Here is a 56,058-nt window from a genome sequence, read left to right as displayed (position 1 = left end):
CAGAATGACGCCTGGTTCTCCCGGATGATTGTGCGTCGTCGTGCGTATCTTCACAACGTAACCCTCCTGTTAGGCCCGACCAAAATAGAAGCCGTCCCCTCGAAACGCGAGGAACAAATGGATGGTATCGGCGCGGCCACGAATCTGTGTTATGCGCCGCCCGATCAACCAAAGGACTACACCCGTGAGCGAACTGACCTTGGCCGAGGCGACCGAAAACATCTATGCCTCACTCCGAGCGGACAATGCCGACATCGATGCGCATATCGCGGCGCTCAAGGCAGCGTTGGCGCGAGAGGGAAAAAAGCAAGCTGTCTTCGATCCGACCAAGCTGGTGCAGAACAACCGCGCCGGCCGCAAGCTGATGCAGGCCTATTTCCGTCAGCGCGGCGTCAGCGTGAGCTTTTCCGAGTAGGAGACCGCAGGCAGAGCCGATCTCCACCACCGGCACCGGAAAGGACCGGATCAACCGGATCACGGCGCTGCCGCCGCTGGTTCGTTCCTTCTCATCGTCAGCTCGTAGTTCAGCCGGTATCGGCCGCCCTCGAAATTCCAGATCAGCGGGTTGCGCACGCCATCTATCGAGCTGGCACCGGCCGGCAGGCTGGGGAACTCCTTGGCATGGCTGGGATCGTTGGGGCTGGTGTCGTCCTGCTCGAACACCTTCATCCCGGCATGGTCGACAAAGGTAAGGTCCGTGCTGCCGAAGCGTGTCGCCCAGTCCTTCTGGTCGGCGGAGTCGTCGCAGTCGAACTCGACCTCGCCCCCAGCCGGGAAGCGGATAGTGCGGCTGTCGATCGACAATTGCGTGAAGATGTCGTCGGAGCCGAATTCGGGATTGGTCTCGTCCTCGCAAATCAGCGCCTTGAGCTCGAGATTGCGCACCGTGGTCTGCATGGAGGCGCGCACCCGCACCGGCTGGCTTCCGGCAGCGGCCTGGTGAATGACGAGATAACCATGCGTTCCGTCGCCCATGGCGTCGGTTACGATGCGGCTGGTGCCTGAGATCGCGACCGGCGGCTCGCCGCCATGCGGGTTGTCGAATTCCTCCAGCGTCGCCTTGTAGCGGCTCGGATCGGGTAGGCCATCAGCGGTCAGCGTCACGGTCTGGTCGGCGCCGCTGTCGGCCTGGCCGACGACGTCGAAGCGGAACCAGGCTTCGTCCTGATTGCCGAGCAGGCTGCCGGCTTCGGTCAGCGAGGCGAATTGCGGCGGCTCGCCCGGCTGCAGCGGGCAGGCCTCTTCCCTGGTCGCGCAGGTGTGGCGGCGCACCAGGAGCGCGTAGTTGCCCTGCCATTTGCGGTCCTTGCCGGTGACGCGGATGAAGAATTCCTTGGGCAGCGAATAGGTGTGCACGGTGAAGATGTGTTCGCCGTCCTGCACGGTCCTCGTGCTGCCATAGTAGCTGGAGATCGGCGTCGTCATGTTGGACGGCTGGTAGATGTCGATGTCGACGTCCGGATTGTCGGGGCCGATCGAATAGCTGCCCGCGTCCTGACGCACGACATGGAACCATTGCATGGAACCCGGATAGCGAATCTGGGTGACGTCCTGGCCGTTCCTGAAATCGATCAGCTCTTCGGCCTGCGGCTTGCCGTCGGGCCCCTTTTTCGCCGCCAGATTGACGGGATAGGCGATCGACGGGCTGCAGAAATTATTGCCCAGGTTGAGGTCGGCCGTCAGAAGATTGTGGTCGCTTTCGAGGTCGACGAAATCGGTCGGGATGGTCACGTGCTGAACGCAGATCGGTCCCTCGATGCCGCCGCTCAGATAGGGCTTCGGTGCGGCGAGGATATAATCGTAGCGCTCGCCATCGATGTAGTTGGAGATTCCGGGATCGGCACGGTTGGTCACCGCCCAGCTGTCATAGTGCTGGGATGTCCAGTATGTGCCGGGGGTGGCGAAGCGGCGCGCCCACTCGCCCGTCGGCTGGTGGAACAGCGGCACGTTCAGGTCGCCCATCACCAGCACGCGCTCGCGCTTGCGTTGCGCTGCCGTCAGAGGCGACAGCGTCGTCTCGATCAGCTTCTCGATCTGATCGAACTGCGCATCGCGCGCGTCGGCATGCAGCTCGGCCGGGTTTTTGTCGAAATAGTCAGCCTGCATATGGGTGAAAACCACCGTGTAGTTGCTTTGCGAGGGCAAATGCAGCAGCCGCACGATCGCCGCGCCCTTCCCCGACAGGCAGTCGACACCGCCGCAATGGTCGTAGAGGGTGAAGCCGACCTCGTCAGTCACCGCATCCAGTGTCTCGCCGTCGTTCCTGCCCCATTTGAAGCTGTCGTCGGGCAGCGGCATGAACTTGAAATCGTTCTTGGCAAACAACATCAGGCCGCTGTCCTCGCCGTCGATCTTCTCGACCGGCTCGCCATAGATCGCCACCGCAGCCGCCGGATCGAGACTGGTGATGGCGTCGACAAGAGCCTGCGGTCGAATCTTCAAAAGCGCGGCGTCGATTTTCCGGACATAGTTCGGATAGACTGGTGAAAGCTTGTCGATGAGGATCTGCTTGGCATCCTCATCCCATGCCTCGTTGATGGCAATGATATCGAAGCGGTCAGTATCCTTCAGGATCGTGTCGGCCAGATGCCTGGCCTGCTTTTCGGTCTGGCCCCGGATCTGCACCAGACAGTCAGCAAAGTTCGGATTGGCGCATTTGAAGATCGGCGAGAGCAGATAGGCATTGAAAGTCGCGACGCGAACCGTCTCGACTTCCTGCGCCCTGGCGCCGCCGATCGGCGAGGCAATCAGCGTGACAAGCAGGATGATCAACCTGGCCAAACCCTGATCTGACCAGAACGAGCGTCCGGAATGAACCATGGCAATTGCCCCCATCGTCGCCTCATCGTCAGGCTGGCGAATAGTAGCAAACGGGAGCGCCCGAACCGTGAAGCCATTCACGCTTCCCAAGGTTAAAGCTTCGGCAGGCGGGCGATCTGGATTGGGCTGAAGCTCCCTGGACCGACCGAGTCGGATCCAGCGGCTCGGATCCGGGACTCTGTCAATTGCGGCTGTTGAGATGCCGCACCTGCCGCAGCGCCGGGAACAGGTAGGCCCACAACCCTGCAACCGCAATCGCGCCGATGCCGCCGATCACCACGGCGGGAACGGTGCCGATCAGCGCCGCCATGGTGCCGGCGCGGAATTCGCCGACCTCGTTGGAGGCGCCGACGAAGACCTGGTTGACGGCGTTGACGCGGCCACGCACATCGTCCGGCGTCCAGAGCTGGATCAGCGTCTCGCGGATATAGACGCTGAACATGTCGGTGGCGCCGAGCAGGGCAAGCGCCACGATCGACAACCAGGTGATGGTTGACAGGCCGAACAGCACTATCGAGGCGCCGTACAGGGCGACGAAGCCCAGCATGATCTTGCCGGCATGATCGCGGATCGGATGGCCTGCGAGCCAGACGGCAACGCAGATGGCGCCGATGCCGGGCGCCGAACGCAGCAGGCCGAGGCCCCAGGGGCCGAGCTCGAGGATGTCGCGCGCATAAACCGGCAGCAGCGCCGAGGCGCCCGACAGCAAAACGGCGAAGAGATCGAGCGAGATCGCGCCGAGCACGATCTTCTCGCCCCAGATATAGCCGAAGCCGGCAAACAGCGTCTGCATCGTCGGCTTGTCGGTGGCCGTCTGCTGGGCAGGCTTCGGGATGGTGAAGACGAGCAGCGCGGCGGCGAGCATCAATATGGCTGCGGTGGCGTAGGCGACTTCCGCCGAGACGCCGTAGAGCAGGCCGCCGGCGACCGGGCCGACGATGGTCGCCGTCTGCCAGGCGGAAGAGTTCCAGGCGATCGCGTTGGCGAAGTCCTCCTGCGGCACGAGATTGGCGAAGAGCGACGACGAAGCCGGGCCGTAGAAGGCGCGCGCAATGCCGAACATCACCAGCACGATGAAGATCGGCAGCGGGGTGGTCAGGCCGCGCAGCGTCAGAAGCAGCAGCGCCAGCGCGCAGCCGGCCTCGATCAGCGTGGCCAGTGTCATGATCAGCCGACGGCCGAAGCGGTCGGCGACGACGCCGGTGACCAGGACCAGGAGCAGCGAGGGCAGGAACTGGACGATGCCGACAATGCCGAGGTCGAACGGATCGCGGGTCAGGTCATAGACCTGCCAGCCGACGGCGACCGACACGATCATGGTGGCGAAAGTCGTGAGGAAACGCGCCGTCCAGTAGCTGAGGAACGGGCGGTGCCGGAACGCGGCGTAGCGCTGGTCGGGTGAGGTTGCTTCGGCTGTCATGATTCGAGGGCCCCGTTGCGACAATGGCCGGCGGGGCACTTCCACGGTGGGCGCTGGTCCGGCCGCAACCCTTTAGCCCAGTTCGTCTTGCCATGCGCGCAAAAAATCCGCGCCGGATCAAAGAAAATCGAATTTTTGCCCGGGATGGCGGCTCAGCTCCGCAGCGCGGCCGAGACGGCCGCCAGCCCGCCGCGCAGTTCCGCTTCCGTCGGCCAGCCGAAGCCGAGGCGGAAGAAGCGCTTCGGCATCTCGAACCAGTGGCCGGGGCCGACATAGGTGCCGTGCTCCTCGAGCAGCCTGCTGTAGAACTTGTCGAGATCGAAGCCGGCATCGACGTTCAGCCGCGGAAAGCCGACGACGCCACCTTGCGGCCGCACCCAGTCGACCAGCGGCTCGCCGTCGATCCAGGCCTGGACGGTGTCGCGGCGCCTGGCCATCTCGGGCAGCAGCGAGGCCAGGAAGCCGTCACGGCGTTCGAGCGTGGCGCGGGCGATCGCCTCGTCGATCACGCTGCCGCAGATGCCGATCTGTTCCTTGGCGGCGAGGAAGGTTTCCTGCAGTTGCGGATCGCGGGTGGCCAGCCAGCCGATGCGGATGCCTGGAATGCCGAAGGCCTTGGACAGCGAGCAGACGCTGATCGCGTTTGGACTGAGCGAAGCCGCCGCCGGCAGGCGCTCGCCGTAGGAGAGGTCGCGATAGGTCTCGTCGACCAGCAGGCGGCATTTGCGGCTCTCTGCAAGCGCGACCAGCGCGTCGAGTTCGGCGCGTGTCATCATCGTGCCGGTCGGGTTGTGCGGGCAGGTGACGCTGATCAGTCTGGTGTTTGGCCGGATCTCTGCCTTCACGCGTTCGATGTCGACGGCAAAGCCCTGGTCGAAATCGAGATCGGCATACGAGATGGCGCAGCCGATCGCTTTCGGGGTCTCGATGTTGGTGGCGTAGTTCGGCCGTACGACCACGAGGTGGTCACTGGCCGACAAAAGCGCGGTGGCGATGATGAACAACGCGCCTGCCGCGCCAGCGGTCACCAGGACATCGTCGGGGGAAAGGCCCTTGTCCTGCGCGGCGATCAGCGCGCGCAACTCCTTGTCGCCGCGATGCTCGCCATAGAACAGGGTGAGGTCAGGCAGCGCGAGACCGATGTCGGAAAGTTTCTGGTCGGCGATCGAGCTTTCGGAGAGGTTGTAGCGGATGCGGTCGTAGCCGTATTCCTCCGGCGCTTCCTTCTCGATCACCATCCTGGCGTAGTTCATGGCCGTCTCCCCCAGCGGTCTCTGGCCCTATCCAAGCCATAAAAGCAGGAAGCCTGCCAAGGTCGATTCCTCGGCAGGCTTCCTCAAATCATTGGTGCAGGCGCGCTATTTCAAGCGGGCGCCTTGGCCTTCCTGCCCTTGGCTGGCTTCGCCGGCTCCGGTTCCGCCTTGCGGCCAAGGCCGATCGACTTGGCGAGCTGCGAGCGCGAGGCCGCATAGTTGGGAGCGACCATCGGGTAGTCGACCGGCAAGCCCCATTTGGTGCGATAGGCTTCCGGCGTCAGGCCGAAATGCACGCCGATATGGCGCTTCAACGATTTGAACTTCTTCCCGTCCTCGAGGCAGATGATGTAATCCGGCGTCACCGAGCGCCGCGGGTTGACCGCGGGGACCGGCGGGGGCGCCGCGGGTTCCGCCGGCTGGCTGATCCCGCCGATCGATGAGGCGACACTGGCGATCAGTCCGCCCAGCTCCGAAGCGGGCAGGCGGTTTTTCGCGACATATGCCGATACGATATGAGCGGTGAGCTCGAGCAGGTCGACTTCCTTGGCTGTGCTGGTGTCCTCGTCCACGTAGTCCCTCCATTTCTGCCGCAAGGCCGCGAAACCGATCCGGCTTTCGCGGTGTGTAAAAATCAAAGCGCTGCGAGCGTTGGCGAATTCTGAAAAGCCGCGGGGGCCGCAGGCCGGCGAATTCCTAGTCGGCAAATCTGCGCGACGCAACGTTTTGTCGCGTCAATACACGCTGTTTTGAACAATTATACTGAAATGTAACAATATCAGATGATCAGAGCCCTGTCGCGCCATAGACGAAATCCACCCTCGAAAGCGCGAGTGTTGTCGCCGCGCCGGGATTTTTCAGGCAATTCATCGAGCTTGTCGACATTGCCGCCGCCGATCACGACATAGTCCGGCTGCAAGGCGGCGCGAAGCCTGCCGACGACGTCGAAAACGTATTTGCGCCATTTCTTCTTCCCGTGCTTCACCAGGCCGCGCTCGCCGACATAATCTTCGAAAGTCGCCCCCTTTTTGTAGGGCAGATGGGCAAGCTCCATGGGCTGTCCGACATTCTTGATGATCATGGCAGCGCCCAGGCCCGTGCCGAGGCCGAGGAACAGCATGCGCTCGCCGTCATAGCTGCCGATCGCCTGCATCAGCGCGTCGTTGACGAGCTTGACCGGCTTGCCGAAGGCGGCGGTGAAATCATAGCCGTTCCAGCCCTTGCCAAGATTGAAGGGATCGAGCGAGGGCTTGTTGTCGCGTACGGGGCCGGGATAGCCCATCGAGATGACGTCGTAGTCGAGGCCCTCGGCCAGTTTCTTGACCGAAGCGACGACCTGATCCGGCGTCAGGCTCGGTCCGGACGCGACGCGGCGCATCTCGCCGCCCGCGCTGGTGAGGATCTTCACATGCGAGCCGCCGACATCGATGGTGAGCACGATCGGATCGCTGCTTGCCGAGGCCTTCTTTGCTGCCTTCGCCATTTTGTCCTCCCGGAAGTCACTTGGTCGGATTGATCCAGCCGTCGGGTGGGCCGAAGCCGTGCATGGCGTCGGCCGGTCCCCAGGTCTTGGGCGCATAGATCGCCGGCGCCGTGGTGTCTCCGAGCACCGGCCCGACGATGCGCCAGGCAAGCTCGGCCGCGTCCTGACGCGTGAAGAGCTGGCTGTTGCCGTTCATGGCGTCGCCGATCAGCCTTTCATAAGGCGGCATGTCGCCCTTGGTGTCGTCCAGCGCGGTCAGCTCCACCTGCTCGCCGATCATGTCGTCGCCAGGCACCTTGCGCTGCGCGCCGATCGAGATCGCCACCTGCGGGTCGATACGGAAACGCACATAATTGGCGTCGCCCGGTTTGATCGGATCGAAGACGTCGAGCGGTGGCCGCTTCAGCCGCACGATCACTTCGGTGGCGTGCACCGGCATGTTCTTGCCGGCGCGGATGAAGAAGGGCACGTCCTGCCAGCGCCAGGTGTCGACGAAGAAGCGCACCGCGGCGAAGGTTTCGACCGGCGAGTTCGGCCGCACTCCCGGCTCGGCCAGATAGCCGTCGAATTGGCCGCGCACGACATCGTCCTTGGTCAGCGTGCGGATCGCGCGCAGCACCTGCACCTTCTCGTCGATCAGGTCGTCGGCCGAGCGGCCGACCGGCGGTTCCATGGCCAGCAGCAAAAGGATGTTGAGCAGGTGGTTTTCGATGACGTCGCGGATGCAGCCGACGTCGTCATAGAATTTGCCGCGCCCTTCGACGCCGAAATCTTCGGCCATGGTGATCTGCACGCTCTCGACGAAGTTGCGGTTCCAGATCGGCTCGAGGAAGGAGTTGGCGAAGCGGAAATAGAGCAGGTTTTGGATCGCTTCCTTGCCGAGATAGTGGTCGATGCGGAAGATCGACTGCTCGTCGAACACCAGATGCAGCACCCGGTTCAGCCAGCGCGCCGACTGCAGGTCGTGGCCGAAAGGCTTTTCCACCATCAGCCGCGCGCCGCGCGCGGTGCCGGACTGCTCCAGGCCTTGCACGACCGTCTCGAACATGGTCGGGGGAACGGCCATGTAGTGCAGCGGTCGCTGGGCGGAACCCAGCGCCGTCTTCAACTTCTCGAAGGTCGCCGAGTCACGGTAATCGCCGCTGACATAGCGCAGCAGCGAGGCGAGCTTGGAAAAGACCTTGTCGTCGACAGCGCCCAGCGCATTGACGATGCCGTCGCGCGCACGGTCCACCAGCTTGGGGAGCTCCCAGGGCTCGAAGGCGACGCCGATCACCGGCTCGGTCAGCGTGCCCTTGGCGACCATCTGGTAGAGCGCCGGGAAAATTTTCTTGTGCGCAAGGTCGCCGGTGGCTCCGAAAAGCACCAGCGTGTCGGACCTCTCCTGGCTCATGGCTGGCTCTCCCCTCACGCGCCGGTCTTCTTCTCGACATGGCCGCCGAAGGCATAGCGCATGGCGGACAGGAGCTTGTCGGCGAATTGCGATTCGCCCTGCGAGGAGAAGCGGTCGAACAGCGCCGAAGACAGCACCGGAGCAGGGACGCCGGTGTCGATAGCCGCCTTCAACGTCCAGCGGCCCTCGCCGGAATCGGAGACGCGGCCGCCGAACTGGGCGAGCGTCGGGTCGTTCTTCAGCGCGCCGGCGGTGAGATCGAGCAACCAGGAGCCGATGACGCTGCCATGCCGCCAGACCTCGGCGACCTGGGGCAGGTCGATGTCGAACTGGTAGTATTGCGGGTTTTCGAGCGGACTGGTCTCGGCATCGGCAGTGCGCTGCCTTTTGCCGGCATTGGCCGATTTCAGGATGTTCATGCCTTCGGCATAGGCGGCCATGACGCCGTATTCGATGCCGTTATGCACCATCTTGACGAAATGACCGGCGCCGCTCGGGCCGCAATGGAGGTAACCGAAGGGCGCCGTACCGGCATCCTTGGGCGGATTGGCCCCCGCATCGGCGCCCGGCGCCAGCGTGGCGAAGACCGAATCGAGATGCTTCACCGCCTCGTCGGGGCCGCCGATCATCAGGCAATAGCCGCGCTCGAGGCCCCAGACGCCGCCGCTGGTGCCGACATCGACGAAGTTGATGCCCTTGACCGCAAGCTTCGCCGCCTGGTCGACGGCGTCGTGGTAATAGGAATTGCCGCCGTCGATGATGATGTCGCCCGGCTCCATCAGCGCCGCGACCTGATCGACGATCCTGCCGGTGATCGCGGCCGGCAGCATCAGCCAGGCGCAGCGCGGCTTGGCGAGCTTGCCGACGAATTCCTCCAGCGAGGCCGCGCCGATGGCGCCGTCCTTGACCATGCCGGCGACGCTTGCCGAATTGATGTCGTAGACGACGCATTCATGGCCGTCGCGCATCAGGCGCCGCACCATGTTGGCGCCCATCCTGCCCAGTCCCATCATTCCGATCTGCATGGTTTCATCCCGATTGCTTGAGGAAAGAAGAAATCTAATGGCCCTGTTGCGTCGATTTATGACGCGTCGATGCCGACGCTGAAGTCGACATTCTCCCAACGCATCGCCTCGGGCCAGAAAAAAGTGAAGACGATGGTGGTTCCCGGCTGCAGGCGGTTAACGGGCAAATCCACCAGATGGATGCCGAACGCATTCTCGACCGTCCTGCTGTCCTGCACGGTCAGCCACTTGTCGCTGCTCCAATGGACGACGCCGGGCGCCGACAATTCGACGCGCAGCAGCTTGCCCGCGGGAATGGAGCGGATCTTGTTGTTGAAGCGCCAGATCCGCAGCGGCGAGACCGTCTTGCCCTTGATGTAGCGTTCGACGCCCTGCGGCGGCAGGTCGAAGACGACCCCGTCGCGCAGCGAGCGCAGCAGCTTGATGTGCTCGGCATGCGCCCAGACCAGCGGCATGGCGCTGCCCGAAGGGGCGCCCAATCGCAATTCGCGGCCCGGCATGTCGGGGCGATCCCAGACCTGCTCCGGCAGAAGGCCGCCCGCGCCGGCCGAGCGTTCGAACGTCTCCAGCAGCTGCGCCGCCTTGTCCCTGCGGCCGGCGGCCAGCTCGTAATGGGCGCGCTCGCCGGCAAGCAGCGGCCACGGCCGCCCTTGGCCGGTGCCGTCGAAAGGCGCGCCGTCCTCGTGCTCGCCATAGCCGTCGCCGGTGTAGCGATACCAGAGCGGCCCCTGCGGCAGGTCGCAGCGCAACTCGGCGTCGATCGCCTTGACCGTGTTCAGGATGCGCGGGTCGTCCGCGGCTCTGAGGCCGAAGCGGACCAGCGCCAGGGCGTCCGGGCTGATGATCGCTTCCGCCGGCCTGTCGGTGTCGCCCGGCGGCCGGTTCTTGATCGGCACGAAGCCGTCCTTCGGCGAGGCCGCGCCGCCGTCGTCGGGCGGGGCGATGCGGACATAGTAGCCCTCGATCCCCGCCTTGGCGCTTGCCTCCGTGCCGGTGACATAGGTCCAGCGCTCGATCTGGTCGTTCCAGCAGTCGGCGGTTTCGCGCAGATAGTTTGCCGGCTCATTCTTGCCGCAGGCGTCGAGCATGTCGGCCGCGGCAAGCAGGCCCGCGATCTGCACGGCGAGCGTGAACGGGCTATAGCCGGCATCTTCTTCCCAGCGGTCCTCGCCGGTCACGGGGCCGTTGCGCACGACATAGGCGGCCGCGTTCTCGATCATGGCCAGGAAGTCGGCGAGCTTCGGCTTCGGCAGATGGCCGGCACGGCGCAGGGCATCGGCGAGCAGCAGCGGAAAGGCGCATTCGTCCATCTGGATGCCGGGCCAGTAAGCGGTTCCGTCGGACCAGCAATTTTGCGGCCAGTGGCCGTCCGGCTGCTGGATCGAGCGCAGATAGGTGAGGATCTGCAGCGCCTGCCTGCCGTCGCCGGCGGCGAGAAAGCCGCCCGCCGTCTCGACGAGGTCGCGCGGCCAGACGAGGTGATAGCCGCCGAGGTCGTCGTCGCCCTTGTTGAAGCCCCACGGGATCGACAGGCTGGCGACTGCCGCGCCCGGCCTCGCGATCGACAGATGCGTCGCCAGCACCGCCGCGCTGGCGCGATAAGAGTTCAGACCGGAGGCGGTGCGGCGGTCGAGCTTTTCCAGCCTTGCCTGGGATGTCCGCCAGTTGTCGACATAGGTCTTCGCGGCCGGCTCGAAACCCTGTTTCAGGCTTGCAAGGGCGAGATCGGCGGCTTCCTCCGGCGAAGCGCCGAAGCCGAGCGCCAGCAGGGCAACAGTCCTGCCGGCCGAAAAGCCGATCTCGCCCGTGAGCGCGACATTGCCGTTTTCGGCCGTGTAACAGGAAGGATCGAGCGCCCCGCTGTCGTGCAGTTGCTGCCAGCCGTCGGAAAAGCCGACATAGCCGGCCGAACAGGCGCCCCAAGACAAGGACGAAGCGAGCGCCAGCGAAACGCCACGCCCGGTGGCAAAGAGAAGGCGCTGCCCCTTATGCTCGCCGATCCAGGCCGTGTTGCCCATGCCGGCGTTGACGAGATGCGGCGCCAGCAGCGCGTAGACGCGATAGTCGGTGGCGTTGCCTTTCAGTGCGGTGAAACTGGTCTCCTGCAGCAGGACAGGTCGTTTCGAATCCGTAACGATACGCTTTTCGATGAGGTAGGCGCCATCGGAAGCGGTGTTGCTGAACCGGTAGCCGGGCACTCCGTCCTCGAAAGGTTCGACGGTGTGGGCCGCGTCTCGCTTCTCTTCTGAAAAATAACCGCCGGGACCGGTGACGATCAGCCCCAGGTCGCGCGTGCAGGCGCTGTCGAGGCGCGGATAATAGATCTCGTTCAGGATGCCGTGGCTGGTGGTGAACCAGAGCGGGCTTTTTGCCGAAAGGGCGGTTCCGACGCCGCTCTTGGCGCTCGACGTCCAGCGCGCGGGGATTCCGGGCGCGCCTTTAGCAACGGTCGGCGTCACTGCCATGCATTGGCCTCCTGCCGCGTTCCTAGACCAGGAGTCGCCGTCTTTTCAATCGCCTAACCGCAAGTTGATCGGGCAGTGCCAATGCTTTGCAGTTGACACCTTGCGGTTCCTCTGAATTTGTCTGACAATAGATAAAAAACAGGTAATTCGCGTTACGACCATCCGTTTAAGACCAGCAACCCCGGGAGGAAACCTATGAAGAAACTGCTCGTTTTAAGTGCGTTCGCGGCGATGCTCGCCTCGGGCACCGCGCTTGCCGATACCAGCGGCAAGAAGATCGCCTTCTCCAACAACTATGCCGGCAATTCGTGGCGCCAGGCGATGCTCGACAGCTACGGCATCGTCACCAAGAAGGCGGTCGACGACAAGATCGTCGCCGCGGCGGACGTCTTCACCACCGCCGACAAGGAAGTGCCGACGCAGGCGGCGCAGGTGCAGAACCTGATCCTGCAGGGCTACGACGCCATCGTCATCAACGCCGCTTCGCCGGATGCGCTCAACGGCGCCATCAAGCAGGCCTGCGATGCCGGTATCGTCGTCGTCTCCTTCGACGGCATCGTCACCGAGCCCTGCGCCTACCGTGTCGTCGTCGACTTCAAGGATATGGGCAAGCAGGAAGTAGAGCAGATGGCGAAATTCCAGCCGAAGGGCGGCAATCTGCTGGAAATCCGCGGCCTCGCCGGCACCTCGATCGACGATGCCATCCATGCCGGCATCCTCGAAGGCGTCGCCGCGCATCCCGAGTTCAAGATCGTCGGCTCGGTGACCGGCGACTGGGACCAGACGACGGCGCAGAAGGCGGTGGCGACCATCCTGCCGTCGCTGCCGGACATCGTCGGCATCGTCGACCAGGGCGGCGACGGATATGGGGCCGCGCAAGCCTTCGCCGCCGCCGGCAAGCCGCGGCCGACCATCATCATGGGCAACCGCCAGGACGAGCTGAAATGGTGGAAGGAGCAGAAAGAGAAGGACGGCTACAAGACCTGGTCGGCCTCGATCGCCCCTGGCGTCTCGACGCTCGCCTTCTGGGTGGCGCAGCAGGTGCTCGACGGACGCAAGGACATTCCGCACGACCTCCTGGTGCCCTATCTCGCCTTCACCCAGGACGATTTCGAGGCCGCGCTGCCGAAGATCAAGGAAGGCGGCGTCGCCACGCACGAATACACGCAGGAAGAGGCTCTCGCGGCCATCAAGGCCAACATCAAGCAATAGCGGCGCGACATTGCGGGCCGCATCGCCAACCGGATAAGTTGAGGATGCTTCAGGCTGTTGCGGATATCGTCAGACTGAACGGCGCCGAAAAGCATTTCGGCGCCGTTCGGGCGCTTAACGGCGTCGACTTCCATGTCGGCGCCGGCGAATGCGTCGGGCTCGTCGGTCATAACGGCGCCGGCAAGTCGACGCTCATGCATATGGTGGCCGGCACGCTGCGGCCGGATGGCGGGCAGATCGCCGTGCGCGGCAATCAGGAGGCGAGCTATTCCGTGGCCCGTGCGCTGGAACTCGGCATACGCTGCGTCTTCCAGGAGCTGTCGCTCTGCCCCAATCTCAGCGTCGCCGAGAACACCCGCATCAACCATCCCTCGCTTGCCGGCTTCGGCTGGCGGCGCAGAGCCGCCGATCTCATCCGCGCCAAGCTCGACGAGATCTTTCCGGACCACGGCATTTCGGCGGACGACATCGCCGGCGACCTTTCGATCGGGCGGCGGCAGATGGTCGAGGTGGCGCGCGCCTTCACGCTCACCCGCGAGCCGCTGCATCTCGTCATCCTCGACGAGCCGACCTCCTCGTTGGATGCGCATACGGCGGGACAGTTGCTTTCCTTCGTCCGTCGTTTCGTCGAGCAGGGCGGAAGCTGCATCCTGATCTCGCATGTGCTGGGGGAGGTGTTGCAGAATGCCGACCGCATCGTGGTGATGCGCGACGGCAAGGTGGTTGCGGCCGATGCCGCTGCTGTTTTCGACCGCGACAAGCTCGTCGCCGCCATGGGCGGCGCCGAAGGACATCAGAAGGCCGCCGCCGAAGCCCGGAAAATCGAGGCCGGCGCGCTCAGGGTTCGCGCGCGTCCGGCCAGACAGCAGGACGACAAGGAGCTTGTCGCCCGCGCCGGCGAGATCATCGGCCTTGCCGGGCTTGCCGGGCATGGCCAGACTGACCTTTTGCTGGCGATTTTCTCGGCGGCCGCCCGCGCCAAGGCCGGCATCGAGGTCACCGCGCCCGTGGCGCTGGTCGCCGGCGACCGCCAGTCGGACGGCATCTTTTCACAATGGTCGATCGCCCAGAACATCGGCATCCGCTCGCTGGCCCGGCTGCGCAACGGCCTTTTGATCTCGCCGCAGCGCGAGGCGGAGCTCGCCGAATTCTGGAAGAAGAAGATCGGCATCCGCACGCCGGATATGAACAACAACATCTATTCGCTGTCGGGCGGCAACCAGCAGAAGGCGCTGTTTGCGCGCGCGCTCGGCTCCGACGCCGAGATCGTGCTGATGGATGACCCGATGCGCGGCGTCGATATCGGCACCAAGCTCGAAGTCTATGACCTGGTGCGCGAGGAGGCCGCCAAGGGCCGGACCTTCCTCTGGTACACCACCGAGACCGAAGAGCTCGACAATTGCGACCATGTCTATGTCTTCAAGAACGGCCGCATCGTCGCCAATCTCGGCCGCGACGAGTTGACGGAGGAAAAGATCATCCAGTCCTCGTTCGGCGATGCGGCCTGAGATGACCGCGATCGCTCCCGGCACGCTCCCGAAATCGTCACCGCGCGGCAGCGCCGCCCGGGCGCGCCTGCTGCGCGGCCTTCTGCCGGCCTTGTCGCTGGCGCTGGTGCTCATCGCCATCGCCTGGCTCAACCCGCGCGCCATCAGCTATTTCGGCTTCAACCTGATGCTCAACCTGGCGATCCCGATCGCGCTGGCGACGATCGCGCAGATGTTCGTCATCGCCGGCAACGAGCTGGATCTCTCGATCGGCACCTTCGTCGGTTTCGTCGGCTGCGTCACCGCGACCTGGCTGAGGGAGGCGCCGCTGCTGGGCATTGTCGTGCTGCTCGGCTCGATCGGCGCCTATGCGCTGCTCGGCGCGCTGATCCATCTGCGCAATTTGCCGTCCATCGTGGTGACGCTCGGCATGAGCTTCGTCTGGCAAGGGCTTGCCATCCTCATCCTGCCCAAGCCCGGCGGCAAGGCGCCAGACTGGCTGCTTGCGATCATGTCCTTCAAGCCGCCTTACATCCCATTCCCGATCCTTGCCGCACTGATCATCGCCGCGGTCGTGCATTTCGGCCTGATGCGCACGTCCTATGGCGTCATCCTGCGCGGCTCCGGCGGCAATGCCGCGGCGCTCAGGCGCGCCGGCTGGTCGCTGCTTCGCACCAAGATCGTGCTGTTCGCGCTGACCGGGCTGTTCGGCGTTCTGTCCGGCATGGCGCTGATCGGCATCACCACCTCGGCCGACGCCAATATCGGCAACGGCTACACGCTGCTTTCGATCGCCGGCGTCATCCTCGGCGGCGGCGAGTTCGTCGGCGGCCGCGTGTCGCCGATCGGCGCGGTCATCGGTGCGCTGACGCTGGCGCTCGCAGCCTCGCCTCTTCTGACCTTCATGCACATCCCGCCCGACTGGCAGGTCGCCGCCAATGGCGCGATCCTGATCATCGTGCTGGCGGCTCGGGTGCTGATCAGCCGCAGGGAGCGGTGAGCGATGACCTCAATGCGCACCCTGCTTGAAAAACCCTGGCTCTGGTCTTTCGCCGGCGCGCTCGTCGTGTGGGTGGTGACGGTCATCTTCACCGGCGGCTACGGCGCCGGCGGCATGGTCACGGCGGCGCTTTCGCTCGCCGTCTTCACGGTCATCGTCGGCGTCGGCCAGATGTTCGTCATCACGCTGGGGCCGGGCAATGTCGACCTGTCGCTGCCGGCCAATATCGGGCTCGCAAGCGCGGTCGCCATGAAGGTGATGGGCGGCAGCGATTCGATGATCGTCGTCGGGCTGCTTGCCGCGCTCGCCTGCGGGGCGGCCATCGGCGCCATCAACTATCTCTTGATCTGGGCGCTGCGCATCCCGCCGATCATCGCGACGCTGTCGGCGAGCTTCATCATCCAGTCGGTCGACATCAGCTACGGCCGGGGCCTACAGATCAAGCCGCCGCCGGGCTTCGCCGACTTCACCAACCGACAGGTGCTGGGCGTTCCGCTACTGGCGCTGCTGACGGTGGTCTTCACCGTCGGCGCCGCACTTGCGCTGCAGCGCATGATCTATGGCCGCTCGGTGCTGGCGATCGGCCAGAATATCCGCGCCGCCTGGCTCGCCGGCGTCCCTATAGGCCGCATCCGCTTCCTCACCTACACGTTGTGCGGGGCGCTGGGCGGCATCGACGGGGCGCTGCTCGCCGGCTATTTCCGCGGCGCCAATGTCGATATCGGCAACGAATATCTGCTTGCCTCGATCGCGGTCGTGGTCATCGGCGGCACCTCGGTGGCCGGCGGCAAGGCGAACGTACCCGGCGTCTGGGGCGCCGGGCTGTTCCTGGTGCTGCTGCTCACCATGCTCAACACCTTCGGCGTCAGCGCCGGCGTGCGGCTGGTGCTGACCGGGCTGATCATCGTCGGGGTGATCACGGCGGCCGGCGGCGAGAAGGCGGTGCGGTGAGGATTCCGCCCACCGTCTCGCGATAAGGCGAGAGCCCCGCCTTATTTGGCGGCCTTGGCCCGCGCGATCGCGTCGACGATCATCTTCTTGGCGTATTTGGAATCATGCCAGCCCTCGATCTTGACCCATTTGCCGGGCTCGAGGTCCTTATAGTGCTCGAAGAAGTGCTGCACCTGCTGGCGGGTAATCTCCGGCAGATGCGTGTATTCGGTGACGTTCTCGTAGCGCAGCGTCAGCTTGGGCGAAGGGACGGCGATCACCTTCTCGTCCTGGCCGGCATTGTCTTCCATGATCAGGACGCCGATCGGCCGCACATTGATGACGCAACCCGGCACGAGCGCGCGGGTGTTGCAGACCAGGACGTCGATAGGGTCGCCGTCGCCCGACAGCGTGTGCGGCACGAAGCCGTAATTGCCTGGATAGCGCATAGAGGTGTGCAGGAAACGGTCGACGAACAAAGTGCCGGCCTCCTTGTCCATCTCGTATTTGATCGGCTCGCCGCCGATCGGCACCTCGATGATGACGTTGACGTCGTCAGGCGGGTTCTTCCCGGTGGGCACGGCTTCGATACGCATGGCTAAATCCCTCTCTCGATTGAAAAGACCGATAGCGGGCGAAGCGTCATGGTGCAATGCGGCGAATAGCACTGAACGCTAATGAAAGCGCACAGTTTGTGATGAATTGTAACCTAGGCGAGGTTAGTCATTCCAGACGAAAGCCACTTTCTTAAGCGCCTTCTGCTCGAAGACTTCGACGCCTTCGGCGATATCGCGGCCGCCATTGCCGGCATAGAAGGCCAAGGCGTTGTGGTTGTCTTCCAGCGCCCACACCACGAGGCCGCGCAGGCCATGGTCGGCAAGGCGCGCCTTGGCCGCCTTGAACAGCCGGCTGCCGAGCCCGATGCCCTGATATTCCGGCCGCAGATAGAGCTCGTAGATCTCGCCCTGCTGGCGGAGCTCGCGGGCGCGGTTCTTGCCGATCGTGGCATAGCCGGCAACCGTCCCGCCGATCTCGACCACCAGCACCGTGGCGGCGCGGCGAATCGCGTTGGCCCACCAGTCGACGCCGCGACGGTTGATCATCGAGGTCAGCGTGCGGTGCGGGATGATGCCCGAATAGGCGCCGCGCCAAGCCTGCTGGTGCACCTCGGCGATGGCGCTCGCGTCGCGCGGTTCTGCCTTCCGTATGTCGATGGTCAGCGTGTTCATGATTGGTTAACCATAAACCCGCCTCGTCCGATTGCAAAGAGTCCCCAACACGTCCCGACGCTTTCGCACAGGCGAAAGACATGTCGCCGGCCGAAGCTATTGTCAGATTTCGACGAGATGATCGTCGAGTTCGTTGGTGTCGCCCTCGGTGACCGGGAAATATTCGGCGAGCACCGCGCCGACCGATTCGACGGCTTTTACGAAGCCATCGGCCAGCCGGTCGTCGCCGGCGTGCTTCGTGAGGTCGCGCACCACGCCGTCCCAGACATGCTGGCCGACCTTGGCGTCGATGCCGGAGTCGGCGACGACCTCGGCATAGCGCTCGGCGATGGAGACGAAGATGAGCACGCCGGTGCGCGCCTGCGTGCGGTGGACGTTGCGGGCCAGGAACTGCTTCATCGCATTGGCGTGCGCGGCCTGATAGCGCAGCCTTCGCGGCACGAAATGAATGCGCAAGACGGGCAGGAACCAGAGCAGGGCGAACACCGAGGCCAGCGCCAGCAGCTGCGCCAGCACGAAATGCGGCAGCCGGATGGTGAGCCACAGGCCCTCCAGCCCGTAGGCGACGGCGAGGCTCGCGATGAAAAGGCCGATCGTGGCGGTGAATGCGGCCGGAAAGAAATAGCCGTCGCTGGCTCTCGCGACGACGCAATAGATCTCGCCGTCGGTCTTCAGCTCGGCCGTCCGGATCGCCTCGGCGATGCGGTCATGATCCTCGGCGCTGATCGGTCGTGTTGCCATGGTGCGTCACCAGCTTCCCGAAGAGCCGCCGCCGCCGGACGAGCCGCCGCCGCCGGAAAATCCGCCGCCACCCGAGGACCAGCCACCACCGCCCGACGACCAGCCTCCGCCGCCGGACGACCAGCCGCCCGAGGAAGAGCGTCGGTTCTGATCGAAGGTCATGCCCAGCCAGCGGTAGCGGCCCGGTCCGATCTTCTGGCCGAAGATCGGCGGCAGGATCGTCATGGCGATGCCGCCGAAGAAGATGAGCGCCCAGATGGTGATGAAGATGGCGAAGAACAGGTCGTCGGAATTGAACGGCGCCTGCTCGTTGCGCTTGCCGCGCGCCTCGAGCTCCTCCGGATTGCCCTCAAGCACCATGATCATGTCGTCGACGGCCTTGGTGATGCCGCCGGAGAAGTCACCGGCGCGGAAGGCCGGCACCATGTCGTTCTCGATGATCAGCTTGGTGTGAAGGTCCGTCAGCGTGCCCTCAAGCCCGTAGCCGACCTCGATGCGCATCTTGCGGTCGTTGGGGGCGACGAGCAGCAGCACGCCGTTGTTTTCCTTGGCCTGGCCGAGCTTCCAGAAGCGGAACAGCCGGTTTGCGTAGGGCTCGATCTCCTCGCCGCCGAGGCTGGGTATGGTGGCGACGACGATCTGGTCGGAGCCTTTTGTCTCGAAGTCGGCGAGCTTCTGCGTCAGCGCCGCCCGGGTGCCGGCATCGATGATGCCGGCATTGTCGACGACGCGGCCGGTGAGGGCGGGAAGGTCGGCGGCGAAGGCGGCGACGGGGAGGAGGAAAAAGGCAAGAAGGCCAAGAAAAGCGAGGTAGGCGCGAGGCACCCCCCTCTGGCCTGCCGGACATCTCCCCCGCAAGGGGGGAGATTGGATGTCACGCCCACCTTCGCAAATCTCCAACGTTGGAAGGGGAGATCCGGCGGTCAAGCTGCCGATCTCCCCCCTTGCGGGGGAGATGTCCGGCAGGACAGAGGGGGGTGTGAAGGAACTCAAGGCCTGCAAGCTCGATCAGATTCAGCCGGAGCCTTTAGCCGCCCTGTTTGGTGGTGCTCGTGCCGAAATCGACCTTCGGCACCTGCATCTTGTCCTCCTCGACGGTGAAGTTGGCAAAGGGCTGATTGCCGCGGAACCAGAAGGTCGCCCACAGCACGGACGGGAAGGTCTTCAGCGTCAGATTGTAATCCCTGACCGCCTGGATGTAGTCGCGCCGCGCGACTGCGATGCGGTTCTCGGTGCCTTCGAGCTGCGCCTGCAGGGCGAGGAAATTCTGGTTGGCCTTGAGATCGGGATAGGCTTCCGACACGGCGATCAGCCGCGACAGCGCGCTGGTCAGCCCAGCCTGGGCATCCTGGAACTTCTTCAGCGCTTCGGGGTCCTTCAGCGTGTCCGGCGTCACCGTGATCTGCGTCGCCTTGGCGCGCGCCTCGACCACCGCGTCGAGCGTGTCCTTCTCATGCGAGGCGTAGCCCTTCACCGTCTCGACCAGGTTCGGGATCAGGTCGGAGCGGCGCTGATACTGGTTGAGCACCTCGCTCCAGGCCGCATGGGCGTTCTCTTCCGCGGTCGGAATGGTGTTGTAGCCGCAGCCGGCAAGCAGCGGCAGCACGAAAGCCATCACCAGGAAGGCGGGCAGGCTGCGGAAGCGGGAGGGTAGTGAGAGGCGCTCGGTGATCATGATTGGTCCCTCGACAGAAGTTGCATGCGAAGCATTACCACAATCCACGCGCAAGAAAATGCCCGGCTGATGACGCCTGCCCCGGCTCGACCGCACGCCACTGTAAATGTCAGCGCGGACAGGCTAAGCTGCGGACGAGAAAGGACATTTGCCATGGCAGAGCGCCGGGACGACGAAGCCGAATCGCGCCGCATCCTCGAACGCGTGGCGCGCGAGACGGCGCCGGGCGGCGCGTCGTTCATCACACGCGCGGCGAAGGATGCGCGTGACCATGTAACCGCCGCCGACGCCGACCGCGCCGATCCCATCGAATATTGGGGAACCCGCATTGGCCGAACGCTCGGCCTCGTCATTGCCATTGGGCTATTGGTCTGGCTGGTGTATGCCGCCACGCGTGGCACTTTGTTTTGACGCAATTCCGGACGGAAAACCGCTACACACTTTCCCTGGACTTGCTCTTAGGAATCAACCCGCATGAGTGCAGAAAAAACCGACGCGCCGCGCGCGGTCATCGTCATCTCCAGCCATGTCGCCCGCGGATCGGTCGGCAACCGCGCGGCGGTGTTCGCGCTGGAGACGCTGGGCTTCCCGGTCTGGGCGGTGCCCACCGTCGTCCTGCCCTGGCATCCGGGGCACAGCCGCGCAACCCGCATCGTGCCGCCGCTCGACCAGTTCAAGGCGCTGATGGCCGATCTCGAGCGGGCGCCCTGGCTGGGCGAGGTGCGGGCCGTGCTGTCGGGCTATCTCGGCGAGGCGGGCCAGGCCGATGCGGTCGCCTCGCTGGTCGCCGCCGTCAAGAAAAGGACGCCGAACGCGCTTTACGTCTGCGACCCGGTGATGGGCGATTCTGGCGGGCTCTATGTGCCGGAGCCGACGGCCGCCGCCATGCGCGACAAATTGATGCCGATCGCGGATATCGCCACGCCAAACCGCTATGAACTCGAATGGATGGCGGGCGCGCCGCTGCCGGACATCAAGGCGGTGACGGCAGCCGCCCTTCACGCCGGGCCTTCGACCATGCTGGTGACCTCGGCGCCGGCGATGATGGCCGGCGGCACCGGCAATTTCCTGCTCGACGGCAGCCAGGCGCTGCTTGCCGAGCACCGCGTGATCGAGAGACCGCCGAATGGGCTCGGCGACCTTACCGCCGCGGTCTATCTGGCGCGCGTTCTTTCCGGCCTGGCGCCGGTCAAGGCCCTGCAATCGACGACCGCGGCCGTCTATGAGATCCTCGCCCGCACCGCCAAGCGCGGCGGCGACGAGCTTCAGCTCGAGACCGACGCGCAGAGCCTGGCGCATCCGATGGCCATGGTGCAGTTACGGCATCTGCTCCATCCCGGGCGGGACAAGCGGGCGTGAACCAAGCATTTTGCAGCCAAATGAAATTTGGCGTCGCAAAAATGCGGCTAAACAAGCAGCCAGAGCGGGATGCCAACTTCTACTAATTTGCATCCCACTCTGGCAGGCGTCGACGGCTGCAAGGCCGGCTGGATCGCCGTCCATCGTGAAGCGGACGCCGCGCCATCGGTCTCGGTCTTTCCGAGCTTCCAGGCACTGCTCGACGCGTTGCCCGACGCAACGATCGCCGTCGACATGCCGATCGGCCTGCCGGAGTTTTCGCGCAAGGGTGGCCGTGGGCCGGAAGCGCTGGTGCGGCGGCAGCTCGGGGCAAGGCAGTCGAGCGTTTTCGCCATCCCCTCGCGGGCGGCGCTCTATGCCGACACCAGCGACTTCACCACGATCGAGGCCTGGTATGCGGCGCACCGGCGGGCGAGCGCGGTGGCGATGGAGACCTCAGACCCGCCGCGCGGCGTCTCGATCCAGGCCTTCGGCATTTTTTCCAAGATCCGCGAGATCGATCAGCTGTTGATCGCGCGGCCCGAACTGCGCGTGCGCGTCTTCGAATCGCATCCGGAAGTGGCGTTCTGCCGGCTGAACGGCGGCGCCGCGATGGTGCTGCCGAAGAAGATCAAAGGCGCGGTCAACCCGGCCGGCATGGAGGAGCGCAAGGCGCTGCTTTGCCGGCATGGCTACGAAAAAGCGTTCCTCGATCAGGCGCCGCCGCGAGGTGCCGCAAGCGACGACTTCCTCGACGCGGCGGCGATGATGCTGATTGCCGGGCGTATCGCCAGGGGCGAGGCGCGTCCCTCGCCAGATCCTCCGCTGCTGGACCGTTTCGGCATCCCCGTCGCTATCTGGGCCTGACGCGGGTTTTTGCGCCTGATGCATGGCTTCGTCACAAGCGCCGACAATTCTGCATTGCTCACACCGGGCTTTTGCCGCTACAGGCATTCTGATCGCCACGACCTTGCCGCCTCAAACCCGGAAAGGCTTCAGCCGCCCATGCCGCATCTGCCCGAGCATCTGATCACCGGCTACCGCAACTTCATGAATGGCCGCTATCCCGCCGAGAGCGGGCGCTACCGCTCGCTGGCGCGCGAGGGCCAGGCGCCGGAGACGATGATCGTCGCCTGCTGCGATTCGCGCTCGGCGCCGGAAGCGATCTTCGATGCCGGCCCCGGCGAGCTCTTCGTGCTGCGCAATGTCGCCAATCTGGTGCCGCCGTATGAGCCGGACGGCGAGTATCACTCGACCTCGGCCGCGCTGGAATTCGCCGTGCAGAGCCTGAAGGTCAAGAACATCGTGGTGATGGGCCACGGCCGCTGCGGCGGCATCCGCGCCGCGCTCGACACCAATTCTTCGCCGCTATCGCCCGGCGACTTCATCGGCAAATGGATGAGTCTGATCGCGCCGGCCGCCGAGACCGTGGCCTCCAGCACGATGATGACGGCGACCGAGCGCCAGACGGCGCTGGAACGTATTTCCGTCCGCTATTCGATCGCCAATCTCAGGACCTTTCCCTGCGTCTCGATCCTCGAAGGCAAGGGCAAGCTCTCGCTCTACGGCGCATGGTTCGACATCTCGACCGGGGAGCTGTGGGTGATGAACAAGGAAACCGGCGATTTCGAGCGGCCTGAGCTGTAGGGGAGGGGTCATGCGGCGGATCAGCTGGAGGATCATTCTGGCGGCGGCGCTGCTCATGTCCTCGCTCGTCCGCGCCAGTGCCGATGACGGTGCCATCATCGACCGCTGGTATTCGGCGCTGCTGGTCGCGGACCGCACCGAATTGTCCGAGCTGCTTGCCGACGACGTGCGCATGAAGCTCGACGACATCGGCGTCGTCCAGACCAAGCAGGAGTTCATCGCCTCGATCGACGAATGGCAGGGCGCCGTCGCGGGCGCGGCGATCCGCCATCGCATCGAAAAGAGCGAGAATGGCGAGACCACCGTGCTCGCCTGCTATGATTTTCCCAGCAGCGACACGCTGATGCGCGAGACCTTCACCGTCGCCGGCGGGCGCATCGTCGCCAGCACGCAGACGGCGGTGGCGCAGGATTGCAGCGGCTATTGAACTCCGCCGTGTTGCGCGGTGTGGGACGTCGCCCTACATCGAGGCACCGCTCATCCACTCACCGGAATCGCTCATGTCATCTTCAAAAACCGTCGACCTCGCCGCTCATCCGCTGACCGTCTGGCAAGGGCCGCTCGGCCTGCCGGATTTTTCGCGCATCGGCGACGATGACTTCGGGCCGGTCTTCGACGCCGCGCTCGCGGCGCACCAGGCCGAGATCGACGCGATCGCCGGCAACGGCGAGACGCCGACGATCGACAACACGCTGGCCGCGTTGGAACTCGCCGGCGAGCCGCTCGACCATGTCTCGTCGATCTTCTGGTGCCGGGCCGGCGCTCACACCAACGACACGATCCAGGCGATGGAGCGCGAGGTTTCGCCGAAGATGTCCAGGCATTTCTCGGCGATCTCGATGAACGAAAAACTGTTTGCCCGCATCGACGATCTCTACCAGCGGCGCGACAGCCTCAAGCTTGATGCCGAAACACTGCGTGTCCTCGAGAAGACCTGGAAGGGCTTTGTCCGCTCGGGCGCCAAGCTCGATGCCGACGGCAAGAAGCGACTCGCGGCGATCAATGAGGAACTCTCCTCGCTCGGCACCAAATTCGGCCAGAACGTGCTTGCCGACGAGCGCGACTGGGCGCTGTTCCTCGACGAGGCCGATCTTGCCGGCCTGCCGGACTTCCTGAAGAGCGCCATGGCGGAAGCGGCAGAGATGCGCGGCCAGAAGGGCCGCTATGCGGTGACGCTGTCGCGCTCGATCTACGAGCCGTTCTCGACCTTTTCCGAACGCCGCGACCTGCGTGAGATCGCCTTCAAAGCTTTCATCATGCGCGGCCAGAATGGCGGCGCTTCCGACAACACCGATGTCGTGCGCGACATGCTGAAGCTGCGCGCCGAGAAGGCGAAGCTTCTGGGCTACGATTCCTTCGCGGCGCTCAAGCTGGACGACACGATGGCGAAGACGCCGAAAGCCGTGCACGAGCTGCTCGATCCTGTGTGGGAGAAGGCCCTGGAAAAAGCGGCCGCCGACCAGAAAGAGCTGGAGCGGCTTGCGGCGGAAGCTGGCAGCAACGAGAAGTTCGCGGCCTGGGACTGGCGCTTCTACCAGGAGAAGCTGCGCGCCGAGAAATTCGCCTTCGACGAGGCGGAGCTGAAGCCATACCTGCAGCTCGAGCGCGTCATCGAAGCCTGTTTCGATGTCGCGACGAAACTGTTCGGCATCAGTTTCGAGGAGAAAAAGGGCATCGCCGCCTGGCATCCCGACGCCAGGGTCTTCCTGGTGAAGAATGGCGACGGCAGCGAGCGCGGCCTGTTCCTGGCCGATTATTTCGCGCGACCGTCAAAACGCTCCGGCGCCTGGATGAGCGCGCTGAAATCCGGCTACAAGCTCGGTCACGGTTCGAAGCCCGTGATCTACAACATCATGAACTTCGCCAAGCCACCGGCCGGCGGGGCGGCGCTTCTGTCGGTCGACGAGGCGAAGACCCTGTTTCACGAGTTCGGCCATGCGCTGCACGGCATGCTGACCGACGTGACCTGGCCGTCGGTCTCCGGCACCTCCGTCAGCCGCGATTTCGTCGAGTTGCCTTCGCAGCTTTACGAGCATTGGCTGACGGTGCCGGCGGTGCTGGAAAAGCACGCGCTGCACGTCAAGACCGGCAAGCCGATGCCGAAGGACCTGCTCGACAAGATGCTTGCTGCCCGCACCTTCGGCGCCGGCTTCGCCACGGTCGAGTTCACCGCCTCGGCGCTGATCGACATGGCCTATCACGCAAAGGCGGACGCGCCAGCCGAGCCGCTTCGTTTCGAGGCCGAGACGCTGGAAAAACTGCATATGCCGGACACGATCGCGATGCGCCACCGCACCCCGCATTTCGGCCATGTCTTCGCCGGCGACGGATATTCAGCCGGCTATTATTCCTACATGTGGTCGGAAGTGCTCGACGCCGACGCCTTCTCGGCTTTCGAGGAGACGGGCGACGCCTTCAATCCGGAACTCGCCGAGCGGCTCAGGAAGAACATCTATGCCGCCGGTGGCTCGAAGGACCCGGAGGAGCTTTATACGGCGTTCCGCGGGAAGATGCCGTCGCCGGAAGCGATGATGGTGAAGCGGGGGCTGGTGTGATTGGCTGATCTCCCCCCTTGTGGGGGAGATGGCCGGCAGGCCAGAGGGGGGCGCTGTCCCGCCGACCTTTCAGTCCATCATAGTGGCCGCCCTCGGTTCGTTCGCTGCCCAAGGCTAGGTGAGGTCGCGTTCCTTCGCGCCCCCCTCTGCCCTGCCGGGCATCTCCCCCACAAGGGGGGAGATGGGCTGTTTCCACGGATCCGCCACCCTCGGCCATATAGCCCGGTTCAGCTTCCTGTAATCCGTCTTCGCCGGATTGCTCGGATAGGAACTCGGCGCCGCGACATAGATGATCTCGGCGGCGATCGGCGCGAAGCCGGCGTAGAAGTGGTTCGTCGACTTGATCAGCAGGATGTCTTTCGCCATCGGATCGATGCCGATGTTGGAAAAGACATCGGGCTCGAAGGTCTGTGTGCGGTTGGTGTTCAAGATGACGTCGACCTCGGTGCCTTCGATGCGCACCACCGCAGATGGCCCCAGCGTCACGCGGCTCGGGCCGAAGCTTTGCCAACCCTCGTTGGCCGTCCTCAGCACCGTGACGCGCGCATCGATCGGCTCGCCGGCCTGGGGGCCGGCCTTGCCGCCGAAGCGCAGGTCGATGACCGCGCCTTCGCCGGCGGCATGGCAGAAGGTCACCGCGATCGGATCCCAGATCGTCGCCACGCCGACCTTGGTCACGCCGCGCTCGAGCAGCTCACGCAGCACGATGGTGCCGTCGCCCGGCACGCCGCCGCCCGGATTGTCCCAGATGTCGGCGATCACCGCGGGCTTGTCTTGGCGCTCCGCGCGCACGGCCAGCGCCCGCTCGATGCCGGCCGAGGCGGGAAGCATCGTCATCGCCGTCTGCTCGCGTAGCGCATAGAGCTCGCGCCCCAGCGTTTCGGCGAGCTTGTCGCCTTTGGCCTTGTCGTTGTCGGTGACGACCAGGATGCGCGTGCCCATCTCGGGCACGTCGGCGGCCATGAAGCCGTGGATGACCGAGACCGACAGCACGCCGTCCTTGCCGTGCAGCGCCTTGATCCTGTCGACGAAGGAGCGCATCGGTTCGCGGCTGGTCGGCAGCACCTGGATCATGCGGCAGTCGAAGGTGGAGATCACCGGCTTGATCTCGCCGCGCGCCGCGGCGAGGCCGAGCTCGACCACATGCTCGCCGCGCTCGTAGAAATCGGTGTGCGGGAATTCGAGGAAATAGGCCATGACATCGCAAGCCGCGACGCGCTTCGGCGTCAGATGGCTGTGCGGATCGAATTCGGAGGCGATCACCACTTTCGGCCCGGCGATGGCGCGCACGCGCTCCAGCAGATCGCCCTCGCAGTCGTCATAGCCCTGCGCCACCATGGCGCCATGCAGGCCGAGGATCACCGCATCGACCGGCAGCGCCGCCTTGAGCTGGTCGAGGATCTCGTCGCGCAGCGCTTCATAGGTTTGGCGCTGCACCAGGCCGCCGGGTTCGGCCCAGGTGGCGGTGCCTTCGATGACGGTTAGCCCTTCCTTCGCGGCACGCTTGCGAAGCGCCACGATCGGCGAGGAGCACAGCGTCGGAGTCTCCGGATGTTTTCCGGGGCCGGCGTAGAATGCCATCTCGAACGAGGCCCGGTCGGTCGGCACCGGCGAGAAGGTGTTGGTTTCCGTCGCCAGCGAGGCGGTGAAGATGCGCATGAACGCTCCGTGAGGTGATGCAGCTATTTAACGGCCCCGAGCGCGAGGCCCCGGACGAGGTAGCGCTGCAGCCAGATGAAGAGGATCGCCACCGGCAGGGTCGCCAGCAGCGTGGCCGCCATGACATGGTGCCATTCGATCGTATAGCGCCCGGCGACGAGCGAGAAAACCTGGATCGGCAGGGTGTAGCTTTCCTGGCTGCGCAGCATTGTGAGCGCGACCACGAACTCGTTCCAGGCGTTGATGAAGGTGAAGATCGCCGTCACGGCGATCGCCGGCAGGCAGAGCGGCAGGAAGACCTTGCGCAAGGTCAGCCCGCGGCCGGCGCCTTCCATCCAGGCGGCTTCCTCGAGGTCACGCGGGATGGTGTCGAAATAGCTCTGCAGCATCCACACCGTGAAGGCGACGTTGAAGGCCATGTAGATGAAGCCGAGCGCGGTGGTGCTTTCGACCAGGCCCCAGGCGGCCATCAGCCGGAACAGGCCAAGCACCAGCACGATCGGCGAGATCATCTGCGAGATCAAAAGGAACTGGCGGAATGCGCCGTAGCCGGCAAAGCGGAAGCGCGACATGGCATAGGCCGCCGGCACCGAGATCAAGATGGCGCCGATCGTCGCCAGCGCCGACACGTAGAGCGAGTTGACAAGCGCCTGGCCGAAGCCGGTCGCCACCCACATGTCGGCGAAATTCGACCAGCGGAACTCGCTCGGCCACCAGGTGGGGGTCAGCACTTCGGTGCGCGGCTTGACGGCGGTCAGGAACATCACGGCGAAGGGGAAGATCGTCACGACGATCAACGGCGCCAGCAGCAGCCAGGCTATGATGGTGCGTTTCAGCTTCGGCGTCATGCGCGCTGCTCCCGCATGGCAAGGCGCACATAGATCATGGTGAAGACCAGCAGGATCACGAACATCACCAGCGACACGGCGGACGCCTCGCCCAATTTGCCGATGCGGAAGGCGAGCTTGTAGAGATGCGTGACCAGGATGTCGGTCGAGTTCGCCGGCCCCCCTTGCGTCATCACCCATATGATCGGGAAGGAGTTGAAGACGTAGATGGTGTTGAGCACGATCGCGATGTTGATGAAGGGCTTGAGCAGCGGAAAGGTTATCTCGCGGAACTGCTGCAACGGCGTTGCGCCCTCGAGCGCCGCCGCCTCGTAGAGATCGTCCGGGATCGACGATAGGCCGCCGAGGAAGATGGTGGTGGTGAAGGGCACCGTCACCAAGATGCCGATCAGCACCTGCATCGGGAAGGCGGTCTCGGCGCTCGCCAGCCACTGGATGTTCTGGCTGATCAGGCCGAGCTTCATCAGCGCCGAATTCAGCATGCCGCTCTCGCCGTTGAGCGCCCAGCGCCAGACCACCGCGGTCATGGTCAGCGACACCGCCCAGGGCAGCATGATGATGACGCGGGCGAGGCCGCGGCCATAAAAATCCATGTTGAGGATCATCGCCACCGGGATCGAAAGCAACAGCGCGCCGCCGACGACCAGTACGGTCCACAGGCCGGTGCGCCAGAGTGCCGCGACGAAATCCGGATCGGCGAACAGTTCGCTGAAGTTGCCAAGGCCGCTGAACTCGCGCAACTGGCCGAAGCGGTTGACGTCGTGCGTCGAGATCTGGATCAGGTCCCAGACCGGCCAGAAGATCACCACCGCCGCGAGCAGCAGGCTGGGGAGCGTCAGCAGATAGGGCAGGAAGCGATTTTGCATCGGCTGGTTTGTACTGCGTTGCGTTGTTGGCGGTGCTGGTTTGCCAGCTTATGCAATGCTCGCCTGTTCCAGGCGCTTAGTCTCGAATACTTTTCCAGGCGTTAGCGCTGCCCCTCACCTGTCTGCCGGCATCCTCTCCCCATATAGTGACGGGGAGAGGGACGCTGTCGCCGCCGCTTTCGCCAATCGCCAACGTTGCAGGCGCGGCTCCGAGGTTGCGGCCAGCTTCTTTCTCTCCGTCACTATACGGGGAGAAATGCCCGGCAGGGTAATGAGGGGCGGGGCCGACGTCGAAGATTTGTCCCTTTGTTTGGGATGACCACCTGTTCGTCCGGCTATTCGACCGAGCACCTTCCTAAAAGATGTGGCGCGCCCCGCGGGGGTAGGGCGCGCCACGGGGCGCAGGGAGAGACGCCCTTATTTCTTCTTGAGCACCGCGTTTGCCTTGTCGGCCGCCTCCTTCAAGGCGTCTTCCGGCTTGGCGCTGCCGAGATAGATCTTCTGCATGGCGTCCGACGTGATCTGGGCGATCTCCTCCCAGCCCGGGATGACCGGAGCGAAGCGAGCATCGGGCAGAAGCGCGGTGAAGGCGGCGAGATCGGCGTTGTTGACGTAATAGTCCATCTTCGCCTCTTCCTTGTTCACCGGCAGGAAGCCTTCGCCCTGCGTGAACTTGGCGCGCTGCTCCTTGGTGAACAGGAAGTCGAGCAGCTTCCAGGCCTCGTCCTTGTTCTTGGAGTTCTTGAACATGATGATCGAATCGGTGACGCCATAGGTGCCGCGCGCGCCGGTCGGTCCTGCGGGAATGGCCGCGACGCCGTACTTCAGATTCGGCGCTTCCTCCTTGATCTGGTTGGACAGGAAAGGCGCGGTGATCATCATGCCGACCTTGCCCTGCTTGAACAGGTTCTGCACATCCTCGCGGTTGTTGGAGGTGACGCCGGGTTCCGTCAGGCCCTCGTCGATCATCGACTTGTAGAGCTTGGCGGCTTCGAGCGCGCCGGGCGTGCTCAGGCCGGACGTGCCGTCCTTGTTGAGGATCTCGGTGCCCTGCGACCACATCGCATAGTAGTAGTAGACGTCGGTCTCGATCTCCTTGCCCTGCAGGCCGAAGCCGAAGGCGCCGATCGCCTTGATCTTGCGGGCGTCTTCCTGCAGCTCGGTCCAGGTCGCCGGCGGCTTGGCGATGCCGGCCTTCTCGAACAGCTCCTTGTTGTAATACATGGCGCGCGCGGAAGCCGCGATCGGCAGGCCATAGGTATGGCCGTCCATGATCGAGGGCGACAGGAAGGTGTCGATGAAGCGGTCCTTGAACTCGGGCTTGATGTAGCTGTCGAGCGGCTCGGCGACATCCTGCTGCACGAAGTCGATCAGCCAGCGGGTGCCGATGATCGAAAGGTCTGCATTGGTGCCGGCGGTGATGTCGGTGGTGAGCTTCTGCAGGAGCACGTCCCACGGCACCACTTCATATTTGATGGTGATGCCGGGATTGGCCGCCTCGAATTCCTTCTTCACCGCTTCGAAATAGGGGCCGGTCTTGGCGCTGTATTCGGCGACGGTGACGCGCACCTCGCCGGCATCCGCAGGCGCCGCAAAAGCCAGCATGCTCATTCCGGCCAACAGGCCGACAGTCCATTTCGCAAGGCTCATCTGATCTCTCCCATTGATGCGCATTGGCGCCTGCCCCTTCTTGGGCGCAGGATTTATGTGACTTTCCTACATTATCCATCATTTGGCGGTACGCAAGCGGATTATCATGTTGCTTAATTACATTTGCTTGGGTAGCGTATCGGCTCAAAATAAGGGGTGGAGGAGCGCGCAGCGTGGGTTCGACAGCCGAGTTCGAAGGCAAGACCGTAGTCGTCACCGGCGCCGGCGGCGGGCTCGGCTCGGCGATCGTCGAGCTCATGGCCGGGCGCGGCGCGCGCGTCGTCGGCTGCGACCAGTCGACGGAGGCGCTGGCCAGCCGGCATGTCACCTCCCGGCATGTCTTCAACCTGCTCGACCGGGCCTCGATCGAAGCGGCGATCCCCGCTTTGCTCGACAAGGATGGCGTTCCCGACATCCTGATCAACAATGCCGGCTGGACGCGCGCCGAGACGTTGAAGGCGCTGACGGCTGACAAGATCGAGGAGGAACTCGACCTCAACCTCACCGGCGTGATGACTTTCGCCGATCCGCTGATCAAGGAGATGTCGAAGCGCGGCTCGGGCAGCGTCATCTTCATCTCCTCGGTCAACGCCATCGCGCATTTCGGCAATCCGGCCTATGCGGCGGCCAAGGCCGGCATCAACGCCTATGCCAAGTCGATCGCCGTCGAGCTCGGCCGCAGCGGGTTGCGCGCCAATGTCGTGTGTCCGGGCTCGATCCGCACCGCCGCCTGGGACCACCGCCTGGCCAAGGATCCGGAAATCCTCGGCCGGCTGAAGCGGCTCTATCCGCTCGGCCGCATCGTCGACGCGCGGGAAGTGGCCGAAGCGGTTGCCTTCCTTGCCTCGGACCGCGCTTCCGGCATAACTGGCGCTGTCGTGCCGGTCGACGCCGGCCTGACTGCCGGTTACCTGCCTTTCATCGACGACATATTGGGAGCGTGACCATGACCGACGTCCAGTTCCGCGACCTGTCGAAATCCTTCGGCCAGCACAGGATCCTCGAGGACATCAACCTCGACATCCGGACCGGCGAATTCGTCGTGCTGGTCGGCCCGTCCGGCTGCGGCAAGTCCACGCTTTTGCGCATGCTGGCCGGACTGGAGACGATCACCTCCGGCGATCTCGTCATCGGCGGCACGCGCGCCAACGACCTGCCGCCGCAGAAGCGCAACATCGCCATGGTGTTCCAGTCCTACGCGCTGTTCCCGCATCTGAAGGCTTCGGACAATATCGGCTTCGGCCCGAAGATCCGTGGCGAGAGCCGCGCGGCGATCGACGACAAGGTGAAGAAGGCATCGGGCGTGCTCAACCTCTTCTCCTATCTCGACCGCTATCCGCGGCAGCTGTCCGGCGGCCAGCGGCAGCGCGTCGCCATGGGCCGCGCCATCGTGCGCGAGCCTTCGGTGTTCCTGTTCGACGAGCCGCTTTCCAATCTGGACGCGCAATTGCGGGTGCAGATGCGCACCGAGATCAAGGCGCTGCACCAGCGGCTGAAATCGACCATCGTCTACGTCACCCACGACCAGATCGAGGCGATGACCATGGCCGACCGCATCGTGGTGATGGACCGCGGCCGCATCCAGCAGGTCGGGCAGCCGCTGGAGCTCTATGATAAGCCGGCCAACAAGTTCGTCGCCGGCTTCATCGGCTCGCCGTCGATGAGCTTTGTTTCCGGCGCGCTGAAGACGGCCGGGGCCAGGTCCTGGTTCGAGACCAGCGGCGGCGGCCGGCTGGCGGTCTCGGGCAAGGCAACTCCCGGCAGCGGGACGGTCGAGGCCGGCATACGGCCCGAGCACTTCGTCGTCGGCGCCGGTGACGATGCCCTCGCCATCAAGGTCGACGTGGTCGAGCCGACCGGTTCGGAAACCCATGTCTACGGTTCTGTCGGCGACGACACGGTGCGCGCGGTGTTCCGCGACCGGCTGCAGGTCAAGCCAGGCGACCGGCTGCCGGTGAGCGTCGATCCGCGCAACATCCACCTCTTCGACAAGGCGACCGGCCTGCCGCTGTGAGAAGACGATGAGGAGCCCGGCCGACATCATCACCCGCCTGCAATTGATGTCGCAGGACGGCACCAAGTCGGACCGCCGGCTGGCGGGACTGGTGCTTTCCGATCTCGATTTCGCCTCCAAGGCGGCGATCTCGGAGATCGCCGCGCGCGTCGGCGTCAGCGAGCCCACGGTCACCCGTTTCTGCCGTAATCTCGGCTGCGAGGGACTGCGCGATTTCAAGTTCTACCTCGCCCAGGCGATCGCCATAGGCGGCCAGTATCTGTCGCCCGAGCCGCTCAGCCGCGACGCGCGCGAGCAGCGCATCGCCTCGGCCATCACCGAGGCGGCGATCGCCGCCATTCAGCGCGCCAGCGAAAACCTCGACATGACGACGCTGATGGATGTCGCCGCCCGCATCGCCGGTTCGGGCAATGTGCTCTGCATCGGCTCCGGCGGCATTTCCTCGATGATGGCGACCGAGATGCAGAACCGGTTGTTCCGGCTGGGTCTCTCGGCGCTCGCCCAGACCGACGGCCAGCTGCAGCGCATGTATGCAGCCGTCGCGACGGCGGAGACGACGCTGCTTGCCTTCTCGGTATCGGGCTATGCGCGCTCGGTGATCGAAGCCGTCGAGGTCGCCCAGCAATATGGCGCCGCCACCGTCGCCATCACCGCGCCGGATTCGGCCCTGGCCAAGGTCGCCGACACGGTGATCTTCCTGCAGCCCGTCGAGGACGGCAACATCTACAAGCCGACCTCGTCGCGCTACGCGCTTCTAGCCATCGTCGACATGATCGCCACCACGGTGGCGGAATCGCGCGGACCGAAAGTGCTGGAGAATCTGCGCCGCATCAAGCAGAGCGTGAACACGCTGAAGGTGGACGATCCGAAGCTGCCGCTGGGGGATTGAAGGCTAGAGCGTTTCACCGTTTCACGGAAACGGCGAACCGCTCTATCTCTTTGTTTTTTACGCAATTCCAGACGGAAAACCGCTCACACTTTTCCTGGAATTGCTCTAGCTGGAAAGAGCTTCGATGCTCTTCGCCAGTTCAGCCGCATCGCCCACGACCCGCAGCGTCTTCAGCCGCGCCGTGCCGCCGGCGACCACCGAAACGGCCGACGCCGGCACATGCAGCGCCTTGGCCAGCATCCGTTCCAGCGCTTGGTTGGCGGCGCCGTTTTCCGGCACGGCGCGCACGCGCGCCTTGAGATGACCGCGACCGTCGGCGGAGGTCTCGACGCCGTCGATCCGGTCGAGAGCGGCTTTCGGCGTCAGCCGCACGAAGAGCTCGATGCCGTTCTCGCGCGGCCGAAACGGCGGGCTCATCAGCCGCCGGCCACCACCCAGGACCAGACGGTGGTGATCAGGAACTGCCGGATGAAGAAGATGATCAGAAGCAGGATGATCGGCGAAATGTCGATGCCGCCGAGATCGGGCATGAAGCGGCGGATCGGGCGCAAGGCCGGCTCGGTCAGCCGATAGAGCATGTTGCCGACGGAACTGACGAACTGGTTGCGCGAGTTGACGACATTGAAGGCATAGAGCCAGGAAAAGATCGCCGAGGCGATGATGATCCACCAGTAGATATCAAGCGCCATGACGATGGTCTGAATAAGGGCGATCATGCCGGTCTCCAAATTGTCGCCGACATGTAGCCATTGCTTGGCGAGCGGGCAAGGCCCGCGGGCTTGGCGTTCAGGCAAGGCCCGCGGGCTTGGCGTGCATGCAAGGCCCGCCCGGCCACGGCGTGGCGTCAGACCATCGTTTCGCCTTGACATGAAACGGCCGCGACCGATACAAGCCCATCCGCTGGAACGGGGCTGTAGCTCAGCTGGGAGAGCGCATCGTTCGCAATGATGAGGTCAGGGGTTCGATCCCCCTCAGCTCCACCAGCCAGCGCACGCCGCAGCCTCCCGTCGGCTTTGCCCTCCTCGCTCGCCTTTTCGTTACCGCCGGATTTCGGGCCGCCGCTTGGAACCAATGGCGGGGCAAGACGGTTCAGCTATACTTTTGAAGTTGATAAGCCCCGGCCGGCTGGGTAAGCGGCGATGTGCGAGGAGGTCACCATCATGCAGATTTCGTCCAAATTCCGTTCCGTCGCGGTCGCGGCAATCGCCGCCGTCGGCGTGAGCATTGCCAGCGCCGCGCATGCCGACAGCGGCACGATCCGCTTTTCCGTCTACAAGGCGGCCTTCTTCATCGGCGGCTCCGGCGGCGAGGGCACGCTGACCTTTCATGGCAAGCGCTATCCGATCTCGATCGGCGGCGTCTCGGGCGGCTTCGCCTTCGGCGCGTCCAAGACCTATTTCCAGGGCAGGGTGCGCCACATCAGACGCGCCAGCGACGTGACGGGCGTCTACGGCGCGGCCGGCGGCGGCGGGGCGCTGGGCAGAGGCGCACAGGTGATCGTCATGACCAATGACAAGGGCGCCCAGCTCGAGCTCACCGGCCGGCAGGTCGGCCTGCAGGTGAACGCCGATCTCAGCGGAATGAGCATCGCGCTGAAGCGGTAGAAGCCTCCCGCTCTTTGCGGATGGCCGGCAAAAGGCGCTGGCGGGGCGCCGAACGCCGGCCACGGAATGGCGACATTGCGAGGCGTCAGCCAATCTCCGGCGTTTGCGCCGGGTCTCACGGACCAGAACGGAAATCTCACACCAAGACAAACGGCAGCCGTTCAAAATCTCTGTGTATGGGAATTAGTTCGCCAGCTGGTCGAGAAGCGTGTCTATTTCGCCTTTCTTCGGCGCTTCGGGAGAATCGGCGGCAGCCTGCGGGTCGATCGGGGCGGGTTCGGCCGCCGGTGCCGCGGCCTCCGCTTCCGCCTCGCCACCGGCGTTCGAACTTGGCGGTGTCGCGTCTTCGGTATTGGCGTTGTCCGGCGCCACGGCAGGTTCCGGAGCGGGAGGCGGGGCTTTGGGCTTTGGCGCGGCTTTGCCCAGAAGGTCGCCGATCAGATCCGCCGCGCCCTTGCCGGATCCGTTCGAGCCGGTTTGGCCCGGGATCAGCTTGTCGAGTTTGAGTTTTCCGGTTGGCAGCCCAAGTCTGCTCAACATGTCCAGCGCGCCCTGCGGGTCCTTGGCCAATGCGCTCAGGTCCGGATAGGCCCGGGGCGCGAACAGCGGGCCTTGGACCACGACCGGCACCCCGATGCCGTTCACGGCGAGGTCGCCTCCCTGACCGGCTAGCGAGGCGACGACGCGGGGGTTGAGGCGGATGTCGAGCGTCTGGTCGGCGAGGTCTATCCTGCCCGAGCCGTCCATTCGCACCAGCGGGCCCAGCAGGCTGATATCCGTCGTCTGCGCGATGCCGTTCTCGATCGCGAACGAGGCGCCGAGCTCGGTGAACGTCGTCTTCTTGGTCTGATCCTGCTTGAAGCCACCGGCGAGCAGCCCGACCAAATTGTTGTAGACCTCCGCTATGTCGATGCCGCGGAAGGCGCCGTCGCTGAATTTCGCCGCCGCCTTGCCGCCGAGGGATCGGGCAAGCGATTTCGTGGTCTTTCCCGCGCCGGAAACCGCGACCGTCGCATTGAGCGTGCCTTCGATTCGGTCGAAATCCGCCGCGTCACGGAGCAGGGGCGCCGCGGCCGCGCCGGCGATCGCCGTGTTCAGGTCCAAGGACGCGGCATCGCCGGAGCCGTCTGCCGTCATCTCCGCGGCAATCGTGCCGCCATAGAAGGGGCTTTGCGGCACGTTCAGGTGAGCCTTCCCATCCGCCACCGTCAGGATGGTCGCCACCGGCCCGGCAAAGACTTTTCCATAGCCGAGCTTGTCGGCCTTGATGTCCACCTTAGCGTCAATTCCTTTGAGGAAGGAGAGATCGATCGGTGCGTCGGTTGCCGCGCCCGGCTTCTGCGTGCCGCCGGCGGAGGCTCCGCCGCTGCCGGCAAGCGCTGCAACGTCAAGCTTCGCGAAATTGAGCGACGTCCGGATGGTGAGGGGCTGTCCCAGTTTCACCGAGCCTTGCCCGGACGCCTTGACGCCGTTCAAGGCAATGGTGGCCTTCTGGAAGGAGAATTGCTTCGGACCGGCGTCGACATCGCCCTTGAAGGCAAAATCCTGCAGGCTGCGGGCAGCGCCCTGCCCCAACCATTGCATCAGTCTGTCGACCGAGGGCGAGGTGGCCGAGACCTGGCCCTTGAACGTGCCGCCAACCCCGAAAGAGCCGCTTATGCTGCCTTCGAGGTATTTGGAGGAGACCGAAAGGCTGACCGGCCCGGACGCATCCGCAACGGAGCCGCCGGCCAGAAAGGATGCGGGCGCGAGCTGGGACTTGAACGTCACGGCCTGTCCCCGCCAGGCAAGCTTACCCGTCACATCGACCGGCTTGCCGATATCGCGAACCTTCGCGTCAAGAGTGAGCCCGGTGATGTCGTCGGCCGTCCGGTTCTCGGCAAGTGCTGCAAGCGTAAGCTTGCCCTCCCGTATCCTGACCGTTCCCTGCAGATTGGCGCTGCCGCGTATGCGCTCGGCGGTAAGCCCGCGAAACGCGAACCCCATATCGGCGGTCAGCTTGCCGGACAACGGCACGGATTGTCCGGCAAGCTTCGCCAACGAGCCGACGTCCAGCCCCGAACTGGCAATATTGCCCCGTATGGTCGGTGGTGCCTCACCGACGGTCGTCGAGGCTGTCGCGGTGAGATTTCCCGCATCGAGGCCGAAGTGCTCCAGCTTTGCCTCGAGATGCCCGTCATGCAGCGTTGCGGCGAGCTGCACGTCGGAAGCCCGTATCTTGCCGCCGACCAGTTCATCGATCGCAACGCTGATGTCCGCGTCGAAGGCGGACAGGATGGCAAGGTCGGGCTCGCCGGAGCCGGCCGAAGTCTCGCCTGCGCTGGAGCCGCCCTTTCCCATATCGCTCAAGGCGTCGACATCGACGCGCTTCGCCGCCAGGTCGGCGAAGAAGCGGTACCGCGTGCCGGGCTGAAAGAGCGCGTCCATCTGGAAGCTCTGGTCGCCTATATCGAACTTTCCGCCCTTGATCTGATAACTGCCGTTGCCGTTGAGCTGGATCTCGCCGCTCGCCTGCAAGGAAGAGAACTTCGGAACCGGCGCCGGGTCCAGCCGCGCCTTGATGGCGATCTGGGTCGGCTGCCGCTTCAGGACGGGCCTCAAGGCGGAAAGGCTGCCGCTCATTTCAACCCGACGGCCGCCGCTGGTGCCGGCTACCGAGAACGAGGTCTCCCGGTCGAGGTCCGGAACCCTCAGATCGGCGTCGATCGCCGTCACCTTGGCACCGCCGGTCGACCCGCCCGAGGTAAGGGTGCCGTTCGTTATCGTCACTTGGTTGATCGCCAGCCGCTCGAGCATATCGACAGCCGCCGCGAACGGATCGGCCTGGACATCCTTCGGTTCCGGAGCTGGCTCCTCGTTCGCCGAAGCCTTCAACGCGATTGTCGGATCCGCCAGCGCGACGGACTGGATCTCGAGCTTTTTCGACCACAGCGACGATAGCGTTATCGACGTCGAGAACCGTGGCGCGGATATCGCGATGTCGCCCGTGCCGGTCGAGAGCGAGATATCGTCCGCGACCACCGCCAGCCTGGGCAGCAGCGACAGCCGGACAGGCCCGTCCAGCCGAATCGTCATTCCGGTCGCGGATGACAGTTGCCGGCTCAGTTCGGCACGAACCCGATCGGTTGAAACAAGCGCGGGCAGAAGGAAAAGCAGCCCGACCACAAGAACGACGGCTACGGTGAGTGCAGCGACGATTTTTCTCACATCGACCAGCCAAAACGATCGGAAGAATCAGTATCGTCAAACATACATGCTTCCGGCGCCCGACTGAATCCTGCCGAAACATGGGCCTCGCGCCGGACGAATTTCGGGCTGCTCCCCGGAGCCTCTCGGCACTTTCGCGGAGGGCCATCGCGATTAAAGCTATTTGCGCGAAAATGTTTCCAAACCCATGGGTTTGGAAACGATCAGCTGTTTTCCAAGCCATTCCCGTGAAACAGACCAAGGGCACCGTCAGGCGCCCGCCACCGACATATCAGCAATCCATGGAGGACGTGCCAATGTCAGTGCTCGGGATTTTACTTCATTTCGGTCGCGCGGTGATCCAGGCTCACAACAATGCCAAGGTCAGAAACCTGATGGATGTCCCGCCGCCCGAATCAAGCAGAGACCGGGCCCTGCATGCTTTGCCCGACGCCTCCGAAAAGGAGCCCGGCGCCATTCACCCCGAAGGACGCTGACACCGGCGGGGCCGTGCGCTCACGCCACCCGAAGATAGCTCGTCATGCCGGTCTTCTGATGCTCGATGATGTGGCAATGCAGCAGCCAGTCGCCGGGATTGTCGGCGACGAAGCCGAGCTGCACCTTCTCGTCGGGCTGGATCAGATAGGTGTCGGAGATAAGCGGCTGCACAGCCCTGGTCGATGACGACAGCACCTTGAAGCTCATGCCGTGCAAATGGATGGGGTGCGCGTGCGGGGTCAGGTTCTCCATGTCGATGATGTAGCTCTGGCCGAGCTTCAGTTCGGCGAGCGGCGCCGTCGGGTCCGGCGTGTCGCCCGGCCACGGAACCTTGTTGATCGCCCAGAAACTGTAGCCGAGCGAGCCGCAAATGCTGTCGGTGGCGACGTTTTCCGCCGTCGCGCTGAGCGCCAGCGGAATGTGCCTGGCGCTGGCGATGTCGAGCTCGGCCACCGGATTGGCTTCAAGCGGACCGAGATCGCGCAGATCGTGCTTGAGCGATTTGCCGACCGAGCGCAGCGTCGCGAGGATTTTCGGCTTGGTGCCCCGGACATCGCGCAGGCCGACGATCGCGCCCTCCTCGTCCGGCATGCGGATGGCAAGCTCCAGCCGCTGGCCCGGTCCCAGCTGCAAGGCGTCCGGTGCAAACCGCTGCGGCACCGGATTGCCGTCGAGCGCGATGACCGTCGCCTCGGCGCCGTCGACGCGGAAGGCATAGATGCGGGTGACGTCGGTGATGGCGGCGCGCAGCCGCACCAGCCCGCCGGCCGGCGCGTCTAACTGCGGCTGGTCGAGCCAATTGGCGGTGCGCACGGTGCCGAAGGTACCGGCCCTGGCCGCGTCGCGCGGCCTGAACGGCTCGATGAACTGGCCGTCATCGCCGAGCCGCCAGTCGCGCAGGTTGACGACCATCTCGACGTCGAAGACCGGATCGTGCGGGTTCTCGACCACGATCACGCCGGTCAGGCCGTGACCAATCTGGATCAGCGTGTTGCAATGCGGATGGTACCAGAAGGTGCCGGCGTCGGGCGGCGTGAAGGCATAGTCGAAATGGTCGCCCTGATAGACATAGGGCTGCACCATGAACGGCACGCCGTCCATCTTGTTGGGTACGCGGACGCCATGCCAGTGGATGGTCGTCGGGTCATCGATGCCGTTGATCAGCCGCGCGGCAAACGGCTCGCCCTTCCTCATCCTGACGACCGGCGGCGGACCTGCGTCACCATAGGTCAGCACGTTCTTGGTCGGCGCGCCCTCCATCAGTTGCGCCTGAACGCTTGCGGTCTTCAGAATCAGCGATTCGGGCTTCGGTGCCGCCCAGCCGGCAAATTTACCGGCGCAGGAGAGGCCGATGCCGGCCGCGCCTGCGGCCGCGGCGCCTTGCAGGAACTTGCGGCGTGTGAGGGCCGACATTCGAATCCTAAATAGGTGAGTTGCTGCGTCAGCTTTACCACCATTCGCGCAATTCGCGAAGCAGTTCACGAAAAGGGCAGATCGCCGCTGCGGATGCCTGTCAATCCGAGATCGCGGCGAGGTGTCCGCCGCCGAAATCCTTGAGCAGCAGTTTCGGCACGGTTTCGCCGATCCGCCGGGTCGCGCTTGGAATTTCGCGGTCGAGACGGGCAAAGCGTGCGCGGCGCCGGGACGGATCGGGAACCGGCACCGCCTCGATGAGCCGGCGCGTGTAGGGATGGCGCGGATTGGAAAAGACCTGGTCGCGGCTGCCGATCTCGACGATCTGGCCGAGATACATGACGGCGACGCGGTCTGAGATGTTCTCGACCACCGCCATGTCATGCGAAATGAAGAGATAGGCGACGCCGAACTCGCGCTGCAATTCCTTCAGGAGATCGAGTACGCGCGCCTGCACCGAGACATCGAGCGCCGAGACGCTCTCGTCGGCGATGATCAGCTTCGGCCTGAGCGCCAGCGCGCGGGCGATGCAGATGCGCTGGCGCTGGCCGCCCGAGAATTCATGCGGATAGAGTTCCATCTGCTGCGGCGACAGGCCGACCCGCTCGAACAAGGCGGCTACGCGTTCCCGGCGCTCCTGCCTTGAGCCGATGCCATGGATCAGCAACGGCTCGGCCACCAGATCGCCGACGCGCATGCGCGGGTCGAGCGAAGCGTAAGGATCCTGGAACACCATCTGCACGTCGCGCCGCACCGCCTTGCGCGCCTCGCCGGCAAGCCCGGAGAGTTCGCGGCCGCCGATCGTCACGCCGCCCGTATAGGGCACGAGGCCGGCGAGCGCCTTGGCGGTGGTGGACTTGCCGCAGCCGGATTCGCCGACCAGCGCCAGCGTCTCGGCCGGCGCGATCGAGAAGGAGACGCCCTCGACGGCATGCACCCGCCGGTTGACACGGCCGAAGAAGCCGCCGCGCAGGTCGAAGCGGACATGGAGGTCGTTCACCACCGCCACCTTGTCCTGACCGGTCGCGCCGGCGGCATCGCCCGTGTCGCGCCGCCCGGTGCCCGAGCCGATGCGCGGGACCGCCGCGAGGAGCTCTTGCGTGTAGGCCGCCCGCGGCCTGGCGAAAATATCGGCGGTGGCGCCCTCTTCGACCATGCGGCCATTGCGCATGACGATGACGCGATCGGCCATTTCGGCGACGACGCCCATGTCGTGGGTGATCAGGATGACGCTGGTGCCGTGCTGGCGCTGCAGGTCGCGCAGCAGCTCCAGAACCTCGCCCTGCACGGTGACGTCGAGCGCGGTCGTCGGCTCGTCGGCGATCAGCACGTCGGGCTCGAGCGCCAGCGCCATGGCGATCATCACCCGCTGGCGCATGCCGCCCGACAATTCGTGCGGAAACTGCTTCAGCCGGCTTTCGGCTTCGGAGATGCGAACCGCTTTCAGCGCCTCGACGGCGCGCCGTTGCGCCTCGGCGTGTGAGAGACCGGTATGCGCCTCGATCGATTCGGTGAGCTGCCGGCCGATCGACAGCACCGGATTGAGCGAGGTCATCGGCTCCTGGAAGATCATGGTGATGCGGTCGCCGCGAATATCGCGCATGCGCCGTTCGTCGAGGGCGGTCAGCTCGATGGCGCCGCGATCCCTGTCGAAGAGCCGGATCGTGCCCGCGGCAATGCGGCCGGCCGGCTGCGGCAGGAGCCGCATGATCGCCAGCGCCGTCATCGACTTGCCGGAGCCGGACTCGCCGGCGATGCACAGCGTCTCGCCGCGGTTGAGCGACAGCGACAGGCCGGACACCACCTCGCGCTCGCCGTCCTCGCCGCGCACGCCGACGCAGAGGCCGGTGATTTCGAGCACCGGCCCCGCGGCCGTCCTTGCGGCGGCATCAGCGCGTTCGTCGACCACGCCTGCGCTCATTCGAACACGCAGCGCGGGAAGTAGAACGACACGACCCAGTTCGGCATGTCGACGATCTCGCTGATCCGGAGATCGCCGCAGACGGAGACCAGCATATAGGCGTCGACCGGGTCGAGCTTGTAACGGGCGGACAGCAGGTCGACCATTTGGGCGACGGCCTCTTTGGCACCCGCCATCAGGTCTGGCCCGATCCCGGTCGTCACCTCGTAGCCCTTGGCGTCGAGGTGGCGCGTCACCGGGCCGGGCGTGGTGAAACGCGGCGTCTTCAGCCGCGCGTCCTTGACCAGGTCGAGTTTCAAAACCACGTCCATCGGGCTTTCGATGGCGGTGCCGCACACTTCGCCGTCGCCCTGTGCGGCATGGGTGTCGCCGACCGAGAACAGCGCGCCCGCCACTTCCACCGGAAGATAGAGCGTGGTGCCGGCGGCGAGGTCGCGAATGTCGAGATTGCCGCCGACGCGCCGCGGCGGCACCACCGAATGATGGCCCTTCTCGCCCGGAGCGTTGCCGATCGTGCCGGCGAAAGGCTTCAGCGGCACGCGGCTATGTGTGCCGAACAGAGCGGGCTCGAGCGAGGCGGCGTCATATTTCCAGATGGCGAGCGCCGGTTCCTTGAAGTCGTCGGCGAGCAGGCCGAAGCCCGGAATGTTCGCCGTCCAGCCGAAGCCGGACGGTTTGAACATCTCGATCGTCACCTTCAGCGCATCGCCGGGCTCGGCGCCCTCGACGAAGATCGGCCCGGTTACAGGGTTGATCTGGCCGAAATCGAGCTTGGCGATGTCGGCGACCGTGCTGTCCGCCTTGAGCTGACCGCCGGACGAATCCAGGCACTGAAACTCGATCGTCGAGCCGGGCGCCACCCGCTCGGCCGGGGCGAAGGAATTGTCCCAGCCGAAATGGTGATGGCGCCCGTGGATGGTGTAGTCGCAGTTACTGCACATCTTTCACATACACATTGTCGTAGTTGATCGGGATATGGACCGGGTCGACATAGAGATTGTCGGCGCCGCCCATGCGGCCTGATTTCAGCGTGAAACGCTGCTCGTTGAAGACCGGCGCCCAGGGCGCGTCCTCCATGATCTTGTCGTAGATCGCGCTCCACATCTTTTCCCGCTCCTCCGATTTGGCCGGATCCACGACGGAGTCCGCCTCGGCCGCCTTGGCGTCGAGGTCCTTGTTGCAATACCACGACCAGTTCCAGCCGCCCGGAACCGCGCCGGCGCAGCCGAGGATCGGGCCGTAGAAGTTGGACGGATCCGGGAAGTCGGCGATCCAGGCCATGCCGCCCGACCAGATCATCGGCGCGCCGGCCTTGTCGCCGCCGGCGGCGATCACGTTGGCCTGGGCGAGCGACTGGATGCTGGCCTTGATGCCGATTGCCGCCAGGTCCTGCTGGATCGCCTGGGCGATGCGCGGATTGGGGTCGGTGTTCATGGCGAAGAGCTGCGTCTCGAAGCCGTCGGGATGGCCAGCCTCGGCCAGCAGCGCCTTGGCCTTGGCGACGTCATAGGCGTAGCCCTTGAAGGCCTTGTCGTAGCCGGGCATCGAGGGCGGCAACGGCTGGTTGGCCGGCACCGCGCGGTTGTTGATCATCTGGACGATACGGTCCTTGTTGATCGCCATGTTGACGGCCTGGCGCACCTTGACGTTGTCGAAGGGCGCCATGGTGGTGTTCATGGTGATGTAGCCGGTGTGCAGTTGGCCGCCCACCACGACGCGCGCCTTCTGTTCCGGGTCGTTCATCACCTCCTGGAACTTGGCGGGCGGGATGCCGTCGCCGGGCACGTCGATCTCGCCCTTCTGCAGGCGCAGCAGCGCCACGATCGGCTCCTGGCCGATCTCGAAGGTGATCTTGTCGAGATGCGGCAGGCCCTTGTGCCAGTAGTCGGGATTGCGCTCGAAGACGATGCGCTGGCCGAGCGTCCATTCGGCGAGCTTGAAGGCGCCGGTGCCGACCGGGTGCTTGCCGAAATCGGCGCCGTATTTCTCGACCTCCTCCTTCGGCACGACATGCGAGAAGTTGATCGCCATGACATGCAGGAAGGTGGCGTCCGGCCGGGTCAGCTCGAACTTGATCGTGTAGGGGTCGACCACGGTGACGCCGGAGAGGCTGTCGGCCTTGCCGGCGGCGACTTCGTCATAGCCCTTGATCGAGCCGAAGAAGCCGGCGCCCGGGCTCTGCGTCTTCGGATTGGTGACGCGGTCGAGCGAATATTTGACGTCGTCGGCGGTCATCTCGCGGCCGTTGTGGAACTTGACGCCGTGGCGCAGCTTGAAGGTGAAGGTCTTGCCGTCCGGCGAGATCTCGTAGCTCTCGGCGAGGTCTGGCTTGAGCTTGGTGGTGCCGGGCTCATAGTCCATCAGCCCGTCGAACAGGCTCTTGATCATCGACCAGTTCTGCCAGTCGTAGCCGATCGCCGGATCGAGCGTGGCGACGTCGTCCTTGTAGGTGATGGTGATGGCGCCGCCCTGTTTGATGTTCGGGTCGACGGCGTCGTCGGCGCGCGCGCCGGCCATGCCGAGCATCAGCGCAAGCGCCGACGCGGCCACTGTGGATGCCAGAAATCGTCTCATGTCGGTGTTCCCTTTCTCCGGTTGTTTTTCATGTCATCTCAGTTTGATGCTCATCTCAGTTTAATTCTGGGGTCGATGAAGGGCGCGATGACGTCGGCCAGCAGGTTGCCGAGCACGATGGCGAAGGCCGAGACCAGGGTAACGCCCATGATGATGGGGATGTCGACGCGCTGGATGGCCTGCCAGGCGAGCTGGCCGATGCCGGGCCAGCCGAACACGCTTTCGACCACCACGATGCCGCCCATAAAGACGCCGATGTCGATGCCGATCATGGCGACGACCGGCAGGATGGCGTTGGGCAGCGCGTGGCGGAACAGGATGGCGCCGCGCGCCAGGCCCTTGGCGCGGGCGGTGCGCATGTAGTCCTGGCGCAGCACGTCGATCATCGACGAGCGCATCATGCGCGCGTACCACCCGGCGCCGAGGATGCCCATGGTCAGCGAAGGCAGCACGAGGTGGCGCCAAGTGCCGTAGCCGCCGATCGGGAACCAGCCGAGCCTGACAGCGAAGACGTAGAGCAGGAGCAGGCCGACGACGAATTGCGGCGCCGAGACGCCAACGAAGGAGGCGACCATCAGGGTCTGGTCGGTCGCACTTCCACGCCTGACTGCGGCGACGAGCCCCATGGTGAGGCCGATCGCCAGCTCGCACAGGATGGCGCCGACCATCAGAAGCAGGCTCGCCGGCAGCCGCGAGACGATCAGTTCGGTGACTTCCGAGCGCTGGATGTAGGAGCGGCCGAGATCGCCGCCGAGCAGCCTTGCGAGATAATGCCAGTACTGGACGATGAAGGGCTGGTCGAGGCCGAGCTGACGGCGGATGTTCTCCACCGTTTCGGGCGTGGCGCTGCGCCCGGCGATCTGGCGTACCGGATCGGCCGGCAAAAGATAGAGCAGCGCGAAGGTGATCAGCGAGACGCCGAGCAGGATGAGCAGCGACTGGATGAGCCGGCGGCCGAGATAGGCGATCATAAGCGGCCTCCCATCATTCCCGCCCTCTTTGCGTCGGGTCGAGGATGTCGCGCAGTGCGTCGCCGATCAGGTTGAAGGCCAGCGCCAGCGCCAGGATCGCGGCGCCGGGGAAGAACACCAGCCAGGGCGCGGCCTGGAAATAGGTCTGGTTCTCGAAGATGATGTTGCCCCAGGAGGCGGTCGGCGGCTGCACGCCGATGCCGAGATAGCTGAGCGTGGCTTCGAGCAGCACCGTGGTCGAGATGCCGAGCGTGCCCCAGACGATGATAGTCGGCAGAAGATGCGGCAGGATGTGGCGCAACAGGATGCGCGGGGCGCTGGCGCCGATCGTGCGCTCGGCATCGATGAATTCGCGCTCGGAGAGCGAGGAGGTTTCGGTGTAGATGACGCGCGCGGTCTGCACCCAGTTGACCAGCGCGATGACCATGGCGACGATCCAGAGGCTCGGCTCGAACACTGCCGCCAGGCAGATGGCCAAAAGCAGCGCCGGGAAGGCCATCATCAGGTCGGTGAAGCGCATCAGCGCGCTGCCGATCCAGCCGCGGAAATAACCGGCCGTGACCCCGACCAGCGTACCAATCAGAAGCGCCACGCCATTGGCGACGATGCCGATGATCAGCGAGGTGCGGGCGCCGAACAGGATGCGGGTCAACAGGTCGCGGCCGAGCAGGTCGGTGCCCAGCCAGAACTTGGCATTCGGCGGCAATGGCGAGCCTTCGAGCGTCAGGCCGTCGAACATCTGCTCGTTGGGATCGTAGCCGGTCAGCCATGGGGCGAGGATGGCGCCGGCGACGACGATGGCGACGATGAGGAGCCCGAGCAGCGCCAGCGGCCGCTTGACCAGCCTGCGCAAGACGCCGGCGCGGGGCTTTACCGGCATCCCGCCGGCCGGAAGGTCAGGCGCGATGGGATTGGTCATCGCCGCCCTCCGCCTCGGTCATCGCCACGATGCGCCGCGCCGCTTCCTCGACGCTGATCTGCCAGCTCATCGCCAGCGACCTGAGCTGTGCGTAGGCGCGGTCGTCGTCGCAGCCTTTGGACAGGGCGGCGACCGCGCGCACGATGGTCTGGCGCTCGCCGACCCGCTGGCGCAGCGACGCGATCTCGCCGGCAAGCCGCTTTCGCGCCTCGAAGCTTTGCCGGGCGATGAGCAGCGCGCTGTAGACGCCGGCGGTGCCCACCGGTTTCAGCAATTGCGCGTCGGCATTGTGCGACAGCGCCCACTCGATGCGGCCCGGCGCTTCCGAGCCGATCAGCGCCACCAGCGGCATCGGCGCCTCGCCGGGCTTCCACGGGAACTGCTCGTCGAAGCCGAGATCGGCGTCGAAGAAGACGAAATCCGCCGCCAGCGCCTCCGTCGGCAGATGCGGCCAGCACTCGGCCGCATCGAGGCCGATCGCCGACAATTGCCTGGTGATCGCCTGCACCGTCGTGTGCGGACGATGCAGCACGAAGGCCTTGGCGCCACCGAGATTGGGGATGCGCGCGGCGCGGCTCACGACACCACCCGGAGCCGCGGACGGCCGAAGGCCTTGGCCGGATCGTAACGCGAAAGATAGGGATCGGGCGCCACCTCTTCCTCGCGGCTCACCACCTCGAAAAAGCCGTCGGCAATGCGCCCGATGATGACCGGCAGCGTCGCATGCTGGGTGTTCGGGTCGATGGCGATCGGTCCCAGCCGCGTCGCGAAGCGGCGTTCGGCGAAGGCTTTCGCGAATTCCGCCGGGCCGGCGTCTGGGTTCCCGGCAAGCACGTCCGCCATCACCTGCACCGAGGCATAGGCGGAGGCCTCGAAAGACGAGGCGAAGGCGGCCGGACGCGGCGCGAAATAAGGCCCGGCCGACAGATGGCCCTTGCCCGTTTCGCCGATCGCCGGCAGTTCGGCCTCGGTGAGATTGCACGAGACCACCGGGCAGGCGTCGGGCCTGAAGGCGGCATCCTCGCGGCCCAGCTCGCGATAGGCGGCGAGGAACGCGTAGGACGAGGTGCCGATCAGGTTGTTCAGGATGAAGTTCGGCCGCGTGACGCGGATTTCCTCGATCAGGCGCGAAACATCGGTCTCGCCGATGCGGAGGTAGCGTTCGCCGAGCACCTTGCCGCCGGCGTCGGCGATCAGGTCGCGCGCGACGCGGTTCATCTCCCAGCCCCATATGTAGTTAGAGCCGAGCAGGAAACCGTCGGCGCCGAAGCGCGGCGCGACATGCGCCATCAGCGGCACCAGATGCTGGTTTGGGCAGGCGTGCATGTAGACGACATGCTCGTTGGCCTCGAAGCCTTCATACGGGCAGGCGTACCAGAGCATGCCGCCCGCCTTCTCCAGCACGGGTATCGTCTCCTTGCGGCTCCAGGAGGTGATGCAGCCGACGACATGGCGGGCGCCGCTGGCGCGGAATATGTCCTCGCAGAGCGTCGCGTAGCGGTCGGCGTTGCTTTGCGGATCGCGCTCGACCGGAACGAGCTCGATCGTCTGCGCGCGATCGGCATTGATGTCGGCGATCGCCCGCATCGCACCGGTGCGGCAGGCATCCGAGACGAGCTGGTAGCTGCCCGACCGGGAATAGAGGATGCCGATCTCGATACGTCGCTTCAAGCGAGGCCCCAAAAATGAAAAAGCCCCGCAGCCAGCGCCGGATGGGCGAGGCATACGAGGCGTTCTTGCCGCCCGGCGACCAAAGCCGGTATTTTCGCGCGCTACCCTATTCCGTACCGTCCACCAGTCAAGCCTGAAAGTTGGACGGCATGCTGGGACGTCTAATTGCGCAGACTGAAGACGAAGGGCGCGGTGCGGGTGACGCGCGCGCCGAGTTCCGCCGGCGGCGCAGGCACCGAGGCGCCCTGCAGGGCGGCGAGCGCCGCGCGGTCGAGGTCCGAGTCGCCGGAGGATCGCGCCAGCCGCGCTGAGACCACCCTGCCGGAGGTGTCGACCGTGAAGGTCACGCTCGGCGTGCCCTCGGCTCGCCTGGAGCGCGCCGCGGTCGGATAGCGGGTGTGCCGCCTGATCCATGCCGCAAGGCTGGAATTCCAGCGCGACGGGCTGACGCTCAAGCGCGGCGCCGCGTTCGAGGATAGTGGCGCCGCCGTCTTCGCCGCCGCCTTGGCGTCGATGCTGGCAGTGGTCGTCGCCCTGGGCGGGGGCGCCTTTTCCTTCTTCACCCGTTCCTTCGGCTTTTCGACCGGCTTCTTCTCGGCCTTCTTCCCGGGTTCGGCCGGCTTTTTCGCCTTCACCTCGGCTTCCACGGGTTTCGGCTGCGGCAGCGGGATGACCACGTCCGGCGCGATCGCCTCGACCGGGTCGGGCACGACCTCATCCAGAGGCTGCTGCTCGCTCAGCGCCGCAACGGCCTGTTCCGCCGGCGCGGCCTGCTCAGCCTGTTGCGTGTCGTCGGCATCGGATGGCTGTTCGGTTATGGGCTCGCCCTGTTCCACCGTCGGTGCGGGATCGGTCACCGGTTTCATCTCGACGGGCTTCTCCGTGCCCGCCGCATCGGGCGGCTCCGGTGTCAGCGTGTCCAGCAGCGCCGTCTCTTCCGGCGTGGCGGGCGCGACGGCCAGCGGCGCCATCTCGACTGCCAGCGCCGGTGGCGGACCGCCATCGGGCATGTCGGCGAAACTCAAATTCTGCACCGCGAAGGCGACCGCCACATGCGCGGCCAGGATGATCGCGGCCGCGCTCGTCCACAGGCCGGCCTCACGGGCGCCGAAGCGCGGCCGGGAAATGCGGGAGAGAGCGGCGACCGTCATGGCGCCGGGTTCCCACCCGGCGCCGGGGAAGGGTTGGCGCCGGCCGCAGGCGTTCCGGGCGTGGCCTGCCCGGCACCGCCAGCGGTTTCGAGGCCGACCAGCGCGACCTTGAGATAGCCGGCGTGGCGCAAAAGGTTCATGACTTCCATCAGGTCGCCATAGCCGACCGTCTTGTCGGCGCGCAGGAAGATGCGCGTCTGCTTGTCGCCCCTGGTGCGGCTGTCGAGCACTCCGGCAAAGGCCGGGCGCGGCACGCTGTCATTGCCGATCGCCAGCGTGAGGTCGCTTTTCAGGGTCAGGAACAAAGGCGTCTCCGGCCGCGGCGCCGGCGTCGCCGTCGATCCGGGCAGGTCGACATTGACGTCGACGGTCGCGAGGGGTGCCGCGACCATGAAGATGATCAGAAGCACCAGGATGACATCGATGAACGGCGTGACGTTGATGTCGTGGCTTTCCTCGAGATCGTCGCCGGAGGTCTCGCGAAGGCGCGCCGCCATCGCCGCTACTCCGCCGCCATCGCCGTTGCCGGCGGCACCGTGCGGAAGTCGAGGTCGCGGCTGACCAGCCGCTCGACGCCGGCGGAGGCGTCGGCAAGGATCTGCCTGTAGCCGGCTATCGAACGCGCGAAGACATTGTAGATGACGACAGCTGGGATGGCCGCCACAAGGCCCATCGCGGTCGCAAGCAGCGCCTCGGCGATGCCGGGCGCCACCACGGCGAGATTGGTGGTCTGCGCCTGCGAGATGCCGATGAAGGCATTCATGATGCCCCACACGGTGCCGAACAAGCCGACGAAGGGCGCCGTCGAGCCGATGGTGGCGAGCAGGCCGGTGCCGCGCGACATGCGCCGGGCCGCCGCCGCCTCGATGCGCGAAAGCCGGGAGGCGACGCGCTCCTTCAGTCCGTCGCCGGAGGCATGGTCGAGCGCGCCGGCCGATAGCGCCCGCTCTTCTTCCGCCGCCCGCACCAGAAGGGCGCCCGGACCGCCGCTGTGGCCAAGCTCCCGGCCGGCCTGCATCAGCGTCGCAGCATTGCCGATCGCATCGGCGGCGCGACGGGCCCTCAGCTTGCCGCCCAAGACCTCCAGCGACTTGGCGAGCCAGATCGTCCAGGTGACCAGGGAAGCGAAGGCCAGCCCGACCATGACCGCCTTCACCACGATGTCGGCATTCATGAACATGCCCCAGGGCGACAGGTCATGCGGCAGCGCCAGCGAGATGGAAGGCTCTTGGCCGGCGGCGCCGCTCGCAGCTGGCTGGATGGCCGGATCCGCCGGCGCGGCGGCGGGCGCCTGCGCGGCCGTTGCGCGCGGGGCCGGGGCGGCCGTTGCTCGCGGGGACTGTTCGGCCGGGGCCTGCACGGCGGGTGCCGCCGGCCGCTGCGCCGGCGCTTGAACCGGCGGCTGTTCCTGCGCCCTGGCGATGCCGGTGGAAAGAATGAGAGACGCGGCCAGCGCCGCGAAAAGACCGTTCCAGGACAAGGCTCGTCCTCGCTTCATCATCGCAATGCGGTGGCCTGCGTGCACGCCGTGCAGACGCCAAGCGGCCATTCCGGTTGACTATGAAACATGACATTACGAGTCAACTATAAAGATGACTATGCGGCTCAACAATTTACGATGCGCCGATGTCCGCCTGATATGCCGCGGGCTGGACCGCAGGTCGGTTGCCGGGCACGATGCAGCAACCAAGTTCCAGTTTTGCACGCAATCCGGACGAAAAACCGCTATGCACCTTCCTGGAATTGCTCGAAAGCAGGCGACCGATGATCAAGGCGACACCCTTCGACTTTCCCTATGACGGGAGGCTGGAACCGCAGCACACGGCGCTGCTGGTGATCGACCTGCAGGAGGATTTCCTGTCGCCGACCGGCTACTTCGCCAGAAAAGGCTACGATCCTTCGCCGCTGCGAGCCATCCTGCCGGCGGTCAACCGGCTGATTGGCGCTGCGCGCACCGCCGAGCTCACCATCATCCACACCAGGCAGGGCTACCGCGCCGACATGGCCGACATGACGCCTTATGAAAAATGGCGCCGCAGGCGGGCCGGCCTCGACGGCACCGATGTCCTGCTGCGTTCCGGCCCCGGCTTCCAGATCTCCGCCGACGTCGACGTGGCGCCGCAGGACATCGTCATCGACAAGACCTGCAACAGCGCCTTCACCTATACAGACCTGGAACTCGTTTTGCGCGCGCGGGACATAACGCACCTCCTGTTCACCGGCTGCACGACGGATGTGTGCGTGCACACCACATTGCGCGAGGCCTGCGACCGCAACTTCCAGTGCCTGACGATTTCGGACGCCTGCGCCAGCGGCGACCAATATGCACATGAAGCCGCGCTGCATATGGTGACGGTCGAGGACGGCGTCTTCGGCGCGTTGGCGGATTCGGAAGCCGTCATCGCTGCATTGCGGCTGCTCGCGAGCGCGGCGCGCTAAAGATATCGGCGTCACCCGGATCGCCGAGCTCCGGCCAGCCGATGTCCTTGCGGATGTCGAGCGGCAGCAGATAAAGCGTCCGTGCTGCCCGGTAGCGGGCACGGGTCGCAGCGTATCCGGCCGCGATGCGGCCGATGGATGACAGGATCGACATTTGCTTCTCCCTTGGCTGAGGCCGACGTTTGCAAACCTCGGCACTCGCCAAGACGAAGGATCGATGCGTTTCGGAACGGTGAGCATAAATTTTTTCCCGACCGGCGCTCGAAATGTCCGCGGCAGCCTCCCGGCCGGGCCAAATTCATTGCTCACCAAAAATTTTCGCCCTACCGTTCCGTTTTCGGTTCCGGCTTCGTCTTGAGGGTCGTAACAGGTGGGAGAGCCGCGACGGCCTCCGCCATCAGGACAAACGGAGCCAAGCCATGTCGACCGCAGTGACCTTGATCAACGTCTTCACCGCCAAGCCAGGCAAGCAGCAGGAACTCGCCAGGACGCTCGCCGAAGGCACGCGGAACTTCTTCAGCAAGCAGCCGGGCTCGCTGTCGTCATCCGTGGTCGTCGGCGGCGACGGCAGCAAGGTCGCCAACATCTCGCAATGGCGTTCGGCCGACGACATCGCGGCCTTCCGCGCCGATCCCCGCTTCGCCGATTACATGAAGAGCATCGTCGAGCTCGCCGCTGGCGAAAGCATGATGGGTCAAACGATCTATTCGCATACGGGCGGAATCGAAGACTAAAGCGCGTCGCGACCTTTCAGATTCGCTCCCTGCGCTTTAGGTTCTTGATTCTGCGCATGTCTTTGTCCCGAAACCGGTTCCCACTTTCGGGAGACATGCTTGAGGAGGTCGCGTGGCCGGTTCGCAGGATCAGTCCGTTGCAACGACCGAAGCCAGGCTTCGCGCCTTCGAGCGCGAGGCCGCTTCGCTGAGAGCCAAGCTGCACCGCTACGCGTCGCGCATGGTCGGATCGGTCATCGACGGCGAAGACATCGTGCAGGAGGCCTTGGCCAAAGGCTTCGTGGCGATCAGGAATGGCGACATGCCCGACAAGACCGAGCCCTGGTTGTTCCGCATCGCGCATAATGCGGCCCTCGATTTCCTGCGCAAGCGAGCCCGCTTGCGGGGCCGCGAAAGCGAGGTCGAGCTCGACACGATCGCCGACGAGAGTTCGGCGCTGGATGCTCGTATCGCCGCCGAGGCGAGCCTTGCCGAGCTGATGCAATTGCCGCCGGCGCAACGATGCGCGGTCGTGCTGAAGGATGTGCTCGGGAACAGCCTGGAGGAGATCGGCGAAATCCTCGAAACTTCCGACACGGCGATCAAGGGCGCCCTGCAGCGCGGGCGCGAGAACCTGCGCAAGCTGGCGGCCGCGCCGCGCGTGGCATCGCCCCGCCCGGCGCTCGACCGGCAGGACATGCGGCGCCTAGGCGACTATGTCGCCGCCTTCAACGCCAGGGACTTCGATACCCTGCGCGGGCTGCTGGCCGAGGACGTCAAACTGGAGCTGGTCAACCGCCTGCGCGCCGACGGCAAGGAGTATGTCGGCAATTATTTCGGCCGCTATGCCGACGAAACGCATTGGCATTTCACGACCGGACTTGTCGAAGGCCGGCCGGCCATCCTGGTCACCAGCCCGGAACGCCCGGACGGGCCACCGCGCTATTTCATCCTCATCGATTGGGAGAACGGCCGGATCGCCGGCATCCGCGACTTCCTGTTCGCGGATTACGTGATGGACGGCCTGGAGTACTCCGGCACGCCGTGACTTCAAACTATACGGTGTTCCGCAAAGGGGGATGAGGCAAACGCTCCCGGTTGCGGAACCTCCGCCTCGCGGCGCGCCAGCGAATTCGCAAGCAGCGTGATGGTTTCGCGCCCGATGCGGGCAATCTCGCCCGGGCGGTCGATGCCTCCGATCATGAACTCCTCGATGCCGAGCGCGGCATAGGGCAAAAGCGCCAAAGCCAGCCGCGCCGGCGGCCCGGCGATCTCGACCGCCTTGTGATCCGGGGCGTCCGTCCAACCGTCCGGGTGGATGCGGACCGGCAGCGCGAAGCGAAGCCTGCCGCCGCGGCCATGTTCCGCCGCGGCGCCGCGCGCACGCTCCATCAATTGCCGCACCTCGTCGGGCGAGCCGGCGGCCAGCTCGAAGACGTCGGCATGCTTGCCGGCGACCTTCAGCGCGGTGCCGGATTGGCCGCCGAGCCGGATGACGAGATTGGCGCCATGCGGGCCCTTGCGCGGCACGAAGCCGCCCCGGACACTGTAGAAGGCGCCTTCATGGTCGAAGGGCGTGTCGTTCGACCACAGGCGTTTCAACAGCACGAGATATTCGTCGATGCGCTGCCACACGACGCCGTGGCCGACCGGCCGCGCCTCGGCATCGCTGTCTTCCAGCGGCTGGCTCAGCATGCGAAGCGACAGGCGGCCGCCGCCGCGACGGTCGAGCGCCGCGAGTTGCCTTGCAGCCACCGTCGGCTCGATCACGCCGGCCCAATGCGTCAGCACGACTTCGAGCGAGCCGGTGCGGTCGAGCGTCTGCGCGGCGATGTCCATATTGGTGAGCAGGCCGGCCGGATCGTCCACCACCAGCTTGCGGAAGCCCGCGTCCTCGATCAGCGACAATTTGGTCGCCGTTTCGGCGAAATCGTAGAAGAAGCTGCCATTGGCAGGCTTGCCTGGAACATGCGTGAACTCGATCGGCATTGCCATCTCCTCCATCACGTCGGCTTGCCCCGCTCCAAAGCCTTTTGAACAAATCCAAGACGCGGACGCGCAACGACGCCCCGGCGCCCGGCCAGTTTTCCACTCCGGTTACTCAACTCAGATTGTTTGACAGCGGGTCTCGGCCCGCCTTGGATCAGGGGATCAGCCCCAGCACCACCGCGCCGGTGAACACGAAGGCGAGCGCGAAGACGAGATAGGCGAAGGTGCCGCCATAGGCGGGCCTCCAGCTCTGGTCGGCTGTCAGCCTCTGCCCCTTGCGGGCGGTCTGAGCGTTCTGGATATAGGACATATCGGCCTCCGTCTCAGCGCTTAATCTATAAAGTTAATAGACTTTGTCGATTGCTATTTTCCCGCTCTCCCTAGAAAGTTGTTCTCATAACGCGCAGGATTGTAGATTCACTTTTCGAGGAAGTGCGCCAGGGAAAAGAGTGCCCGACCTCAGCGATCCGCCAGCAGATGCTTGATAAACAGGTTGAACAGCTCGGTCTGGCTGGAAATGTCGAGCTTGGCGTAGATGTGCTTACGGTGGATCTTCACCGTTCCTTCCGCGATTTCCAGGATCTTTGCGATCGACATCGACGAGTGACCGCGCAGGATGAGGCTGACGATGCCCTGCTCGCGGCGGGTCAGCTTCGACGGGGCGAACGTCTCGAAGGCCAGTTCAACGTCTTGGCCGTTCGGTTTAGGTTCGACGGCAACTTCCACGGGCGCCAGATGCTCCCAATGGCGTCGCGCCAGCATAGTCACCATCGGCGCGGTCTCGAGGAGCAGGTTGAAGTCAGCCTCGGAGAACGATTGGCTGGCGCTGGCGCGCAGCAGCGAATAGGCGATGTAGAAGTTGCCCAGCACCGGAACGAGATAGACGATCTCTTCAGCCAGAGTGCCGGATTCCATCGAAATGCATGGATGCACATCGGGCGAATTGTAATATTCGCCCTCGAAGAAAGCGTCCGGCGCCAGCGCGCTCAGGCGGTGCAGGCCTTCGGGCGCGCGGCGCAGGCAAGCCGAGTAGACGGCGTCCAGCAGATAGGTGCCGTTGAGATAGTTGGCCATGATCTGGCTGGACGAGACCGCCCCCAGGCCGTCATGCAGATAGAGCGGCCGGTCGCGGCCCGGATAGGCGAAGATACAGGAGAGATCGAACGGCACCACGCTGCGCAGCGCGGCATCCAGCCGTTCGGCGAAGCCCTGTTTGCCGATCAGCCCGACCAGAGACGGCAGCGCCTTGTGCCACCCCGCCAGCGGCGATGAATCCTGCCTCTCCATTCTCCTGCCTCTGGTCCGGCATTCTGCGGCCGGCCCCGTGCCTATGACATATCCCCTTGGGGATATATACGCCGACAAAGCGCTCTTGAACTATCGCCCGGTCGCAATCGGCGAAGCCTATGA

55 protein-coding genes and 1 tRNA gene (1 of these 56 running past the window's edge) are annotated in these 56,058 nt (G+C 65.0%); 20 read left to right on the top strand and 36 right to left on the bottom strand.

Features of this window, described 5'->3' with window-relative positions:
- Window positions 1-54, bottom strand: the 5' end (the start) of a protein-coding gene (locus MJ8_RS31140) for a hypothetical protein (protein ID WP_201412354.1). It extends 213 nt beyond the left edge of the window; the window shows 54 of its 267 coding nt (coding positions 1-54); its start codon is at window positions 52-54; the stop codon falls past the left edge of the window.
- Window positions 55-151: 97 nt separating this feature from the next.
- Here MJ8_RS31140 and MJ8_RS31135 point away from each other — a divergent pair, with 97 nt between their 5' ends.
- Window positions 152-415, top strand: coding sequence for a hypothetical protein (locus MJ8_RS31135; RefSeq protein WP_201412353.1), 264 nt, complete (start codon window positions 152-154; stop codon window positions 413-415).
- A gap of 59 nt (window positions 416-474) precedes the next feature.
- Here the strand turns inward: MJ8_RS31135 and MJ8_RS31130 are convergent, their stop codons facing one another.
- The 8 genes from MJ8_RS31130 to MJ8_RS31095 all read right to left on the bottom strand — a co-directional run bounded on the left by MJ8_RS31130 (window position 475) and on the right by MJ8_RS31095 (window position 11,859).
- The gene (locus MJ8_RS31130; RefSeq protein ID WP_201412352.1) at window positions 475-2,820 is read right to left on the bottom strand and encodes an endonuclease/exonuclease/phosphatase family protein; all 2,346 of its coding nucleotides are present in this window, start codon (window positions 2,818-2,820) and stop codon (window positions 475-477) included.
- A gap of 181 nt (window positions 2,821-3,001) precedes the next feature.
- Window positions 3,002-4,243 (bottom strand): MFS transporter, encoded by a 1,242-nt coding sequence (locus tag MJ8_RS31125; protein ID WP_201415633.1) that lies wholly within the window; start codon window positions 4,241-4,243, stop codon window positions 3,002-3,004.
- 149 nt (window positions 4,244-4,392) lie between these two features.
- On the bottom strand, window positions 4,393-5,493 hold the full coding sequence (locus MJ8_RS31120; RefSeq protein WP_201412351.1) for an aminotransferase class I/II-fold pyridoxal phosphate-dependent enzyme: 1,101 nt from the start codon (window positions 5,491-5,493) through the stop codon (window positions 4,393-4,395).
- 110 nt (window positions 5,494-5,603) lie between these two features.
- Window positions 5,604-6,065 (bottom strand): MucR family transcriptional regulator, encoded by a 462-nt coding sequence (locus MJ8_RS31115; protein ID WP_201412350.1) that lies wholly within the window; start codon window positions 6,063-6,065, stop codon window positions 5,604-5,606.
- 206 nt (window positions 6,066-6,271) lie between these two features.
- The gene (locus MJ8_RS31110) at window positions 6,272-6,976 is read right to left on the bottom strand and encodes an ROK family protein (protein ID WP_201412349.1); all 705 of its coding nucleotides are present in this window, start codon (window positions 6,974-6,976) and stop codon (window positions 6,272-6,274) included.
- A 16-nt stretch (window positions 6,977-6,992) separates the two neighbouring features.
- A complete protein-coding gene (gene zwf, locus MJ8_RS31105) occupies window positions 6,993-8,369 on the bottom strand; it encodes a glucose-6-phosphate dehydrogenase (RefSeq protein ID WP_201412348.1) in 1,377 nt (458 codons plus the stop codon).
- Between the two features lie 14 nt (window positions 8,370-8,383).
- Window positions 8,384-9,394: a phosphogluconate dehydrogenase (NAD(+)-dependent, decarboxylating) gene (gene gnd, locus MJ8_RS31100; protein WP_201412347.1), complete on the bottom strand. Its 1,011-nt coding sequence runs from the start codon at window positions 9,392-9,394 to the stop codon at window positions 8,384-8,386.
- Window positions 9,395-9,450: 56 nt separating this feature from the next.
- Window positions 9,451-11,859 (bottom strand): glucan 1,4-alpha-glucosidase, encoded by a 2,409-nt coding sequence (locus MJ8_RS31095; RefSeq protein WP_201412346.1) that lies wholly within the window; start codon window positions 11,857-11,859, stop codon window positions 9,451-9,453.
- 195 nt (window positions 11,860-12,054) lie between these two features.
- On the opposite strand from MJ8_RS31095, the gene MJ8_RS31090 reads away from it, so the two are divergent.
- From MJ8_RS31090 to MJ8_RS31075, 4 genes are read left to right on the top strand one after another with little or no spacing between them, the layout of a single operon-like run.
- On the top strand, window positions 12,055-13,071 hold the full coding sequence (locus tag MJ8_RS31090) for an ABC transporter substrate-binding protein (protein WP_201412345.1): 1,017 nt from the start codon (window positions 12,055-12,057) through the stop codon (window positions 13,069-13,071).
- A gap of 44 nt (window positions 13,072-13,115) precedes the next feature.
- Entirely contained in the window at window positions 13,116-14,579 is a 1,464-nt protein-coding gene (locus MJ8_RS31085; protein WP_201412344.1) for a sugar ABC transporter ATP-binding protein, read from the top strand.
- Between the two features lies 1 nt (window position 14,580).
- Window positions 14,581-15,558 (top strand): ABC transporter permease, encoded by a 978-nt coding sequence (locus tag MJ8_RS31080; RefSeq protein WP_201412343.1) that lies wholly within the window; start codon window positions 14,581-14,583, stop codon window positions 15,556-15,558.
- A 3-nt stretch (window positions 15,559-15,561) separates the two neighbouring features.
- Window positions 15,562-16,509 (top strand): ABC transporter permease, encoded by a 948-nt coding sequence (locus MJ8_RS31075; protein ID WP_201412342.1) that lies wholly within the window; start codon window positions 15,562-15,564, stop codon window positions 16,507-16,509.
- A gap of 41 nt (window positions 16,510-16,550) precedes the next feature.
- Here the strand turns inward: MJ8_RS31075 and ppa are convergent, their stop codons facing one another.
- The 5 genes from ppa to MJ8_RS31050 all read right to left on the bottom strand — a co-directional run bounded on the left by ppa (window position 16,551) and on the right by MJ8_RS31050 (window position 20,133).
- Entirely contained in the window at window positions 16,551-17,084 is a 534-nt protein-coding gene (gene ppa / locus MJ8_RS31070) for an inorganic diphosphatase (RefSeq protein WP_112128634.1), read from the bottom strand.
- Between the two features lie 123 nt (window positions 17,085-17,207).
- On the bottom strand, window positions 17,208-17,717 hold the full coding sequence (locus MJ8_RS31065) for a GNAT family N-acetyltransferase (protein WP_040991512.1): 510 nt from the start codon (window positions 17,715-17,717) through the stop codon (window positions 17,208-17,210).
- A gap of 102 nt (window positions 17,718-17,819) precedes the next feature.
- Window positions 17,820-18,458 carry a TPM domain-containing protein gene (locus MJ8_RS31060; protein WP_201412341.1) on the bottom strand — a complete coding sequence of 213 codons (639 nt, stop codon included), beginning with the start codon at window positions 18,456-18,458 and terminating at the stop codon, window positions 17,820-17,822.
- A 6-nt stretch (window positions 18,459-18,464) separates the two neighbouring features.
- Window positions 18,465-19,283 carry a TPM domain-containing protein gene (locus MJ8_RS31055; RefSeq protein ID WP_201412340.1) on the bottom strand — a complete coding sequence of 273 codons (819 nt, stop codon included), beginning with the start codon at window positions 19,281-19,283 and terminating at the stop codon, window positions 18,465-18,467.
- A 202-nt stretch (window positions 19,284-19,485) separates the two neighbouring features.
- The gene (locus tag MJ8_RS31050; protein ID WP_201412339.1) at window positions 19,486-20,133 is read right to left on the bottom strand and encodes a LemA family protein; all 648 of its coding nucleotides are present in this window, start codon (window positions 20,131-20,133) and stop codon (window positions 19,486-19,488) included.
- 153 nt (window positions 20,134-20,286) lie between these two features.
- Here MJ8_RS31050 and MJ8_RS31045 point away from each other — a divergent pair, with 153 nt between their 5' ends.
- From MJ8_RS31045 to MJ8_RS31020, 6 genes are all read left to right on the top strand, one after another.
- A complete protein-coding gene (locus tag MJ8_RS31045; RefSeq protein WP_201412338.1) occupies window positions 20,287-20,544 on the top strand; it encodes a hypothetical protein in 258 nt (85 codons plus the stop codon).
- Window positions 20,545-20,607: 63 nt separating this feature from the next.
- A complete protein-coding gene (gene pdxY, locus MJ8_RS31040) occupies window positions 20,608-21,492 on the top strand; it encodes a pyridoxal kinase PdxY (protein WP_201412337.1) in 885 nt (294 codons plus the stop codon).
- A gap of 69 nt (window positions 21,493-21,561) precedes the next feature.
- Window positions 21,562-22,338 carry a DUF429 domain-containing protein gene (locus MJ8_RS31035; protein ID WP_201412336.1) on the top strand — a complete coding sequence of 259 codons (777 nt, stop codon included), beginning with the start codon at window positions 21,562-21,564 and terminating at the stop codon, window positions 22,336-22,338.
- Window positions 22,339-22,476: 138 nt separating this feature from the next.
- Window positions 22,477-23,118, top strand: coding sequence for a carbonic anhydrase (locus tag MJ8_RS31030; RefSeq protein WP_201412335.1), 642 nt, complete (start codon window positions 22,477-22,479; stop codon window positions 23,116-23,118).
- 10 nt (window positions 23,119-23,128) lie between these two features.
- Entirely contained in the window at window positions 23,129-23,545 is a 417-nt protein-coding gene (locus MJ8_RS31025) for a nuclear transport factor 2 family protein (RefSeq protein ID WP_201412334.1), read from the top strand.
- A gap of 73 nt (window positions 23,546-23,618) precedes the next feature.
- Window positions 23,619-25,673 carry a M3 family metallopeptidase gene (locus MJ8_RS31020; RefSeq protein WP_201412333.1) on the top strand — a complete coding sequence of 685 codons (2,055 nt, stop codon included), beginning with the start codon at window positions 23,619-23,621 and terminating at the stop codon, window positions 25,671-25,673.
- Between the two features lie 114 nt (window positions 25,674-25,787).
- Here the strand turns inward: MJ8_RS31020 and MJ8_RS31015 are convergent, their stop codons facing one another.
- From MJ8_RS31015 to MJ8_RS31000, 4 genes are all read right to left on the bottom strand, one after another.
- Window positions 25,788-27,332 (bottom strand): M81 family metallopeptidase, encoded by a 1,545-nt coding sequence (locus MJ8_RS31015; RefSeq protein ID WP_201412332.1) that lies wholly within the window; start codon window positions 27,330-27,332, stop codon window positions 25,788-25,790.
- A 23-nt stretch (window positions 27,333-27,355) separates the two neighbouring features.
- Window positions 27,356-28,180 (bottom strand): carbohydrate ABC transporter permease, encoded by an 825-nt coding sequence (locus MJ8_RS31010; RefSeq protein ID WP_201412331.1) that lies wholly within the window; start codon window positions 28,178-28,180, stop codon window positions 27,356-27,358.
- Window positions 28,177-29,046, bottom strand: coding sequence for a carbohydrate ABC transporter permease (locus MJ8_RS31005; RefSeq protein WP_201412330.1), 870 nt, complete (start codon window positions 29,044-29,046; stop codon window positions 28,177-28,179). Before MJ8_RS31005 ends, MJ8_RS31010 begins: the two co-directional genes overlap by 4 nt.
- Window positions 29,047-29,463: 417 nt before the next feature.
- A complete protein-coding gene (locus MJ8_RS31000; RefSeq protein ID WP_201412329.1) occupies window positions 29,464-30,696 on the bottom strand; it encodes an ABC transporter substrate-binding protein in 1,233 nt (410 codons plus the stop codon).
- Between the two features lie 173 nt (window positions 30,697-30,869).
- Between MJ8_RS31000 and MJ8_RS30995 the strand changes: the two genes are divergently transcribed.
- Genes MJ8_RS30995 through MJ8_RS30985 form a run of 3 tightly spaced genes read left to right on the top strand, consistent with a single transcriptional unit; the run spans window position 30,870 to window position 33,599 of the window.
- Window positions 30,870-31,640 (top strand): SDR family NAD(P)-dependent oxidoreductase, encoded by a 771-nt coding sequence (locus MJ8_RS30995; protein WP_201412328.1) that lies wholly within the window; start codon window positions 30,870-30,872, stop codon window positions 31,638-31,640.
- A 2-nt stretch (window positions 31,641-31,642) separates the two neighbouring features.
- Window positions 31,643-32,710, top strand: a complete 1,068-nt coding sequence (locus MJ8_RS30990; RefSeq protein WP_201412327.1) for an ABC transporter ATP-binding protein — start codon at window positions 31,643-31,645, stop codon at window positions 32,708-32,710.
- A gap of 7 nt (window positions 32,711-32,717) precedes the next feature.
- Entirely contained in the window at window positions 32,718-33,599 is an 882-nt protein-coding gene (locus tag MJ8_RS30985; RefSeq protein ID WP_201412326.1) for a MurR/RpiR family transcriptional regulator, read from the top strand.
- Between the two features lie 105 nt (window positions 33,600-33,704).
- On the opposite strand, the gene MJ8_RS30980 is transcribed toward MJ8_RS30985, so the two are convergent.
- Together MJ8_RS30980 and MJ8_RS30975 are read right to left on the bottom strand one after the other, a co-directional pair.
- The gene (locus MJ8_RS30980; RefSeq protein ID WP_201412325.1) at window positions 33,705-34,016 is read right to left on the bottom strand and encodes a DUF167 family protein; all 312 of its coding nucleotides are present in this window, start codon (window positions 34,014-34,016) and stop codon (window positions 33,705-33,707) included.
- Window positions 34,016-34,315, bottom strand: coding sequence for a YggT family protein (locus MJ8_RS30975; protein WP_201412324.1), 300 nt, complete (start codon window positions 34,313-34,315; stop codon window positions 34,016-34,018). Before MJ8_RS30975 ends, MJ8_RS30980 begins: the two co-directional genes overlap by 1 nt.
- 191 nt (window positions 34,316-34,506) lie before the next feature.
- On the opposite strand from MJ8_RS30975, the gene MJ8_RS30970 reads away from it, so the two are divergent.
- Window positions 34,507-34,582 (top strand) — tRNA-Ala (locus MJ8_RS30970).
- A gap of 177 nt (window positions 34,583-34,759) precedes the next feature.
- On the top strand, window positions 34,760-35,203 hold the full coding sequence (locus MJ8_RS30965; protein WP_201412323.1) for a hypothetical protein: 444 nt from the start codon (window positions 34,760-34,762) through the stop codon (window positions 35,201-35,203).
- Window positions 35,204-35,386: 183 nt separating this feature from the next.
- Here MJ8_RS30965 and MJ8_RS30960 read toward each other — a convergent pair whose 3' ends face one another.
- Complete coding sequence (locus MJ8_RS30960) at window positions 35,387-38,368, bottom strand: AsmA family protein (protein WP_263649715.1); 2,982 nt, start codon at window positions 38,366-38,368, stop codon at window positions 35,387-35,389.
- Window positions 38,369-38,637: 269 nt separating this feature from the next.
- Between MJ8_RS30960 and MJ8_RS30955 the strand changes: the two genes are divergently transcribed.
- Window positions 38,638-38,886, top strand: a complete 249-nt coding sequence (locus MJ8_RS30955) for a hypothetical protein (RefSeq protein ID WP_201412321.1) — start codon at window positions 38,638-38,640, stop codon at window positions 38,884-38,886.
- Between the two features lie 19 nt (window positions 38,887-38,905).
- Here MJ8_RS30955 and MJ8_RS30950 read toward each other — a convergent pair whose 3' ends face one another.
- From MJ8_RS30950 to exbB, 11 genes are all read right to left on the bottom strand, one after another.
- Entirely contained in the window at window positions 38,906-40,300 is a 1,395-nt protein-coding gene (locus tag MJ8_RS30950; protein ID WP_201412320.1) for a multicopper oxidase family protein, read from the bottom strand.
- Window positions 40,301-40,400: 100 nt separating this feature from the next.
- Window positions 40,401-42,221 carry an ABC transporter ATP-binding protein gene (locus MJ8_RS30945; protein WP_201412319.1) on the bottom strand — a complete coding sequence of 607 codons (1,821 nt, stop codon included), beginning with the start codon at window positions 42,219-42,221 and terminating at the stop codon, window positions 40,401-40,403.
- Window positions 42,218-43,162, bottom strand: coding sequence for an acetamidase/formamidase family protein (locus MJ8_RS30940; protein WP_201412318.1), 945 nt, complete (start codon window positions 43,160-43,162; stop codon window positions 42,218-42,220). The genes MJ8_RS30945 and MJ8_RS30940 overlap by 4 nt, the downstream gene beginning before the upstream one ends.
- Window positions 43,152-44,795: an ABC transporter substrate-binding protein gene (locus MJ8_RS30935; protein WP_201412317.1), complete on the bottom strand. Its 1,644-nt coding sequence runs from the start codon at window positions 44,793-44,795 to the stop codon at window positions 43,152-43,154. The genes MJ8_RS30940 and MJ8_RS30935 overlap by 11 nt, the downstream gene beginning before the upstream one ends.
- 50 nt (window positions 44,796-44,845) lie before the next feature.
- Window positions 44,846-45,766, bottom strand: coding sequence for an ABC transporter permease (locus MJ8_RS30930; RefSeq protein WP_201412316.1), 921 nt, complete (start codon window positions 45,764-45,766; stop codon window positions 44,846-44,848).
- Between the two features lie 13 nt (window positions 45,767-45,779).
- Window positions 45,780-46,685 carry an ABC transporter permease gene (locus MJ8_RS30925; protein ID WP_201412315.1) on the bottom strand — a complete coding sequence of 302 codons (906 nt, stop codon included), beginning with the start codon at window positions 46,683-46,685 and terminating at the stop codon, window positions 45,780-45,782.
- On the bottom strand, window positions 46,663-47,265 hold the full coding sequence (locus tag MJ8_RS30920) for an ANTAR domain-containing response regulator (protein ID WP_201412314.1): 603 nt from the start codon (window positions 47,263-47,265) through the stop codon (window positions 46,663-46,665). The genes MJ8_RS30925 and MJ8_RS30920 overlap by 23 nt, the downstream gene beginning before the upstream one ends.
- Entirely contained in the window at window positions 47,262-48,356 is a 1,095-nt protein-coding gene (locus tag MJ8_RS30915) for a transporter substrate-binding protein (RefSeq protein WP_201412313.1), read from the bottom strand. Before MJ8_RS30915 ends, MJ8_RS30920 begins: the two co-directional genes overlap by 4 nt.
- Window positions 48,357-48,517: 161 nt before the next feature.
- Window positions 48,518-49,507, bottom strand: coding sequence for a TonB family protein (locus MJ8_RS30910; protein ID WP_201412312.1), 990 nt, complete (start codon window positions 49,505-49,507; stop codon window positions 48,518-48,520).
- A complete protein-coding gene (exbD, locus tag MJ8_RS30905) occupies window positions 49,504-50,004 on the bottom strand; it encodes a TonB system transport protein ExbD (protein ID WP_201412311.1) in 501 nt (166 codons plus the stop codon). Before exbD ends, MJ8_RS30910 begins: the two co-directional genes overlap by 4 nt.
- Window positions 50,005-50,009: 5 nt before the next feature.
- Complete coding sequence (gene exbB, locus MJ8_RS30900) at window positions 50,010-50,987, bottom strand: tonB-system energizer ExbB (RefSeq protein ID WP_201412310.1); 978 nt, start codon at window positions 50,985-50,987, stop codon at window positions 50,010-50,012.
- Window positions 50,988-51,271: 284 nt separating this feature from the next.
- On the opposite strand from exbB, the gene MJ8_RS30895 reads away from it, so the two are divergent.
- The gene (locus MJ8_RS30895) at window positions 51,272-51,946 is read left to right on the top strand and encodes a cysteine hydrolase family protein (protein WP_201412309.1); all 675 of its coding nucleotides are present in this window, start codon (window positions 51,272-51,274) and stop codon (window positions 51,944-51,946) included.
- Here MJ8_RS30895 and MJ8_RS30890 read toward each other — a convergent pair.
- Window positions 51,906-52,100, bottom strand: coding sequence for a hypothetical protein (locus MJ8_RS30890; RefSeq protein WP_201412308.1), 195 nt, complete (start codon window positions 52,098-52,100; stop codon window positions 51,906-51,908). The genes MJ8_RS30895 and MJ8_RS30890 overlap by 41 nt on opposite strands.
- A gap of 265 nt (window positions 52,101-52,365) precedes the next feature.
- Here MJ8_RS30890 and MJ8_RS30885 point away from each other — a divergent pair, with 265 nt between their 5' ends.
- Window positions 52,366-52,680: a putative quinol monooxygenase gene (locus tag MJ8_RS30885; protein ID WP_201412307.1), complete on the top strand. Its 315-nt coding sequence runs from the start codon at window positions 52,366-52,368 to the stop codon at window positions 52,678-52,680.
- Between the two features lie 112 nt (window positions 52,681-52,792).
- Window positions 52,793-53,707 (top strand): sigma-70 family RNA polymerase sigma factor, encoded by a 915-nt coding sequence (locus MJ8_RS30880; protein WP_201412306.1) that lies wholly within the window; start codon window positions 52,793-52,795, stop codon window positions 53,705-53,707.
- A gap of 2 nt (window positions 53,708-53,709) precedes the next feature.
- Here the strand turns inward: MJ8_RS30880 and MJ8_RS30875 are convergent, their stop codons facing one another.
- The 3 genes from MJ8_RS30875 to MJ8_RS30865 all read right to left on the bottom strand — a co-directional run bounded on the left by MJ8_RS30875 (window position 53,710) and on the right by MJ8_RS30865 (window position 55,935).
- A complete protein-coding gene (locus MJ8_RS30875; RefSeq protein ID WP_201412305.1) occupies window positions 53,710-54,648 on the bottom strand; it encodes an LLM class flavin-dependent oxidoreductase in 939 nt (312 codons plus the stop codon).
- Window positions 54,649-54,802: 154 nt separating this feature from the next.
- Entirely contained in the window at window positions 54,803-54,958 is a 156-nt protein-coding gene (locus MJ8_RS30870) for a hypothetical protein (protein WP_095816548.1), read from the bottom strand.
- 149 nt (window positions 54,959-55,107) lie between these two features.
- Complete coding sequence (locus tag MJ8_RS30865) at window positions 55,108-55,935, bottom strand: helix-turn-helix transcriptional regulator (RefSeq protein ID WP_201412304.1); 828 nt, start codon at window positions 55,933-55,935, stop codon at window positions 55,108-55,110.
- Window positions 55,936-56,058 lie beyond the last annotated feature (123 nt).

It is taken from the genome of Mesorhizobium sp. J8 (genome assembly GCF_016591715.1).
In the GTDB taxonomy this organism is placed as follows: domain Bacteria; phylum Pseudomonadota; class Alphaproteobacteria; order Rhizobiales; family Rhizobiaceae; genus Mesorhizobium.
Note: the sequence above shows the minus strand (reverse complement) of the source record. Positions and strands in the feature narration are given on the sequence as shown.

Coding starts and splice junctions, on each gene's coding strand:
- MJ8_RS31135 (WP_201412353.1), top strand. CDS start 152: ATGCGCCGCCCGATCAACCAAAGGACTACACCCGTGAGCGAACTGACC.
- MJ8_RS31130 (WP_201412352.1), bottom strand. CDS start 2,820: ATGGTTCATTCCGGACGCTCGTTCTGGTCAGATCAGGGTTTGGCCAGG.
- MJ8_RS31120 (WP_201412351.1), bottom strand. CDS start 5,493: ATGAACTACGCCAGGATGGTGATCGAGAAGGAAGCGCCGGAGGAATAC.
- MJ8_RS31110 (WP_201412349.1), bottom strand. CDS start 6,976: ATGGCGAAGGCAGCAAAGAAGGCCTCGGCAAGCAGCGATCCGATCGTG.
- zwf (WP_201412348.1), bottom strand. CDS start 8,369: ATGAGCCAGGAGAGGTCCGACACGCTGGTGCTTTTCGGAGCCACCGGC.
- gnd (WP_201412347.1), bottom strand. CDS start 9,394: ATGCAGATCGGAATGATGGGACTGGGCAGGATGGGCGCCAACATGGTG.
- MJ8_RS31095 (WP_201412346.1), bottom strand. CDS start 11,859: ATGGCAGTGACGCCGACCGTTGCTAAAGGCGCGCCCGGAATCCCCGCG.
- MJ8_RS31090 (WP_201412345.1), top strand. CDS start 12,055: ATGAAGAAACTGCTCGTTTTAAGTGCGTTCGCGGCGATGCTCGCCTCG.
- MJ8_RS31085 (WP_201412344.1), top strand. CDS start 13,116: ATGCTTCAGGCTGTTGCGGATATCGTCAGACTGAACGGCGCCGAAAAG.
- MJ8_RS31080 (WP_201412343.1), top strand. CDS start 14,581: ATGACCGCGATCGCTCCCGGCACGCTCCCGAAATCGTCACCGCGCGGC.
- MJ8_RS31075 (WP_201412342.1), top strand. CDS start 15,562: ATGACCTCAATGCGCACCCTGCTTGAAAAACCCTGGCTCTGGTCTTTC.
- ppa (WP_112128634.1), bottom strand. CDS start 17,084: ATGCGTATCGAAGCCGTGCCCACCGGGAAGAACCCGCCTGACGACGTC.
- MJ8_RS31065 (WP_040991512.1), bottom strand. CDS start 17,717: ATGAACACGCTGACCATCGACATACGGAAGGCAGAACCGCGCGACGCG.
- MJ8_RS31060 (WP_201412341.1), bottom strand. CDS start 18,458: ATGGCAACACGACCGATCAGCGCCGAGGATCATGACCGCATCGCCGAG.
- MJ8_RS31050 (WP_201412339.1), bottom strand. CDS start 20,133: ATGATCACCGAGCGCCTCTCACTACCCTCCCGCTTCCGCAGCCTGCCC.
- MJ8_RS31045 (WP_201412338.1), top strand. CDS start 20,287: ATGGCAGAGCGCCGGGACGACGAAGCCGAATCGCGCCGCATCCTCGAA.
- pdxY (WP_201412337.1), top strand. CDS start 20,608: ATGAGTGCAGAAAAAACCGACGCGCCGCGCGCGGTCATCGTCATCTCC.
- MJ8_RS31035 (WP_201412336.1), top strand. CDS start 21,562: ATGCCAACTTCTACTAATTTGCATCCCACTCTGGCAGGCGTCGACGGC.
- MJ8_RS31030 (WP_201412335.1), top strand. CDS start 22,477: ATGCCGCATCTGCCCGAGCATCTGATCACCGGCTACCGCAACTTCATG.
- MJ8_RS31025 (WP_201412334.1), top strand. CDS start 23,129: ATGCGGCGGATCAGCTGGAGGATCATTCTGGCGGCGGCGCTGCTCATG.
- MJ8_RS31020 (WP_201412333.1), top strand. CDS start 23,619: ATGTCATCTTCAAAAACCGTCGACCTCGCCGCTCATCCGCTGACCGTC.
- MJ8_RS31015 (WP_201412332.1), bottom strand. CDS start 27,332: ATGCGCATCTTCACCGCCTCGCTGGCGACGGAAACCAACACCTTCTCG.
- MJ8_RS31010 (WP_201412331.1), bottom strand. CDS start 28,180: ATGACGCCGAAGCTGAAACGCACCATCATAGCCTGGCTGCTGCTGGCG.
- MJ8_RS31005 (WP_201412330.1), bottom strand. CDS start 29,046: ATGCAAAATCGCTTCCTGCCCTATCTGCTGACGCTCCCCAGCCTGCTG.
- MJ8_RS31000 (WP_201412329.1), bottom strand. CDS start 30,696: ATGAGCCTTGCGAAATGGACTGTCGGCCTGTTGGCCGGAATGAGCATG.
- MJ8_RS30990 (WP_201412327.1), top strand. CDS start 31,643: ATGACCGACGTCCAGTTCCGCGACCTGTCGAAATCCTTCGGCCAGCAC.
- MJ8_RS30985 (WP_201412326.1), top strand. CDS start 32,718: ATGAGGAGCCCGGCCGACATCATCACCCGCCTGCAATTGATGTCGCAG.
- MJ8_RS30980 (WP_201412325.1), bottom strand. CDS start 34,016: ATGAGCCCGCCGTTTCGGCCGCGCGAGAACGGCATCGAGCTCTTCGTG.
- MJ8_RS30975 (WP_201412324.1), bottom strand. CDS start 34,315: ATGATCGCCCTTATTCAGACCATCGTCATGGCGCTTGATATCTACTGG.
- MJ8_RS30965 (WP_201412323.1), top strand. CDS start 34,760: ATGCAGATTTCGTCCAAATTCCGTTCCGTCGCGGTCGCGGCAATCGCC.
- MJ8_RS30950 (WP_201412320.1), bottom strand. CDS start 40,300: ATGTCGGCCCTCACACGCCGCAAGTTCCTGCAAGGCGCCGCGGCCGCA.
- MJ8_RS30945 (WP_201412319.1), bottom strand. CDS start 42,221: ATGAGCGCAGGCGTGGTCGACGAACGCGCTGATGCCGCCGCAAGGACG.
- MJ8_RS30940 (WP_201412318.1), bottom strand. CDS start 43,162: ATGTGCAGTAACTGCGACTACACCATCCACGGGCGCCATCACCATTTC.
- MJ8_RS30935 (WP_201412317.1), bottom strand. CDS start 44,795: ATGAGACGATTTCTGGCATCCACAGTGGCCGCGTCGGCGCTTGCGCTG.
- MJ8_RS30930 (WP_201412316.1), bottom strand. CDS start 45,766: ATGATCGCCTATCTCGGCCGCCGGCTCATCCAGTCGCTGCTCATCCTG.
- MJ8_RS30925 (WP_201412315.1), bottom strand. CDS start 46,685: ATGACCAATCCCATCGCGCCTGACCTTCCGGCCGGCGGGATGCCGGTA.
- MJ8_RS30910 (WP_201412312.1), bottom strand. CDS start 49,507: ATGACGGTCGCCGCTCTCTCCCGCATTTCCCGGCCGCGCTTCGGCGCC.
- exbD (WP_201412311.1), bottom strand. CDS start 50,004: ATGGCGGCGCGCCTTCGCGAGACCTCCGGCGACGATCTCGAGGAAAGC.
- MJ8_RS30895 (WP_201412309.1), top strand. CDS start 51,272: ATGATCAAGGCGACACCCTTCGACTTTCCCTATGACGGGAGGCTGGAA.
- MJ8_RS30890 (WP_201412308.1), bottom strand. CDS start 52,100: ATGTCGATCCTGTCATCCATCGGCCGCATCGCGGCCGGATACGCTGCG.
- MJ8_RS30885 (WP_201412307.1), top strand. CDS start 52,366: ATGTCGACCGCAGTGACCTTGATCAACGTCTTCACCGCCAAGCCAGGC.
- MJ8_RS30875 (WP_201412305.1), bottom strand. CDS start 54,648: ATGCCGATCGAGTTCACGCATGTTCCAGGCAAGCCTGCCAATGGCAGC.
- MJ8_RS30870 (WP_095816548.1), bottom strand. CDS start 54,958: ATGTCCTATATCCAGAACGCTCAGACCGCCCGCAAGGGGCAGAGGCTG.
- MJ8_RS30865 (WP_201412304.1), bottom strand. CDS start 55,935: ATGGAGAGGCAGGATTCATCGCCGCTGGCGGGGTGGCACAAGGCGCTG.